Below are 57,671 nucleotides of genomic sequence, written 5' to 3'. Positions count from 1 at the left end.
CCACCGTATTGATCAGAAATAACATCTGATCCTGTAGAAGGAACAACTTTCTTACCAAAGTCAGTTAATACTGGTTTGCCATCCTTTAGGTCCCAAGTTAAGCCTTTAGGTCCATTAGTACTTGTCATAATACCTTCTGGTGAGTATAACCAATCTATAAACTTCATTATCTTTTCTGGATTTTTAGCTTTAGAGCCTATCGCTATTACTTGACTATTACCATAGTTAGCAAAACCATTTGAATAATCCTTTTCGTCTGTAAATGGTACAAGCTTAAAACCTTGCCCTTTATTTACTCTTTCTTGAGTATTATATCCAGTGCTGTAGAATGGGAACCATGAGAATAATACTTGACCATCCTTCATTTTGTTAGCAGCATCATCATACTTTTGGGAAATTGAATCTGGATCTACTAAGCCCATCTTATTAGCATTATAATAAAGCTTTAAAGATCTTAAATAGTAACCGTTTGGATCTAATATGTCTTGATACTTTTCTTCGTTACCATGAACTAGTAAAAATCCTAGTTCATCATAGCCTTGCATACAAGCGAACTGCTTTGCTATCATCATCATATTTCCATCCCAATCACTCCACATTGAGAATGCATAGGTTGGTTTTCCTGAATCACTCTTTGGAGTTGCTTCTTGCATCTTTTTAAGTACTGGTAGGTAATCTTCCATAGTGTTTATTGTTGGCTTACCTAATTTTTCATACAAGTCCCAACGTAGATGAGGTCCATAAGCCAATTCAGTTCCTTCTGAAGGAGTTGTAGCTGGCATTGTAGAAACTGAGCTTCCAAGGCCATACACAGCTTTTCCATCACCAAAATTTGTCTTATTTTTTTCAATAGCCTTTTGGAATTCCTTTATATGGGTTCCATACTTATCTATAAGACCATCCTTAGTCCAATCTAATAAAAGTCCTGCCTTTATAGCATCTCTATATTTTTGATCATCAGCACCGAATACTACTATGTCTCCTAAGTTACCTGAAGCCATCATTGTGGCAAATTTACTGTCTCCACCTTGAAGGTTTGAAGAAATAATATTCATATCTAAACCAAACTTATCTTTTACAACCTTGCCAAACCATCCACTTTGCTCACCAGCAAAGTTTGCACTCATAGAGAAAACATCAATTTTTTCTAGATCACTGTTACTTGCATCTTTTTTAGTATCACTTGAACATCCCACCATACCAATTGACATAGTAGTGATTGCGGTAGCTAATGCTACTGCTTTTCCGATAGTTTTGCTTAAACCTCTCTTCATTACTAATCCCCCTTAAATTTGTTTCTATTTATTTTAATATCCATATTGCTGCTCATATCAATGATATTTTTTAAGTTTCTATAATCATAAATGCTTAAAAGCAGCAATTAGAATAATAAAAACTTAATATTAACCCTTTACAGCTCCAATCATTACACCTTTTACAAAATGTCTTTGGAAATATGGATATACAAATAATATTGGAATAACAACAATCATTGAAACCGTCATTCTTACAGACGTGGCAGTTTGCATATTAGCTATATTTGCGGCTGCTATTCCACTTTGACTATTCTTTATAAGTGCTGCTAGTGAAGAAGCCTCATTTAAATACTTATAAAGAACGAATTGCAAAGTAAATAGTTTTGAATCAGTTACAAGAAAAAGTGTATCTGTAAAGGAATTCCATTGTGCTACTGCTGAAAATATTGTTATCGTAGCAAGTATTGGTTTTATTAGTGGCATTACTATCTTTAAAAAAATAGTATAAAGTCCTGCGCCATCTATTTCTGCTGCCTCCTGAAGAGATTCTGGTATTCCTTCAATAAAAGTCTTTACAAGTATAATATTGAATGGTGATATAATGCTTGGCAGAATGTACGCTAAAAAGTTATTTGTAAGCTTTAAATTCATCATTGTTATATACCAAGGCATAATTCCAGCATTAAAATACATTGTAATTATTACAAACCTATACCAAAACTTTCTTCCCCACATTTCCTTCTTAGTAAATAGGAATCCTAAAAATGCTGATGCAAATACGGTTAGTGCTGTTCCAATTACAGTTCTACTTAGAGTAACAAAAGCAGCTTGCCCAAGTCCTCTAATCTTTAAAACTTCTAAATAATTTGTAAAATGTATTCCTTTAGGGATAAAATTTATAAGCCCTTTACTGCTTAAATCGTTATTACTTATTGTATTTATAAATAAATAATAGAATGGAAATATACATATTAACGTAAATGCTATAAAAAATGTATAAATCAATATATTAACTATTGTATCAGATAGATTATTTGAATGCTTCTTCATTGTGTTAGCACGCTCCTTATCTTATATTGCTATTAAATTATTGTTTCTCCTCTAAATAATTTAGACATATTATTTGCTACGAATAATAAGAACACGCTTATTATAGACTTTAACATACTTATGGCAGTTGAGAATGAGAAGTTTGCGCCAACCATCCCAATATTGTAAACGTACAGATCTAACACTTCTATATGTTCTTTATTTATTGCATTTTGGAATACAAAGTATTGATCCATACCATTATTTATGAAATTTGCTATGGACAATAACAGTAGAACAAAATATGTTGGCATAATTCCAGGAACTGTTATATGCCATATCAGTTTAAATCTTCCGCAGCCATCAACCTTCGCAGCATCATATAATTCTTGATCTATACCAGTTATTGCTGCTAAGTACATGATAGCTCCCCATCCAAGTCCCTTCCAAATACTCCAAAGTGTCATATTTAGCCATGTATGATTATCAGAAGCTAAGAAATTTATAGGTGTTTTGATAATATGAAGATTCATAAGTAAATGGTTTATTAGCCCGTTATCCACTGAAAATAATGTGAATGCTACTGAATAAACTAAAACCCAACTTATAAAGTTTGGTATTGTAGTTAAAACTTGTACAGTTTTTTTGAATCTTTCCTTCCTTATCTCTGTAAGCAATATTGCAAAAATAACAGGAAATACCGAAGTTAAAATGTTAATACTGCTTATTGTAATTGTATTTTTCATAACTCTTAAAACTTCTTTAGTCTGTACTGGATTTGCAAAAATTGATTTAAACCATCTAAGCCCAACAAACTCTGACTTACTTAATGGTATTCCAGGCCTATAATCATAAAAAGAATACAACCAGCCATGAAGCGGTAAATATGAAAACAAAAATGTTAAGATTAAGAATGGCAATGCCATAAGAAACAGTTTATACTTATTTGGAATTGAAAATTTCTTTTGATTTGATGTTTTGCGAGCTTTTTTAACCGTTATCATCTTTTCTTATCCCCTTAAATTAGTAATATATGTTTGCTAATGTTTCTGCTTAAACTACTGTTACTTTAAAACGTTTACTAAAACTTTTTTTATATCTAGGGCTGATAATTATATTAAAAGCTGTTCTAGAAAAGGATTACATTTACATTAATTAGAATTTTATGTTTCAGTTATTTGCTATATTTATATCTTAAAACTTATGGCATATACTGTAAATATAAAAAAACAACACTCCTTTTGATAATCAACACTCTTTATAAAGTTATTTAATTATAGACAGTAATAACTACTAAAAGTATTGAAAGGTCTAAATTAACTAGCTTTAAAATTTTATACTTCAATAGACATTAAAAAGGTATCAGGATGTTTAAAATCCCTGATACCTTTTTTAAATCTTATATTATCCTCTTATGACCATTTCATGGAACTCGCCTGGAGCTATACCAAATGTATTTTTAAACACCATGCAAAAATATGATGTATTTGGAATTCCAACTTCTTGAGCAACAATAGATACCTTTTTATTAGCCTTACTTAAAAGTTCTTTAGCTTTTCCCATTCTATATTCGCATAGATAAACATTAAAGGTTTTTCCAGTAACCTTCTTAAATATATTTCCTAAATAGTTAGGAGATAGATAAACTTCTGACGCAATTGTTTTAAGACTAATACACTCCATGTATTTTTTATCAATCAGCTTTATAACCTTTTTCACAATACTTTCATCCTTGCTCCCTCTTTTTTCATTTAGGAATGCAAGTACGCTTCCAAAAAACGTGTAGAAATATTCTTTTATAGCATTTATATTACTTAAGGTCATAAAAGCTTTAATACTATCATTATAGTCTTGCATAAATTCTTCAGTTCTTTTATTTATATTATAAACAAAAAGAGAGACCTCATTTATTATATTATAAAGATAATTATTAAGTATATCTCTATCGGTACATTTAGTATTATTTATATAATCAAACATGTCAGTAATAAGCTGATAGACTTTATCTTCCTCAGAAGAACTTAGTGCACTGACCAAGTTTTTTGAAAAGTAATTTCCCTTAACAACAAATTCGCATAACCTGTCCTCAAACTTTTTTGAATTGGCTTCTACACCTTCATAGTAAGTCAAGCCTTGTATTAACCAAAATTCACCAAATTCAATTGCTTCTAAGGCCGAGTTATAGGATAAATGTATATCATCAATTGTCTCAACCTTCTTACCAATTCCAATCTGAAGCTCTACATTATTTTCTCTTTTTATTCTTGCAAGATACTTGTTTGATATATAATGTAGCAAAGTGTCAAAATCCTCTTCAGAGTTTAGTGAAATACATGCTACTAGTTGATTTCTAATACTGTCCTTATATAAAAAGGATTTTTCAACGTTAAAATAACTTTTATTCTTAAATTCATCAATATTATTATTGATTATATTAAATAAATCTTGTTCATATATAATTACTGAGTCATTCAACTTGGATTGCCTTATAATCATCACTAATATATTATCTTCTTTTATAAGGTTTATATGAAAATACTTTAAGTATTCATAGAGTTCATCTTTCTTTACTCTTCCCTCGAAAAGATCTGCTATAAATTGTGTCCTAGCTACACTATAACTTTCTTCTATCTGAAGCTTATTTTTACTTTCCTCTAATGCCATTTCGTAAGCCTTTATGCATTCATTTGTGGCACCTTTTATTACCTCAATCATCTCTTTTTCTTCTACAGGCTTTAATAAATATGCATAAGCTTGAAATCTTATAGCCTCCTTAGCGAATTTAAAATCATTATATCCTGATAAAATTATTATTTTTACTTCAGGAAGAAATTCTTTGATCTTTTTTGACATCTCTAAGCCTGCCATGCCTGACATCTTTATATCTGTGATAATTAAATCTGGACGCATCTTTCTAGCTAATTCTATACCCTCTATACCATCACATGCTGTCTCTACTACCTCTATTCCAAAACTACTCCAATCCAAAAATTCAAGAAGACCTTCCCTTTCTAGTCTTTCATCCTCAACGATTAACATTCTTAACATAAGATCCTCCTCCTTAAGTGATTTCTACTTATATTATGAATTAAAAAATATGCTAGAAAGCAAAATACCTAAATCAAAATCACCACTTCAGTTCCAATTCCTTCTCTACTATAAATAGAAAAAATATCTTTTCTACCTGAATAAGCTTCCAATCTTTGAATTATATTTTTCACTGCATATCCACTACCTTTAGCGCTTTCTACATCACCATTTAACACCTTTATCAATTTGTCTTGAGCCATTCCTACACCATCATCTATTATCTTTATGCTTAAAAAATTTTCAAAGGAACTAATTTTTATTACAATGGTTCCATGAGAACTTTTAGGTTCAATCCCATGGCTTAATGCATTTTCTACTATAGGCTGTAAGATGTTTTTTATGATTTTCTTAGAATACGAAGCTTCATCAATTTTATATACTACATCAAACTTATCTTCAAATCTTATTTTTTGTATATGAAGATAAGCCTTCACCATTTCTACTTCTTCCGCAACGGTAATTTCCCTATTACCCTTACTTAAAACCAATCTATAGAATTTAGCTAAAGAATTTGAAATAGTTTCTATTTGAGATGATTTTACCTTTCTGGCTGCCCACGTTATTGTAGCAAGTGTATTGTACAAAAAGTGAGGATTTATTTGAGCTTCTAACGCTTTAAGTTCAGCCTCTTTTTCCATAAGCTCTATCTTGTAAACAGTCTCCACTAATTCATGTATTCTTGAGGTCATATGATTAAACGTAGTTCCAAGTTCGCCAAATTCATCTGTAGAATCTACGTTCACAGAAACATTAAGATTTCCATCTCTTACTTGCTTCATTGCCTTAACCATGTCTTTAATCCTTGATAATAACGCTGTTGTAGTAAAAAATATAACTATACCCAAAAATATTGATGAAAGTAATAAAACAAGTTCAATATTTCTAAAGGAACTTTTAATTTCTTTATTGAAATTATCAGCTGGAAATATTCCAATTATGTTACAATTAATCTCAGTTATCGGGATTGAAATAAAAATATATTTCTTATTGAATACTTCACCAACCTTACTAATCTTTTCTTTAGGTGTAAAATCAACAAAATTACTCTTAATAACGTCTTGCTTGAACAAATTTTGAATATTGTTAGATACAATAACACTATCATCATCTGCAACAAATATCTTACCAAGCTTTGTTACAATAGGGTCCCTAAGCATATCAAAAAGAACAGTCTCTTTTACTTCAATTTCAAGAGTACCGGTTTCCCTAAAGGTATTACTTGAAATTATTTTTTTAGAGTAGGTTAATACTTGTTCACCAGTACCAGTACTATCCTTAAGAGCACGTGTCTTTGCTTCGTGGGTACTTGTCCAACCATTATCCAAAGGCTTTTTTTGATTCAGTGCCAAAAACTTGCTCGAATCGGTATCTTTATTTACACTATAATAACTGTCTGACATTTCAGTTACTATATTATCTGACATATATATTTTAATGGAATTGATATATCTGTTTTGCTTCAATATATTTTCAACTATAGGTGATATGTTAAACTGATAATCTTGTATCTGATATACAGAATTATCGTATTTGTAATCTAAAAAATCTTGTATTCTTTTATCTAAAACTAATATATCTGCAGCACTTTCTATGGAATTTCTTTTTTGTAAAATACTCTCTTTGGTTTGCAGAAGATTTTGCTCCATGACCAACTGTCCCTGCTTAACTGTTGAGTTTGATGTTTGCTCATACATATAGAGACCAAAAATTACTATCTGGATAAGCAATATAAAAAAATATACTAAAGCAAATTTGAATCTCACACTTAAATTATTAAAAAAATCTTTAATCTTTTTCACACTTATACACCTTCTATAAATCTAACCCATTTCCATCTTCTGGTTGTAACCTTGCCTCTATCTCAGTTAGGGTATTAGTATGAAATAGCATTACTATATAACATAAAATGCTAGCTGAGAAAAGTAAAATAATAGACCCTCCTTTAAGTGAGATTGTCCATAATAAATATAAAATTGCTAATGCAGCAGCTGCTATATGTATCCTTCTAAAAAAGTAAAGTATAGCCAACTTCACTATTTGCATCTTTTTCAAATAAAACCTAGAAACTATAGGTAAAATATAAAAATTTATAATTGCTAAGAAAATAATAGCCATCACTAATATAGCCATCTGAAGAATTGCAGTTGATGATGTAGCTGCAAAGTATACTCTATCAAAATATAACACTCCTAGAGTAACTACTTCAAAGAATGCAAAGAATACTGACTCAACAAAATTTGTTTTGTATGCTTTAAAAAATTCTTTAGTCATGTCTATGTCTTTTTCTCTAATAACCTTTCCCATTGAGCTTAAAAGTGCTGTTAATGCCGGAGCCATTGGTAAAAGTGTTATAATAAATAGTACTGTATTGTCACTGCCTACTGTAGATATTATTCCTAGAACAACTAACAACATTGGCACATTCAAAAGCCAAAAATAAAAATTCCCAACTAAAAACCACCATATATAATTTGTTGCTGTAAATATTGGTCCTTCTCCAAATTCCTTTTTTACTTTCATAATTGCCTCCGCTATAATATTCTTTCATTTATAAAAAATAGTTTTTCAATTGGTAAAATTGATGCTCCTATTATGGATGAGTTTTCCTTAAATTTTGAAGTAAGTAGCTTTAAATCCTCCTCACTAAAGAAATTGATATCTTTAAAAATTCTACTTTTTAATGGAGGTATAAGATACTTTTCATAATTACTTATGTCTCCTCCTATTACAATATAGTGTGGATCCATTATTAGAATTATATTTTGAATTCCAACAGATAAATAATCTAAATATTCTTCCCAAATAGCAAAAGCCTTTAAATCTTTTTCATCAATCAAATCAAAAAATTGATTAAAAGACTTGATAGGATTTTTTTCTTCTATGTTATATTTTTTCAAAATCACTTCTGATGAAGTATAAACTTCCCAGCATCCCTTTTTTCCACAAGTACAAGGGATACCATTTTTTTCTACAGTCATATGCCCAAATTCACCTGCTCTTTTGTTCTTTCCTTTATATAGATATCCACTTACAACAATTCCTGTGCCCACACCTTCTCTGACTGATATGTAGACTAAATTTCTCATATCTTTTGCTATTCCTAGTCTTAGCTCGGCCACTGCAGCAGAATTAGCTTCATTTTCTACATATACCTTCATATTAAGTTTTTCTTCTATGTAATGAAAATCCATATTCTTAACAAAAAGATTTGGAGCAAGCTCTAGCAAAAGCTTTTCTTCATTAACTGTACCTGGAAGTGAAAATCCTATTCCAAGCACATTTACTTCTTTTATATTTCTCTTTAAAATTATAACTTTAATTATCTTGCAAATTTCATCAAAAATATCTTTTATGTTATTTTCGTTCAATTTAAATGAATCATTAAACATTATACTTTCATCTTCCAAAATAACTGCATCTAGATTAATTAAAATTATTTTTATGTATTTAGAATTTATCTCTACTCCAAAAGAATATCTAGAATTTGGTATGAATCTTACTATTATTGGTTTTCTTCCTCCACTTGATTCAGCAACTCCACATTCCTCAACTAATCCATCTTCAATCAGTTCATTTGTAATGTTGATTACCGTTGGTATACTAAGTCCTGTTTCTTTAGATATTTCCTGCTTTGTAAGTTCTCTTTTATCAAATAATAAATTCAAAATAAGCTTTATATTTGAACTCCTTATTGTATCTTTATCTACATTTTTAAATTTCATCATTGTTCTATCATTCCTTTGTACACTTAATATAACATTTTTTCTATTACTTACACCTATAAGCTCAAATTTTACGTTATCTTAATAATTTTCTTAATTATACCAAATATAACGTTTTCACTTCAACTACCACGATAACTAATAATTCACTTATACTTACAAAGATAGGCCTTAATGTACAATATAATAACTATTACATGTTTCTGCATATCAACATATCCTACTTAGAGGAAAATATCATTAAAGATGTACCACTTCGATCTTCAATCTTTTTTTCAACTATCACCATAATAGTGATAAAATTTAAAAATATAAAATCGAATACGTATTGGTACATCTTTTTGATTAATTTGGTTTAATGCAATAGTTAACCTAAATATAATTCTTAATTATATTAAATAAAACCTATTTATCTTCAAATATATATTGATTAACAATAGCCTCTAGCATCTCTTGTCTTCCAGATTTATTAGAAATTCTATTATTTTCTAAAGCATATTTTTCTAGCTCCTTGAAACCAACATTACCTTCAACTATTTCTTTTCCTATTCCATCGTCAAAGCTTGAATATTTCTCTTTCATATTGTTTTCTAGAACTCCATCAGATAATAGTTTATGAGCAACTCTTAAACCTTTAGCAAAGGTATCCATTCCAGCTATATAAGCTAAAAATAAATCTTCTGGTTCGAACGATGCTCTTCTTACCTTGGCATCAAAATTCAAACCGCCAGGTGCAATACCATTATTCTTAAGTATTTCATACATTGCAAGAGTTGTGTCATAGACATTAGTTGGAAATTGATCTGTATCCCATCCTAAATTAGGATCTCCTTGATTTGCATCTACACTTCCAAGAACATCATTTATTCTTGCTACATGTAGTTCATGCTGGAAAGTATGACCTGCTAAAGTTGCATGGTTTGCTTCAATATTTATCTTGAAATGTTTGTCCAATTTATATTTTCTTAAGAAAGCTAGTACTGTAGCTGTATCAAAATCATATTGATGTTTTGTTGGCTCCATTGGTTTTGGTTCAATTAAAAATTGACCAGTAAATCCTATTTCTTTAGCATAATCTACAGCCATTTGAAGAAGTCTAGCAAAATTATCAAGTTCTAATTCCATATTAGTGTTTAAAAGAGTTTCATAACCTTCTCTTCCACCCCAAAAAACGTAATTTTCTCCACCTAATTCTTTTGTTACTTCAATAGCTTTTTTAATTTGAGCAGCTGTATATGCAAAAACATCAGCATTACATGAAGTACCTGCCCCATGTACATATCTTGGATTAGAGAAACAATTAGCAGTTCCCCACAATAATTTTTTATTATATTTTTTCATTAATTCTTTACAATAAGCCACTAGCTTATCTAAATTTTCATTAGTCTCAGCTAAACTATTTCCTTCTGGCGCGATATCCCTATCATGAAAACAAAAATATTCAATGTTTAGCTTATCCATTAATTCAAATGCAGCTTCCATTCTTGCTTTAGCAATTTCCATCGAATCGTTTACATCGTCCCAAGGACGAAGCATAGTTCCAACACCAAAAGGATCCGATCCATTTGCAGTTAATGTATGCCAATAGGATACTGCAAATCTTAGATGCTCCTTCATCTTTTTATTTCCTACTACTTCCTCAGGATTGTAGTATTTAAATGAATATGGGTTTGTTGACTTTGGACCTTCAAATGCTATCTTAGATATGTTTGTAAAATATTCTCTCATTCTTCTAACCTCTCATTCCATTTTATTAACTATAAATTTCCAACCTTTTACTAAAGTATATCATTGCAAAAAAACTTTTTCAAGTGATTTTATAAAGTAGATTTAATAAGTTTTTTCTGTTTTTCGCTATAAATTTTACTATTTTTTTTAACTGTTATATAATAAAATTATACTATTTTACAAACTAGCAACTTATTAATAAATACAGCACGTTAAGTTCTAAGATTGTAAACTTGAATTGTGTATTTAAAATCATCTGGAGGTAAACTTATGATAACTAATCCTTACCTGTCTACTGGGATGTGGCTTAAGGGAAACTTACATACTCATACTGAAAATAGTAAATGTGGGCACTACTCTTTAGAAACAGTTATAGATATGTACAAATCTTATAAAATGAAATATGATTTCTTAGCCATAACAGATCACTGTATGCTCACAGAACTTAATGAAAGTTACGAAGATATAGTTATTTTCCCTGGAGCTGAATATAAATATAGAGATTACCAAACTCTTGGCATAAATATTAAAAGCTATTGTGACGATGAGCGTAATTATGATAATCATCAACAACTTTTTAATAAAGTAAATGATGAAGGTGGATTAAATATAATATGCCATCCTCATGTTTATGAGGATAATTACTGGCCAATAGAAAAATTGCTACAGTTAAATGGATATACTGGGTTAGAAATTTATAATAATAATGTTAAATTCGACAACAAAGGCAGAGCTTTAGCTACTGATCTATGGGACAATCTTTTATCAAATGGAAAAAAAGTGTTTGGATTCGCTAACGATGATATGCACGTATTCCAACGTTGTGGTTGTGCTTTTAATATGGCATTGTGTGAAGAAAAAAATGCTACATCTATACTTGACTCCCTTAAAAAAGGCAGTTTCTATAGTTCTACTGGTATCCTATTAAATAAAATTGAAGTTATTGATAATAGAATATATTTGGAAATTAAACATCACAACATTCCTGTATCCTTCAAATTTATTGGTTATAAAGGCGAGGTTTTAAAAGAAAGTTTTGGTCATGAAGCTGAATATACAGTATTAGGAAACGAGAAGTACGTAAGAATTGAAATGAATAGAGAAGACGGTTGTATGGCATGGACTCAATCATTTTGGATTAAATAGCTAAATCATAAAAACTTAGAAATTATAAACTATCATTCTTTAATGAATATTATTAAAAGCCCCTTAAAGTACGCACTTTAAGGGGCTTTCCGCTGTCTATTTAGCTAGGGTAATGTTTTCTGCTTGTGGACCTTTTGGGCCTTGAGCAACATCAAAAGATACTTTTTGGCCTTCTTCAAGAGATTTATAGCCTTCAGCATTTATTTGTGAAAAGTGCGCAAATACATCTTTTCCATCATCTCCTGTGATGAATCCAAATCCTTTTTCTGGATTAAACCATTTAACTGTACCATTCATAATTTTGAACCTCCGAAATTTTATTTTTTAAACTCTCTGGAACATTTCACTAATAAAATTCCGATGTAACCAGTCACTCCTTATGGATGATAATTTGCATTTTAATCCATTATTTTCTTACTATGTACTAGGTTACCTTGATTTCTAATTAGCTTTCAGAAGAGTTCATTTGGGTTATTTGTGTATAAATCTTCTAAAGTTATAGTTTCGTAACTTAAATATTTTAAAACTACAAAGAATAAAACTTATAAGAAGACGCTACCTTACATTGATTATTATGCCTCAATATGTAGAAGATTTATACATTAATAATTAATTTAATTATTAATTATTGCACAATTTCTTCAATTCTTTTGCTTTCTTTATTAGAACCTTAAACCAGTAAGTAAACTCTTCAGGTTTTTCTTCAATCAATTTTAGTAGTTCTGATACCGGAATCCATCTAACTTCATGCACTTCATCTATGTTAAAAAATTCAACATCCTTATCATAAATACCAATAAAAACATGATCGATTTCATTTTCCCATAATTCATTTTCAAATTGGCATTTATAATGGAAAATAAATTCTTCTTCAAGTACAGCGTCATTAATTCGCAGCTCTTCATAAACCCTTCTAATCGCAGCTTCTTTAATTGTTTCATTCTCTCTTTGATGACTGCAACAAGCATTAGTCCATTCTCCAGGTGAGTGATATTTTGAGAAACTCCGCCTCTGTAGCAGCATTTCATTTTTTGAATTAAAAAGTAATACTGAAAAAGCTCTATGTAATATACCTTCCTTATGTACCATCATTTTTTCTTTATATCCTATAATCTCATCATAGCTATTTACAACCGCAATATTTTCTAATATGTTTCTCACCTCCATTTTGATTATAAATACATTATATTTTACAGACATTTATGGATGTACCACTTCGTAATAAAGTTTATATTTTTAAATTCTCTCACAAGAACCCGTGATAGTTTTAAAAATAGGTTTCTGTTCGAAGTGGTACATCTTTATTATCCACTAATTATAAATAATAATTATAGCTCTTTCAAGCTATTTAAATATGAATGAAAATAGGCAGCTGATACACTAAATATCAACCGCCTAAAAATTATTTTAACTTTCCACCTTCAATTACAAGGTTATCTGGACTTACTGAATCACCGTATACTGGCTTTAAAGTATCTTCATATGCTTTGTGTATAAAGTTTTCTTTTCCTATGTTTTCAAGTTCAGTGTTAATCCAATCTAAAAGCTCCTTGTTACCCTTCTTTACAGCTGGTGCTATTGTATCCTGGCTTCCTAGAGTTGGAACTCCAACAGTGAATCCTTTGTTGCTCTTAGCCCAAGCAAGAACTTCTGTATTATCATGAGCTAGTGCAGCACCACGACCGTCCTTTAGTGCTTCAAAAGTTTCTGTATTTTGATCATACTTTAATAATTCTATATCTGGATAGTTCTTCATGAAGTAAGCTTCTGCAGTTGTTCCCTTGTTAACTATAAGCTTCTTTCCTTTTAATTGATCAACTGAAGTTATTAGAGCCCCATCTGGAGAAACTATTCCAAGAGAAACCTTCATATATGGATTAGCAAAATCAACTTTTTGCTTTCTTTCATCTGTTACTGTGAAGTTAGCCATTGTTATATCAACCTTATTTGATTCCAAAACTGAAACTCTTGCCGCTGCTTCTACTAACACAAATTCTATTTTTGACTCATCCCCTAAAAGATCTTTTGCAAATCTCTTAGCTATCTCAACGTCAAAACCTTGGTTCTTACCGTTTGAATCTACATATCCGAAAGGTGGTTTATCACTGAAAACACCAATTCTGATCTTCCCACGTTTTTTGATATCTTCTAATGAACTTGTAGCTACTGATGATTTTGATTTATCATCTGTTGAAGTAGTCTTACTGCATCCAACAAAACTACCTACTAGTAAAGTACTAGCTATAACTGCTGCTAAAACCTTTTTTATATTTTTCATTATAAATCTTCCCCCCAATTTTAGTATTCAAATATATTTAGAAAGTGCTGTGCACGTTCTGTCTTAGGATTTTTAAAGAATTCTTCTGGCGAAGCAACTTCACATATGTTGCCTGAATCAAGAAAAACTATCTTATCTGCAACCGCATGAGCAAAATTCATCTCATGTGTTACTATTGCCATCGTCATACCTTGTTTTGCTAGTTCCAGCATAACATCTAGAACTTCTCTTACCATTTCTGGATCCAATGAAGCTGTCACTTCATCGAATAGCATTACTTCTGGATTCATACATAATGCTCTAACTATAGCTATTCTTTGCTTTTGACCACCTGAAAGCTGACGTGGATATGAATCCATTCTATCAAGGAGGCCAACTCTATCTAACAATTGTTTTGCTTGTTCTAAAACTTCATTTTTATCTCTTTTTTGTACCTTAGTTGGTCCTAATAAAATATTTTCTATAACTGTCATATGTGGAAACAACTCATAGTTTTGAAACACCATCCCTATCTTCTGACGAACTTCTTGCCAGTTAACATTTTTATCTGTTAATGATTTACCAGATAGCTTTATATCTCCACCTTGAATTGGTTCAAGACCATTTAGACATCTTAGAAGAGTGCTTTTTCCACATCCAGACGGACCTAAAATAACCAATACTTCACCTTTGTGGATTTCCAGATCAATATTATTTAAAACTTTTTTGTTTTCATATTCTTTGTGTAAGCCTTTTATCTCAAGCAACACTTCATTATTCATTTTACTAATGATAATCACCCCTAACTATTCCACTTTGCTTCAAGTCTTTTTGATAATAGCGAAAGAGGATAACAAATTATGAAGTATAGTACAAATACTATACTATAAACCCAAAAAGAAGCTGTTGGAACAGTAAATCTAGCCGTTTCTATTATCTGTTGTCCAACTTTTACTACTTCTACTACACCAATTAGTACAACTAAAGATGTAGTTTTAACCATTCTTGTTGACAAATTAATAGCTCCAGGAAGTAATCTTCTTACAGCCTGTGGTATAAGTACATATCTATACAACTGTATATAAGTTAATCCTAATGCTTTTCCTGACTCTATTTGATGTTTAGGCAAAGATTCCAAAGCTCCCCTAACTATATCACTCATCTCGGCAGCACCCCATAAACTAAAAACTATTATGGATACCACTTCTCCATCAATCTGTACATCTAGAGCTGCCGTTACTCCGAAGTGAAGTATAAACAACCACACTAAAGTTGGTATTATTCTAAAGATTTCTAAATAAAGCCTAAAAATAAATCTTATTACCTTATATTTGGTAGTTCTAAGTAGACCAAAGACTATACCCAAAACCGACCCAATGATTATTGAAATAAATGCTATTCTAGCTGTTACTAGCAGTCCGCCTAAAAGTCTTAGAAAATTGTTTCCTTCAAAAATAGCACTAATTACCGAATTCTGCATATCTTACCTTCCTTTCTAGCCACGTCAAAAGAAGGGACAGAGGCAATAATATTATTAAATAAGATACAACTAACATAAATAAAGATTCGAAGGTCTGATAATAAAGCCCTATCAAATCCTTTGTAACATTCATTAAATCCACAATTGCTATTGCACTAAAAATTGATGTTTCTTTTAAAAGAAAAATACAGTTAGCTCCAATAGCTGGTACACTTACCGAAAAGGCTTGAGGAAGTATTACATATCTAGCCAATTGAGATTTCGTAAGTCCTATACTAAGACCAGATTCGATTTGTGTTTTACTAACAGCTTCTATCCCACCTCTAAAGGCTTCAGCCATGTAACTTCCACCCAGGAAGGAAAGCCCGATAATTGCACATGCAGTTTCACTTAACGTTATTCCTAATTTAGTTAATCCGTAATACAAGAAAAATAACTGTATTAGCAAAGGAGTATTACGAGATAGTTCTACATAAGCTCGTACAATCACATCTAATACTTTAATCTTATAATAAAGTATTACAGAACAAATAAGTCCTATTATAATAGATGCCAATATACCCCAAAAAGCTAGCTTAAGTGTAAGCCATGCTGCTTTTTCGTATAGAGGCAAGTTACTTGTTATAAATTGCCAATTAATATTCATGGATATACCACCTTTAAAAATGCTGAAAATTTAAAATAATTACTATTCCTATCTGTTTAATATGTAATTTTACCCTATTATATGAACGAGGCTCCTATAATGTCAACAACATTTAACAATCACTTTATCACCAACAATAGACAATACATATAATATTGTTAAATTCTACCTATTATTTATGAATTATTAGTGATTTTATTGATATTTTATTAACAATTCATCATTTATGGTAATGATTTCATATTTTTAATTTCATTCATAATTCATCTAAAAAATGAAGCTTAATTGTCATTTATGATTATTTTTGAAATATTTAAATTCATTTTTTTACGTCTATCTGTAGATTCCACATTTTCACAATTTAAAAAGATATCAGTAATCATTTTAAATACTTTCACACTGAATTCAATGAATAATTAATTTATTTATGATAGAATATTGTCTATAATATGTAATGAAAGATAATATTCATACTAAACAAATAACTATCTTTAGTCTAAATATGTTGAACTTACGTCTTCCAACAACTGTAAGTACTAAATTTCTAAGCTTTATAAATATATAATAAATATAGATGGCGGTGTTTTTATGGGATTTTTAAGATCAAAGAAAGATGATGAAAAACAAGCAAAAGCTATGGATAACTCAGATTTAAACAATATGGGTTCTGCTGATTTACTTCAATTATTGCTAAAGCGCATGGTTTATGAAGGTGAATATAATAAAGCTGAGAATCTACTTTTTGAAGAGTTAGAGAAAAATAAGACTAAATCAATAAAAGATGCTGGTATTATGTTTTATAACATGCTTTTAGAGAAAAGTGATGAGGATTTAATAAAAAACAACTTTTCTAGAGAAGAAGTTTACCAGGGTCTTAATGACATTAATTCACTAAACTTTGATTAATTTTAATTAATAATATATTTATTTTAGGATATTATAACTCACTTAAAGCCTCTAAAAAAAACAGTAGTGTTTTTAATAGAGGCTTTAATAATTTTATATATTCATTTCATATTTTAGTAATTTTTATAGCTTATCAAACGATATTATATTTTTTTAATTAAATATTTAGCCTATGTTTAGAATAGATACTTTAATTTAGTCATATTTATGGAAGCTCATCTACAATCTGTTGTAAAAAATCATTTACAGCTAATTGATCATTCATATCTCCAAAAAGATTTACTGTTAAAGTGATTGTATTATCAAAACTGCTTAAGGCTAGTTGAAAATAAGGTGCATATTTTATTGATCCACACATAAAAGCTTGTTCAACTTCTGTGTGACTAAACTTAAGTTTACTCTTATCTATTACACCTATGTTAGTCATCCCTAACACCGGGTTATTAAAATGTTTTTTTAATATCTTTTTTATAGTCTTATAACTCAAAAACTTGAATGCTAACTCTATCTCCAAAAATCCTTTTATACCCAAATGACTATCTTTCTTTAAATCCACATCATTTTTCACCTTACTGGCTGTTTGAAATAAATCATCTTTTTCGCAATACTCAATTCCAGTAACAACCGATGAAGCAAGATTGCAAAGTGAATCAATATTTCTATTCTTTAGATGTCTTCTCATATCAATCATTATTGCTATATTTAGATTATCCTTCGGTTTTAGCTTAAGTCTATTAAACATAACCCTATAATATGCAGCTAAAAAAACATCATTTATGGTAAAATTATTTTTTTGACAGTATTCTTTAATTTTAATAAATCTATCCTTTGAAATTACATACTTTTTAATGAAAGGTTTTTTATCAGTACTATAGCTTAGAGGAAACTTTAGGTGACCGGTTTTATTGCTTACTATCTTTCTTGAGGTTAAAATTTTCATTTTTGTAAAATTAGAAATGTTATCAGTAATTCTATTAATGCTTCTTGTTCCATTTAATTTCTTGTCTAGCACATAATCAATATCCTTTGATAATTTTGAATATAAGTCACTTAATAGATATATATACTGTTTAAATCCGGCAGCATCACAAATCATATGATTCATTAATACTGCTAGCATACAATTATCCTCTGCGTATAAACAAAATTTCACTTGGGGACCCTTAAACTCATCAGTACGTAAAACAATAAAGTCATCAAAGCTACTTTTATCCTTGGTAACCATCAAATAATTGTTGGCGTTTTCGAAATGCCAACTTTCCCAATAAGACATTTTTGTACTCTCTGCATATTTGCTTGAGAGTATCGGTATTGCCTTAAAACTTAAATTTATTGCTCTTTCTAGAGTTCTTTCCTCAAGTTTACCTTTAAATTGTAATACGCAATGAAGTTGATGGTCATTATATTTATACTCTTCTGATAAAAATTGAAATACGTCAAAAGCTTCCGATTTAAACCTCATAATAAATTCGCCTTACTTTCTACATTTTATCATTACTATTATTGCTAGAATCATTCCTATTTAAAGTTTGCTTCACTAGTTGATTACTAAGAACTGCTAACCCTGCAGAAACTATCCCTTGAAAAAATGCTAGTGCAGTAAACCCTTGTTGCAACGCTATTGATCCAATTATCCCAATCACTATAAGTATCCAAGGAATCAACCAATCCTGCACTTTGGGTGTAGCTTTTAAACACATTCCAATGACATATAATGCCGCCACTAAAATCATCAACTGTTCAGGAACAAATTTTTCTATATCCACTTTATTCCCCCCCTTTTATTAAAATATATAGATGAACCACTTTTATGGTTTATTTTTTCATCAAATTAATCCTTAAAGAACTAGCTTTAATCAATGTCTTTTTCTCTTCAAGTTCATACTATCATATATTGCATAAATAAACAATATTACCAAAATTAGTTACACAATTTGTCTATGCATCTAAATTTCATAATAAATTGTAATATAATTACTTAGTATATATTTACTATAAATTTTCGTTTTATATCACCTACTCAGGTGGTACAATATTGTGGAAATTTCATATAATGAAGTGTGATATTATTACACTTCAAAGTTAGTATAAAAATTACAACTCTTGTAAAGTTGCTATTAAAACATCAACTATGCGAGGGTTTCTTTTTTACAATATACTCTATAGGAGGAAATATGTGCTATATTACTATGATTTTTGATTTAAAAGATTCTAAAAACATAGAAAATAGATATGAAATTCAGAGATTACTAATAGATGCTTTAAAAAAATGTAATGCAACTTTTAGCGATATAATCGCCTCTCCATTTCTAATAACTCTTGGCGATGAATGGGAAGGATTATTACAGAAAGATGCCCCTTATGATAAGATAATAAGTTTTTTTAGACAAAACTTACCCGAATCCGTAGCCTTTTATACTGGTATAGGCATCGGTGAAATTACAATTAATAATTTTGAACTTACAGTAAATCAATTAGATGGTCCTTCTTTTCACCTTGCTAGAAAAGCTATAAAATATGCGAAGAAAAACCACTGTTCTTTAGTTGTTTTAGTTAGTTAAATAGACTTCTTATAATGATTCCTCCTATTACAGCAGCTATGAAGCTAAAGAAAGTACCAATAATAAAGTATTCTGCAAAACTGTCATTAGATAGCTTTTTTAATCTTGCAACTGATTTAGCTGTAAGGACAAAGCCAATCATTACAGGATAATTCATAGCTATGCTTACCAATATCAGTATTCTTTCTAATATACCTATTAAATATCCCCCATTTTTAGCTTCAGAAGATGCAATTTTTATAATACTTCCATTGTTGCCAATAATGTTCTTTCCTATATTTTCAGTTATATTAATCTTATTCGCCTCAGAACTTATATAGTTAATAAATACCTTGATAAAAATACCAACTGCCCAAGTAGCCACAATAAATATTATGGAAGTAATTAAAACTTTCTCAGTTAAATTAAAACTATTTGGGTATGTCAAAAGCTTATTCTTTAACTGTCTTATAAGATATATGATATCAAAGTCATAAATTACAAGCGAGATTACTATTAGATGCAGGAACTGATCTATTAAGAATATCCATATATTATTCTGTGTGCTTGTCCGAAATAAATATATGAATGATTTCATCAAATCTATAATAAAATGAGCCAAGCAAATTAAGACTATTTTGCTTATAGGAAAAATTACTGGATCATTCTTAATTAAGTTTATAAAAAATATGATTAAGCAAAGCCCTAGAAAGTGACTACATGTATGCATTAAATTACCTTTTATAATCTTATATATGTTCTTTTTACGTTTAAAGTCTCTCCCATCACCCCTACAAATTGGAAATCGGTAACACCGAAAAAGCTCAATTTGTAATATGAAATCAAAAATATTATGACTCAGTATTGCAATTAATATGAGTTCTATATCCATTAGCTTTGCTCCTTCACCATCTTACAATATTCTGATAAAAGACCTTTTATAATATTTCTATTATGTGATACTAAGAAATAATTTGCAGCTGAAAGTTTACGTGAAATGCTTGATTTTGTATACTGTGGGTGTTTTTTCTCAATTTCTGCATATGATCCTAAAGATTCATATAAATTAATGATTTCCTTTTGCTTTTCTGTCATATTAATTTGCAAAATTTCGTTATTCTGAATTAAAGCATTTAAAGCATCAATTATGCCAAACTCTTCATCTATTGAAGTCACTGCTACTTCTAATTGCTGCTGTGAGGAAAGCTTTTGATCATTAATTGAGTCACTAACCTTAATGGAATCTCCCATAAAAATAATCTTACAATCTTTTGTATAAAGTATTTTATTATAAAAAATATTTGTCTCTTTGGCACACATAAGAGCTTTTCTAGCATATATAAAAGCTTTCCCATCCATTTCTCTAGTATCTTCAGATTCTTCAGTGCTTATTGAACCTATGCCCACTCCACAATAGCAATTAATATTACGGTTTAAAAGAAAATCTTTTATCTTTAAAAACATATTATAACTTTCTTTAGGATCCTTTAAAACAATCTGCCATTCATCTCCTAAAGTAAACGTAATGGGTGCTACTAGTAAATGTCTGTTTTCAATATATAACTGCCTAAAATATTGCTTAAGTTCTTCTTGTATTACAGCTCTACCTTCAATTTCTCTTGATCCCACAATATCCATGTTTATAACGCTATATATATTCATACAATAAGCTATCCTTTCTATCTTAAAATGTACTCCTTAGAATTTCAATTCTAAATCTAAACAAAGTAGGTTATTAAAACTTATTTACATTAAGATGTTACATCTTTCTATATCTTAAAGTTATATTTATAATTATACCTATTTATGAACACATTAGACAATACCTCCCAATTTCATTATTAATATTTATGAACCTACACAGTAAAAAAATAAGGTAATCAGTACATATTACTACTGATTACCTGATTCTAATTTTATTAATAAATTTTCCTCAAAAAATACTATTCAGCATATAGAAATACTGCTTCAACTGATGCAGTTACTGCGTTCTCACCAGCTTCAATAGGTGTAGTTACGGCAATACTAGTTTTAAAAGCCATTGGTCTTTGCCCTTGTTCCTCATTAGTTAATTCAACTACTCTTATAGGAATTTCGTATATCTTTACATTAAGCTTACTAGTTATAACAACTGCCTTTTTTTGAGCATCCTCAACTGCTAATCTTAATGCTTCAGAATAATACTTCGATGGGTTTTGTATAGTAAAGCTTATATTTCCAACATTATTTACTCCGCTTTCCACTGCCGAATCAATTATTATTCCAACCCTACCTACTTCTCTAATTATTACTCTTAAAAAGTTTCTCACTTCATAACCTTTAAAAACTTGTTTACCATCTACATAATCATATTTAGTGTTTATTGTGTAGCTTTCTGTTTGTATATCTTTTGTTGCTACTCCACTATTCTTTAAAGAATCTAAAACAGCTACTGTAATCTCGGCATTTTCTTTTTGTGCTGTCTTCAGACTTTCATTTTCAGTGATAACTCCGAGGGTTATTTCTGCAATATCAGGTCTAACCTTTATAGTTCCGTTCCCTATAACCTTAAGTACATTGTTAAAAACTTCATTACCATCAAATCCTTTTAGATAATTATATCTGCTTGAAAATGCATTTCCATATCCTTCTGGATACATTGTTTCACCTTCTAAAATTACTGAGTAAGTAAAGCTTCACAATACTTACCTTATCATTTTATATATTATGCATTTTCTTTGAAAGAGTTCAAATTTCAACAAAAAGTAGTTATTCATGCTTATTATAAAATAAAAAATCAATAATCGTGATTACATGCCATACTTATTGTTATCTTATTAATATAGTGATTTTATTTACTATATTTCTTTTTTGTTATTACGGCGAAAAATGAAAACACTAACTATAGACATAACTGTTGCTATAAACGCAATAACTTGAAAAGAAGTTTTAAGTGTATACATATCACCTATCTTTCCTATCAAAGGAAAAATTAAAATCATGTATGCGCTAAAAATCATACTTCCCATTGACAAGATAGTAGCTCTTTTTTCTGAAGGTATAAGTTTATTAATGTAATCTCCTACTACAACATAAATAAGTGATTCCATAGAACTAACTGCTATGAAAAATATATAATAATACTTACTTAACGCAGCGCCCCATATACATACAGATATAAGAATAGGTACAACAGCAATTATGCCTACTTGCCCAATTTTTCTCTCAATTCTATATCCATTTGCACCAACTAATGCTGATCCTAAAGATGCTAAAGCTAAAATAATTCCTATTTTATCCTGTGATATACCATTATCCAATAAGTAGTTTTGAAAATAAAAGAAAATACTTGTATTAAACATGAAAATAGCTTGTGAAAAAATTAAAAGAAACCCTAAGCCTTTGATTGAAACTATTATGTTATAACTTTCAACAACTTGTTCTTTTAAAATGGTTAAATTTTTATGTTCCGTTTTCATTTCAAGCTTAGGCTCAGTGAATGAAAAGCAGTGTATAAAATTAATTAGACCTATTATTATAGCGGCTATATACGCGTATTTATAATCGTATTTTGATAAATATCCTCCTATTATTAATCCACCGGTACTGGCCACTTGCATTATAAGCTCATTCAAACCAGAGATCTTCATATATTTCTTATCTTCATCAATCTCTTTTAGAGAATCATACACCAGTGCGTCACCTGCCCCTGACTCTAAATTATATGATATCGCAGAAATTATAAAGGCTATTGTAAACCCAAGGAAGTTATTTGAAAACAACATTATTACAGAAGACAATAAAGACACCATTCGTCCGCATATTCTACTTACTTTTCTGCCCCATATATCAGCAATTGCGCCAGTTGGTATCTCCATAAAAAACGAAGTAATGTGAAATATACCTTCTATCAAGCCAAGCTCTGTCAAAGTTAATCCTTTTGAAGCTAAATATATCATCCATATACCATTAGTAAAACTAAAGTTATTTAAAAGAATAAATAAATAATTCTTTCCAACATTTTTTCTTAATCTATTTTTATAATTCATATTAATTCCTCCTATAATCAGCTAGTTTATTGTAATTTGAAATTCACAGTTTCCATAAATATAGTCAATTTTTTACTGTAAAGAAAGGTGTAAAATTTTCAATCTAGCTAAGCCTAGTTATTTCTGTGCTTTGGCATAGCTTTTTAGGTGATACGTTAAAAAAGCAAAATATATTCGCCAGTAATACTTATCTAAACGTAAAAATCTCCCTTAACAATTTCTTGCCAGGGAGATTCCGTAATTAAAAGACCTCAAATACTAGAAATTCAAATAGTTTAAGATCCTTTAATTATCAAATGTAAGATTTGATAATTAAAATTAAACATGAAAAAACCCAGGCAACTAATCTCGCCTGGGTAAAACTAAAGTTTATTCTTATGGCAAAGATACAGCGCTGCTTTTAAGCACAATATTCAATTTTGGGCAGACTTGTCCCTTTAATCTAAAATCAGCATTTGTTATTCCAGATAATGACAAAGGCAATCTATCCAAAATACTATTGTCTAAAAAGAAATACACCATATCTTTCACCTCCAATTCATAAAAATATATACTAATTTTACCATATACATCACATTCAGTAAATAAAATTTTTATTTAAATTTAAAAGTAGCCTGTATGAATTCTTTAAACATACAAGCTACTTAATATCCTTAATAACTTAATCAATAAGTATATTTTACTTAACGTTATTTACTAGTTGATCAACCTTAGGAGTACCTATTCCTGTAACTAAGTCAAAACCATTCGCAGCATTATATCCTCCATTGCTTCCTGAATTAATATCATGGAAGTTTGTTGAATAACCAGTGCTTCCTGAAATACCCGCTACACTATAGAACTTGCTTAATGCTTCTAAACTTGAAAGTGATGCGCCTCTAGTTTGATTAATCAATGCTATTACACCTGCTAATGAAGGTGCACTTAAACTTGTTCCTCCAACTACAAACCATCCTGATTGTCCATTATATCTTGTTGTACTATAAACAGCTGCACCTGTATTAGGATCTGCAAGCCAAGAAATATCTGGGTCCCCCCTATGCGTTCCCACAACGCTAGTCCAATTACTTTGATAACTAGGGATACCTTCATAACTACTTGTTGCTCCACCAGAACCTGACCAAGCAGTTTCACTTGAATAGTTTCCTGCTGCATCTAATTTTAATGTTGTTCCTCCAACTGATACCACGTAAGGAGAAGTAGCTGGCCATGAAGCTCCTGCTCCGTTATCACCAGAAGATGCTAAATATGAGATTCCTGCATGATTGAAATGACTATCATAACTTGCCTCACTAGAAAATTCGCTTCCTCCCCAACTGTTAGATACTACTGTAGCTCCATTTGCTGTTGCATAATCTATTGCAGCTACTAAATCAGATGTGCTTGCAGATTTTGCAACGACTAAAAGTATCTTCGCTGATGGCGCAATAGCATGAGCCCATTCAACATCCATAGCAGTTTCAAGCGCCCAACCACCATCAGTCTTTGATGGTTTACCAGTTGGATACGCAATTGTTAAAGTTGTTTGAGGTAGTCCAAATTGGTTTGAAAAAGCAGTTAAGTCATTTTGCATAGTTGGACTTCCATATGCGTCTACAATAGCTATAGTTTGTCCCGCACCTGTAGCAGTTACTTTATCAACCCCATAAGCTTTTCTGATTTGTGAAGGTGTAAATCCAGATGGAGTTGCTAAAGCTGCAGAATTCTTTAACTTAATTAAAGATTGCGCTGTCCAAGTGTTTTGTAGATTTATACTTCCTTCTGCTGGAAGTTTTAACAAAGTGTTAGTTGGCAGTACTGCCGTTGCAAGGATAAGGCTTACTGTCATAAGCTTTTTTAATGATTTGTTCATAATAATGAACCCCCTTTATATTTTTTTACGTAAGGCTAACCTAATGTTTATTCCTTCTATAATCCATAAAATTTAAAAAATTAAGTAGTAAAAACATAAGCTAACATTACGGTTTAGATAGCAGATATATGTTGTCCACCAAATAAGCCCCAAGGCAAACATACAATATCCACAATAATTTTTTGCATTAGTTACTTTTTACTTATACATATAAATATAAGTAACAAACACTTCAATATGTATATATTATACATACAAAAAATTACAATGTATATATTCTTTACTATATCTCAATTTATTTCATAAAGTAATAATCTATACGTTTCCAAAACTATACCTATAGCTGATTCATTCAATAAATATATGATCTTATTAAACAAATTCACTGTTTTGGTAATTTTGCCACATATCAAGTCAGTTTGTTATGAATTACTTAGTTAAACATTTTTACGATTAAGAGAGAAATGTCCTTTAAAATGGACAAGACTTTACTTATAATAAGTAAAGTCTTGTCCAAATGGTAAGCACCTCCAAATTCATGAAGGTGCTGTAAAAAGGAGTTCTATGAAAAAAATTTTACAAGTTTATTATATATCTGCTTTGTGACAATTTAATGGCAAAACTTTGAATTGGTATTTTATTATTAATATACTCATTTACGAGTATTTTATTTAAGATATACTCTCTTGTCTTTTGCTATTACAACGTAGTACTAATTCTTATTAGAATATTTTTGCTATATTTTAATTATATGCTCTTCTAATATTCTTTAGCATACAATCTACTAAATTAAATATATACGACTAATTTTTTTAACTATATATTGATTAAAACCTTGCAAAACTGTTGAAATCCCTATGCCTAGTTAACATAAAGATTTTATACTTTTTTATACAAAAAAAAGCATTCTCACCGAAGTGAAAATGCTTTTATAAGGAGATCATGAAAAACTCTACAATTCTGATTATAAATACTCTTTGTGTCATTTATATGTCAGAACCTCTATCTTCCAAGCAAAACGTTTAACTTACTTAAGATTTCATTTGTTTGTTCACTATCTCCTTGATTTATTGCAACTTCCATTAGATTGCATAATGCAATATCTTTTCCTTGCTCAAGGTTATTTTTTTCTAGAATTTCAATCAGATTATTTGATGTTTCAATAATTCTATCAGCATCTTTGATTTCTCTATAAATCTTTATCAACTCATTATAGATAGATATAAGCATGTTAAAATCATTAAGTTCTTCTGATATATTCATAGCAAGCTCCAGTATCATAATGCTTTCATCAGATAATCCTTGTTTAAAAAATATTTTTGCTTTTGTTTTTAGGGTGTTTGGTAAAGATCCCTTATCCAATTTCCCCTTCAATCTTTGTGCATTATTAATGTATTTTAAACTTTCATGCAAATTAGAAATTTCAAAATAATACTCACCTAAAAGACTATACACATTTGATAATATAAAATCATTTTTATCCTGAAGTTCTTCAATTAGTGAAATATACTCTTCTACAGCTTTTTCCTTTCTTCCTGAATTATAAATTTCTTTTGCTTTTAAGAGTTTAAGATTCATTTTAAAATTAAAATGAATCTTTTCAAAAATACTGGAACTTAAAATAAATTTATCTAATATTTCTACACTTTTTGTATGATCGCCCATATACGAATAAGCTAAAGCTAGATTATATGCAGCTTCAGCAAAAGATAGCTCATCCTTTATCTCATTAGCATAATTAATTGCTTGATTAAAATAAAATACTGCTTCCTCATATTCCTTGATATTTATCTTGCAAAGTCCAATCTTATTATAAACATATGATTGTTCTTTATTTTCTTTAAGCTCCTTTAGCTTGCCTAAAGCATTCACATAATTTACAAAAGCTATCTTGTACTCCTGCTCAGAAAAATATCTATCTCCTTCTTTTATATATACCTTCGCAGAAGTATAATCTAACTTAAACTCCAACGCTATATTTAACAATTCTTCTAACTGCTCATGATTATTTTCTTTGAGTAATTCATTTTCACAGTAAATCTTTGCATCTTCATAAGGCTTTCTTGAAAAATACTCATCGTCTAAACCTAATTCCAGTCCCAGTTCTTTTGCCTTGCTATTAAATTTTTGTGATAGCAATTTGGAGCTGCCCCTACTCACCTTTCTTTTTCCACTTTCCATCATACTGATAAAAGCTCTAGTCATCTTTGTATCTTCTAGCTCCATTTGATTCATATGAAATCTTTTTCTCATAATTTTTATTTTTTGACTAGGACAATAGAAATTCAATTTGATCACCTCTTAAATGTTATGTTAATTTTTTTTAGTACTTCCACTAATAATTATACATATTTTTTCATAAAAAGGCATTAAAACGTAGAAATTTTTATTAATTTATTTGAATTTAACTGTTTTTATAAAAAAAAGTTCATTTTTAATATTTCATCAAAAAAAATATATCAATAAATAAGTTTTAGTGTATCAATGTCATATAATTTCACCCAATATATAGCAAAATTCATTATTCAAAAATCGGGATGAAGCAATTACCATCATCCCTATACATTCTTAATATTTTATTTTCTCTTTAAAATCCCATCTCTCAGGTATATATTTTTTTAATTCTATTCCTCTTCCTATGAGTATTTCTTTAATTTTTTGCGATCCATATCCTGTTCTCATTCTTACTGCATTTAACGAACCATACTTTTGATACAGAAATAAAATATTTTCTATATCATAAACTTTTTCCTTTCTCGCCATACCCATCACCTCTATTTTTGAAATGTTAGATCATTTATGTTACATCTTATATGTGCTGTGTTGTAAAACAGATTAAATCTTATTCAAAAAAATTTATCCATTTTAATAATTCAGTTTCAAAAACTTCTGCATAAATTCTTTACTACATCTCTAAAGAACTTTAGTTTAGTGGCAATTTCTTAAGTATATAACGGTACATCCTTCTAGTAATGTATTTTTATAAATTATTTGTATATTGAGCTTATATTTTCAAATAAACTTAGTTAATAACTTATTAAGCTTGATTTAACTTATAATACTTTAGTCTTCATTTTATTGTACATATATTTCTCTATATTATATTTATTGTAATTAATTATTATTAAGATATTTTAAAATAATTATTAGTTATCTATTTCATACAGAATGAACTATGTAATTATAAAATTTATATTTTCAAGTTCTCTTATCAGAAACAAGAATAATTTTAAAAATAGTTTTTTGATCTAAATTGTACAGATTTGTATACAGAATTTAAATAAAATTTAAAAAATGATATTGCCTTTCACTTTAAACTGTCAAATAATATCATTTTTTGCTATGATATATATGGTATTGCAACTTACGATAATTAGTATTAGGGGGATGTCATAAACATGAGGCTGTACTTACATAAAAAGGGGTTATCAATACGTCATAAAATTATAGGAGGTTTTATTATTCTCATCCTATTTTCTTCACTGTCAGTAGGTATATTTACTTACTATAAGACAAAAGAGAATATAGAAACTACAATAGGTAATACAGCATTAAATATAGTTAAATCTATTTTGAATACAGTTGATGTAAAAAAATTTAACAACCTTCGTAATAAAGAAGATATGAATTCGGACTATTATAAAAATCTTCAATTACATCTAAGCGATATAAGAAAATCCACTGGTTTGAAATATCTATATACAATGCGTAAGACCAATGATAATAAATGCATATATGTAGTTGATGGTACGCCTAAAGATGACGAAAACTTTTCTGCTCTAGGTGATGAAGAAGATTCAATTACAAACGTTTTAAATGAAAGTTTTAATGGTACATTAGGCTTTGAATTTCATTCAGATGAATGGGGAAATCTTATTTCTGCCTATATCCCAATTAAAGATACTTCTGGGAATATAGTTGGCGTACTTGCAGCTGACTTCGATGCTAATGTAATGGTTAATCAACTTAATAAATTTAAATTTAATCTCTGCATTCTAGTAGTCCTAATAATTGTACTTGGAATAATTATCGGTGAAATTTTTTCTATTTTCTTAGTACGCTCTTTAAATAAGCTTAAAAGGAAAGCTGAGTTAATAAAAAATGGTGATCTTACAGTAAAATTTGATAAAGCCGGTGATGATGAAATCGGCGATTTAACGCAGTCCTTCGGGGAAATGGTTAATAACATTTCTGTTATCACAAATGAGATAAAAAATAATACTAGAGAAGTAAATGCTGAAATAACTGATATGCATAAAAGTTATAGTGAAACAAGTAATACAGCAGAAGAAATTACTCAAGTTATAAATGAAATAGCTACTGGTTCCCTAGAGCAAACAGGCCGCATTAACCAGGTTGCAACAACAATGGATGAAGTTTTCAGGCAAGTTGAAAATTCAGTTCAAAAAGCTAACATCGTGTCTTCTTCATCTGACACATCGCTAAATAATACAAATGCCGCTCTAAATCTATTTAAAACTTCTATAGAAAAAGTAACCACAGTAACAGACACTATAGAAACCACAGCCATGATTATTAAAGAACTTGATAGCAAATCAAAAGAGATTAATGCATTTAGTGAAACTATTTCAGAAATAACTAGTCAAACTAACTTATTATCACTCAATGCTGCTATTGAAGCCGCTAGAGCTGGAGAGCAAGGCAAAGGGTTTGCCTTAGTTGCAAATGAGATTAAAGATTTAGCAGAACAATCCAGTAATGCAAGCAGTCAAATAAGTGAAATTGCAAATTCTATGCAAAATGAAATCCTAAGTGCTATGAAAGCTATTGAAAAAGGTGTGAATCATGCAAATGAAAGTGTAGCTTCTGTAAATAAAGTTGATAGTTATTTATCAGATCTTCAAGAATCAAGCATTGACACTAACATTAAAATAAAAGAAATTATTAGTTCTATATACATAATTGAGAAAACTTGCAAAGATTCTTTAAATAGGATTCATGATCTTGATGATATATCAAGAAGTTTTAGTGCTGGTGCTCAACAAGCAGTTGCTTCAACTGAAGAACAAGCTGCTATTATGTACCAAGTAAAAATAAATATGAATAATATTAAGGATATGACTGATAGACTTAACAATGTTGTGAATAAGTTTAAAGTTGAATAATTTAAATAAAGGCCGTGCGTAAACAATGGATTTGCTTATGCATGGCCTGTACTTAATTCGGATTAAAAAATATTAACTTTACAAATGCTTTTAACTGCATTTTTTAATTAAATTTATTTAAGATTGATTTCACCCAAAAAAAATATATTACCCTCTACCATTTTTCTTCACCGATGCCTTAGCTAAAGTAAAAACAAAAATACTTGATAATATTATCCCTATAATGTAACAATACATTAACATAATCTCTCTCTCCTAAAGATCTCTTCTGGTGTTTAAATTTTCATGACATGCTAATTTCCTTCGTCAATTGTGCTTAATAACTTTGAATATAGGATACTTCAATAAATTTCATAGTAAAATTCTTCATTGATATTTATTATATGCATGAAAGCCTTATTTCGTAATATTTAAATTCAGTAATAATTCATTTTATTCTAGTTTTTTTATTAAATATAGTTAACCAATATAATATGGTCTTACTTTTTAACAGAAACATCTTAAATTTTAATTATATTCATCTATAATTTAAAATTGTTTTTCATTTTTCTTATGTTTGTAGGACTATATAACTATGACACTGCATACCTATTATTATTAAAGATACTCTGCTTCAAGTTCATGTCAATTTCCAAAATTTCTCTTAACGCAATAAGCAGATTTTAAAATTCAAGATTTGAATGAAGGCAATACGGTCTTTAATGTATACATTTTCACAAAATAAATTTATTTTTAGTTAGAATGAATAATCATATGGGTATATGTACAATAATATTTATTGCTAACTAAATCATCAAATTATTACCAAGAAAGGATGATATTAATGGATGAGAATGAATTAATAGAAAGCTTAAGCGGCTTTTTAGAAACAAATGGTGAAGTAAAGATTATCGGTGAGGATAAAAACATCACAATACAATCAGCTGATGATAATCCTGCGTATGCCTATGTAAGTAACACTCATAAAAGATTTGAAAATAGTACTGAGGCTATAGAATGGGCAGTTGAACAATTTGATGGTGCAGAAAACATAGAAGAATGGGAATAATATTTTAACTTCTACATTTCTTGCTTAACAGGAAAAAATACTGCTATTAAAAATAGCAGTATTTTCCGGATATACAAACATTCAATTCTTAATTATTATTATAAACACTTTATGAATTTGAAAATGAAAAAACAATCAAAAATATATATCTGAAAATTCAACACTAATAGCAGTTATTAATCTAGTATCAGCATCTATGCAGTTATATATTTTTTCATCCTCAACATACTCTTTCATTGGAAATTCAACTGTAAATGAACTTCCTTCCCCTATCTCACTATCAACTTCTATTGATCCGTCCAAGTTTTCCACCAGAAGTTTTACAAGTGATAAGCCAATTCCTGTGCCTTCGGCTTGTCTTGATAGATTACTGTCTACTTGACCAAATCTTTCAAAAATTATATTTTTCTTTGCCTTTGGTATACCTATACCAGTATCCTTTACAATAATAAATATACGTTTTTTATCATTATCTGCATTAATATTTACATTAATTGTTCCATTTTCTGGCGTAAACTTTATAGCATTTGATAGTAAATTTAATATTATTCTTTCGTACTTCTCATCATCCATTGCTATCAACTTACTTTTTACATTAGTATTGAAAAACAAATTGATTTTCTTTTGATTTGCATATAATTTTACTGACTTTGTAATCATTCCAGTCAAATAAACTATATCTATATTTTTTAAATTTATCTTGAAATGACCTGAATTCAACCTTGTTATATCTAAGAGATTATTTACTAACCTAAGCTGCCTAAATGTATTCTGCTTTATATTCCCTATCAAATCGCTTACACGTTCTGGTACTTGTTTAATATATACGTGTTCTATTAACTGTATAGCGGAATAAATAACATTTAAAGGTGTTTTAAACTCATGAGTAATCAGGGATATAAACTCATCCTTCATTATAAGTGCCTTTTCTAAAGCTTCTCTTCTACTTTTTTCTGATGTGTATAGAAGCTCCTGCTGCTCTCTAATTTTTTTTTCTTTTTCCATCATTTCAGTAATATGATGAGCTATTATAATACCGTACTGCAACTGATCATTTTTGTCATAAACTGGTGTTCCATAGAAATCAACATAAAAGTTCTTCGTTCCATTCTTAACCATAACCCTCTGTTGTTCAACTCTCTCACCATTCAAAACTCTGATTGAAGGTAGGTCCTCTTTTGATAAAACCTCTCCTTTTTCATTATAATATACTTGTCCAAATTTCATAGTTTCAGTAACATAGCTAAAAGTAGGCTTTACTATCATTCCTTTCTTCATAATTTCTTTGAAGGCCTTATTTATCTTTATAACATTTCCGTTTTTATCAAGTACAGTTAATCCATCTCTCATATTTTCAATAATAACTTCAAGTTCTTTTTTTTGTTTTTCTATTTTCACATAAGACTGCATTAATTCCGTAATGTCATGGGTTACCATAACTCCCATTTCAAAATGCCCTGATTCATCAAATATTGGCATTGCGCTGACACTTATATATATTTCTTTATCATCTATAGTTGTCATACTTTTATAGTTTTTAATCTTTTCGCCTCGTAGTAGCCTTGATGTACATAATTGTTCAACAGGAATTAAATTTCCATCAAAATCATAAAACTTGGTGTTTGAAGAAATGTGCGAAAAGACTTGATTATCATTAGCAAATTTACTTCCTTCTTTGGTACTCCTTCTAATATATCGTCCATCTTTATCTACCACTGTTACAACATCATCTACGCATTCTATAATCGCTTCTAGTTCTCGATTCTGCTTTTCAATTACTTTTGTTCTCATTACTTCTTTAGTAATGTCATGAAGAATAAAAACACCATAGTTAACATTCCTACTTTCATCAAAAATAGGATTACCACTTAATTCATAATATTTAATATTATCTTCAAGTTCCACTATTATTTTTGTCTTCTTTATAGCTTTGCCTTCCCGTACTAAATTCAAATCTAGCTGTTCTAAACTCACTTCTTCTCTATCATAATTGTATACCTTAAAGCACGCATCCTCTAGCCTTCTATTTCTTTTATATAAATCATAAAGAGTTTTAGAAGATTTATTTCCACCTAAATAATTTTCATCTCTATCAACCATAATAATTATATCTTCAACACTATCAAAAACTGCTTCTAGCTGCTCATTTTTAACTCTTATATGTTCCCTGCTCAAAACTCTTTCAGTAACGTCCTCAATCATGGCAACAACATATTTTACCTCTCCATCTTCTGAAATAGGTATTATATTGTAATCCCAGTATCTATCATTGTCTGGCAATAAGCCTTTCCTTTCTGATATATAATAGGATTGATTGGAACTTACTATTTCTTTCCATATAATTTCTTCCTTTGATCCGCTCAAGCCAGGAATCAACTCACTTAGTTTTTTTCCATAACACATCTGTTTAGTTTTAAATGGTTCTCTGAAAAACTTTAAATATGTTTCATTTGACTTTATTAAAGTAAACTCGTTTGCTAAATGAATCCCAATACCAAATTTCTCGTCGCCTATTAACTTTTCTAAAAATCCATGTCTTCGTTCAAAATTCAATTCTTTTTTTTGTATAAACTTGTATATATTTTTTTCATTAAGTTTTTCTTCAATCTTTATAATCTTTATAAACTTCACTTCTAAATCTCTAGTAAAAATAATTATTTCTTCGTTCGGTCTGAAAAAATCTATATCTGATCTGGTTAGCAATTTCCATATTTCATTTATACTCTTATTAAGAAAATCACCTTCATTGTAACCAGTTAACTCCAAAAGGCTATAATCAACTTTTATTACTACTCCTTTTTCTTCAACTATGAACGGCTCTATCTTGTTGACAATCAAATCTGCGTCCAATGCAACCCCTCCATACCCTAGCAATTTGAAACATATTTGTAATATATATTAAATATACTATAATAGTGAGTTTTTTTCTACATTTTGTCATATTTCACATTATTTTTTCAATATTATATTAAACATAATCATAATTGTGGTTAAATTTCCTGAGCTTTATAATAACTTTACATCTAATATATGTGACATAAAAATAATCCATCTAGAAATCGATTCCAGATGGATTATTTTTACAAGCTTTATTTTCTATATTCACTAACTTCTATTTAGTTTTCTTTTTGGAACCTTTCCCTTGAAGCTGATTTCTGTCTGTTCTTTGTTCCATATTATTTCCTTGTTCATTTTGTTTGTTACTCTTGTTTTTTGCCATAATGAATCACTCCTTTTAAGTATTATTTTTTCCTTATAAAGAAGTAATATTCATTAATTTATTCCATATAAATTACATTTCTCTTTTGTATCATTTCTAATTTAACTATTAATTTTACATTATTACAAAGTATAAGCTGATTTTAAATATAAAAAATTTAGCTTACTCTAAGGTTATAGCACTAACTGGACATGAACAAGTTGCCTCTTCTGTATCACCACGCTCTGAGTCTAATATATCCTCCTCAATTGCAACTGCCTTCCCATCATCCTCCATACAAAACACTCTTGAGCTAATCGCTGCACAAAGTCCACATCCGATACATGCTTCTTTATCTACACAAGCTTTCATATATAATACCTCCAATTCTTTATAATTAGGTTTAATTTCTTAAGCTTTGTTTAATTAAATTATAGTAAAATTCTCAATATCATACATTGATTTAAATCACAATTTTACCTATTTTTTCTTAAATATTTCATTCACATCTATATGCATTTTCTAATTTATTTTTTTAATATCCTCTAAAAATTTGTAAAAAGATAACTATCATCACATTAACATCACACAATCATTTTATAATTACACAGTAATCCATATATATTTATGTTTATTTTTTCACTTCACACAGCATAACAAATTTAACAAAGAAATTTTTTTCCTATTCTTACTCATATTCATCGGAAAGTGAAATAATTTGCTACATAATGGAATATAAATATGCTGTATTAATTAATATAGCTTGAAGTAATTCATCTATATAGGATTCAATAATAAAGAGGTGTTATATATGAAAATTAGTAAAAAGACTGAAATTATTAAACTTTACGAAGAAGGCCTTAGCATAGAAGATATCGCAAGTAAAGGTTTTACTAAAAAATATGTGAAGCAAGTTTTAAAGACTGCTAAATTACTTAGTGAAGCTATTTCATCTGCCTTGCCAACAGAATTTTTGGAGACTAGTACTAAAGAAGAGCCGAAAATTGAAATTGCTGAATCACCTGTTGTAGAAGAAGTTCCTACTGAAGTTGAGGTTTCCCCAGAAGAAAGTGATAAATCAAATAGTCTTAGAGAAGTGATTACATTGCTTGAATCCTTAGAAAAATCATCTGCTAAAGTTGATATCAGCCTAAATATCTCTGTGAGAATAAATATTGATAATACTATTAAAACTGAATAAAATAACTCCTTTTTAACAAATTCACATCTAAATCCAAATAAAATGACCATCTATAATATTATAGATGGTCATTTTATTTGGATTTATTCCTTAGATTTTCTGTATTCAGTGATTTAAAATTCTCTCTCAGTATTAGATCATTGTTGTATATTTTTTTGTCTAGAAAATATATGGTTAACCTTTAGTTTTTCTATAAGCTACATGTCTAGTAACCCTTAAGGTATTCTCCTCTCCAGGAAAATACACTGGATTTATTCTATTATTTTTGTATAACTCAATAGCATCAACAGCATCTAATGATAACTCATTAAAACTCATCATTCCATACATCCTTGGTGGAAGAACATAAATAGGTATATCAGGATTTGAATTTTTTATGATTTTTTTTACATCTGTAATTAGATGAGGACAACATACTATAATGTCAAACTCTGAAACTTTCTTCAAAGCTAATTGAAATGGTGAAAACTCGATATAAAAATCATTTTGCATATTATTGTCCAATATTTCCTTTTCAACTTTTTGAGCTAAAGCACTTGAAGAGAATCCTCCAAGACAACATAAAAGAATTTTTATCATTTTAATCCCCCCATATAAACAATTGCAGTATAACGTTTTCACACTTATATGTCTTACTATTATAGCATAAACTCATATCCCTAAACAGGTACAATTAATTCATTTAAATATCAATTTACTTAATAGCTTTTTATCTTCTAAATGAAAAAACAGGATATTAGTTTTTATATTAAACTAATTATCCTGTATATTGTATAATCTAAAAATAACTTTGTATTATAATAGCTTTAACTTAATTTCGTTGTTGATATTATATATAAATTCTTCTATACTTACGGAACCTTCTTCACCATTTTTTCTACTTCTAAGTGAAATTGTTTTTGTACTTTTTTCTTTTTCTCCCACAATTATGATATAAGGAACTCTTTCATTTCTAGCTTCTCTAATCTTATAACCTATCTTCTCAACTCTGTCATCTATCTTTACTCTAATATGATTTTCTTCTAGTTTTTTTGCTATTTCATCTGCATACTCATTAAACTGATCTGAAATAGGAAGCACTTTAACTTGAACCGGTGATATCCAAGTTGGAAATTTACCTTCAAAATGTTCTATTAGTATTCCTATGAATCTTTCAATGCTTCCGAATATTACTCTGTGTATAACAATAGGTTTATGCTTTTCACCATCACTCCCAACATACTCTAAATCAAATCTTTGAGGAAGTTGAAAATCAAGCTGTATTGTGCCACATTGCCATGTCCTGCCAATACTATCTTCAAGATGAAAATCTATTTTAGGACCATAAAAAGCTCCATCTCCTGGATTTATCTTAAAAGACATATTTATTTCCTCTAAGGCATTTTTAAGTGATTCTTCAGCCATTTCCCACTCACTATCACTTCCCATAGAATTATCTGGTCTTGTTGAAAGTTCAACCTTATATTTAAAACCAAATCGAGCATATACTTCATCTATAAGTTTAATTACGCTCTTTATCTCGTCCTTGATCTGTTCAGGTAACATGAATATATGTGCATCATCTTGAGTAAAGGCTCTTACCCTCATAAGTCCATGTAAAGCACCAGAAAGCTCATGTCTATGCACTCTTCCCAGTTCTGCAGCTCTAATTGGAAGCTCTCTGTAAGAATGTGACTCAGATTTGTATACTAACATTCCACCAGGACAATTCATTGGTTTTATAGCATATTCCTCTTCATCAATATTTACTGTGTACATGTTTTCCTTATAATGATACCAATGTCCTGAAGTCTGCCATAACTCTCTGTTTAATATAAGTGGTGTTTCAATTTCCTCATATCCATACTTTCTATGGAGCTCTCTCCAGTACTCAATTAACTTATTTTTCAACACTACTCCATTTGGAAGAAAGAATGGAAATCCTGGACCTTCATTCATTAAAGAAAATAATTTAAGGTCTTTTCCAAGCTTTCTATGGTCTCTTTTTTTAGCTTCTTCCAACATGTTCAAATATTCATCTAATTCACTCTTTTTTACAAAGGCAGTACCATAAACTCTTTGGAGCATCTTATTTTTCTCATTGCCTCTCCAATAAGCTCCTGCAACTGATAACAGTTTAACCGCCTTTACCTTTGAAGTAGAAAGTACATGTGGACCTGCACATAAATCAATGAAGTCTCCTTGTTTAAAGAAAGTTAACTCTTCATCTTCTGGTAAATCATTTATAAGTTCAACCTTATAACTTTCATCTTTTTCCTCCATAAGCTTTAAAGCTAACTCTCTAGATAATACACTTCTCTCAAGTTTTAAGTCTTCCTTAATTATTATCTTCATTTCTTCTTCAATTGCTTTAAGCGAATCTATAGTAAGTGTTTCTTCCATATCAAAATCATAATAGAATCCACTATCAATTGCTGGACCTATCGTAAGTTTAGCACCTGGATATAGACGTTTTACCGCTTGAGCTAATATATGTGCTGCGGTGTGTCTTAAGGCCCTTCTTCCATCTTCTTCATTTGAATCAATAACACTTCCATCTTTTAAAATAACTTTTAACATGATAATCCTCCTTTTATAAAATTTTATTTTAATATATATAAAGTCGTTGAAGCGACTTTCTTCAGTGAGTTTTTTGAGCATCTTCCTTTCCGAATGTATATACGGAAAATTTGACAGGCGCCATTTCATTCTTTTTTTAATCTTTAAATTTTTCATGTTTTAAACTTGTTACACATATTTACCCGTATATCTAATTAAATTCTTGATTTTTAAAGAATAAAAAAATAAAACCCGCCCCTAAGATAAGGGACGAGTTTAATCGCGATTCCACCCAAATTACAGTAGCTATACTACACTACCGTCACTCAAAATCCATAACGCAGATTTGCGTAAATTGCTTACTAAAATTTCAGCAATCAACTCAGAGGTGGTTTTCACTAATACTTGCTTAAGAAACCTTTCAGCCGATGAGTTTCTCTCTCTTTTAACAGTAAATTACCTACTCTTCCTCTTCATAGCTTTTAAATATTCAATTTTAAAACTAGTTTAAAAATTTTATGATTTTCTATACAATAAAAAAACTCATCCCCTATAAGGGACGAGTATAATCGCGATTCCACCCAAATTACAGAAGTATTTAATTAGCTACTTCTATCACTCAACACTTTTAACGCAAGTTTACGGAACTACCTACTATATATTTCAGCAGTCAACTCAGAGGTGGTTTTCAATAATACTTATTTAAGAAACCTTTCAGCCAGTGAGTTTCTCTCTCTTTCAACAGTAAATTATTTACTCTTCCTCTTCATAGTTTTTATTAATATATATACTATTCTTTAAAAATTATTTTGTCAACACTTTATTTAATTACTACGGAAAAATATATAAATTTCAATTAGAGATAATAAGAAGACAGCTCTATGCATCTCAATCATAAAGTTGCCTTCTAATCCTTGTAAAGAACATTGATTTCTAGTTTCAGTTATCTATTATGAGAGACATTACCGAAAGTTCTTCATCTTCCATAATATATTCAGCTCATTTTCCTTGGAAATATGGTTTAAAATTTAATTAAAGAGTTCCTGTATCGAAACTTAATTTATATTTGTTTGAAAATTACGGACCTATAACCTTTTGCATGTATAAATTAATAGTTGAGTTAGGAACTCTATATAACTAAAAAAGTAGAAACTTACACTTCACTTTTATTCACTTATACATTTTTGACTATCTGAAACAGTGAGATACATTAATATAATGAGTTTTTCTGTTATTTGCTTTTTCTTATTTTCAATGGAATCGTTGCTTTCACATATACCTTCCAGTTCTGTTAAATACTTGTCCAATCTAGGCCTATGATAAATCATGAATTTTTCCATATAAGTCTTTGATACACCTTCGTCTATCCAAATCTCTCTAGTAATCTTTTTCGTAGCTTCTAACAAAGATAAAACCTTACATAATATCAAATCATTGCTGTACCCTTCAGCCTCATCTAATTCTTTGTCCAGTATATTTATAAATTTTGTCCACTCATTTATCATCATTAGCATAACTGTTTTAATTTTTTCATCATTTATATTAGGTATGCAATACTGTTTTATATCTAATATTTCATCATTGTAATCCTTTTTATTTTCATCATCAATTACAATTTGTCTTAAGGCATCATTTTTGATATTGGCTAAGATTATTTTTTTAATTCTTAATGGTAAGGGAGCACCTAAGGAATTAAGATTTTCTAAAGCACTAAAGCTTTCGGTTAAAATAAGATATCCAGTAATAAATTCTGTAAGAATAGTTGTTGTAAAAAGTGGTTGAATACCTATTTCTAAAAGTCTTACTATAATAATACAGACTGAATACATCAATATTTTATCTAAACCTCTTCTTAACCCTCTACTGTTTAGTCTTTTAATTTTAGCAGCATAAATACATCCAGTTATAGTATCAATTATTATCATCGCGCATAGCACAAGTATGGTTATTTTAAACGGTGCAAATAAAGTAGTTATTGCAGCAAATATTATTTTTACATACCAAGCATTTTCTAACTTATATAGTTCCTGCATTTAATCACGTGATTTCTCCTTTGCTTAATATTTTTTCTTTTTTAATAAAGCTCAGGTTACGTTGCGCATTATAAAAATGAAAATTCATTTATATTAAATTTTATTCAGAACATTGTTAATTGTGATAGAATAACAATTGTCAAAAAAGAAATTTCGTAATTATTTATTAAATAAAAAGAAGTACTTTAATTAAAATAATTAAGGCACCTCTAAAATACTATTATAAGTTAACTCTTATCAATGTCTAGAACGGTTTGTAGTAACACATTTGTTCCTTTTACGCAGCTTTCTAATGGGGTAAATTCTTTTTCACAGTGACTATGACCTTTTTCACTTGGAACAAAAATCATAGTAGTAGGAATTATATCAGTGATAAACTGAGCATCGTGCCCTGGACCACTGTATATTTTCATTGAAGAATATCCATATTCCTTAGCATTCTTTTCTACGTAATGAACAAATTCAGGATAAAACTTCACCGTGTTACGGGCCCATAACTTTTTGCAACTTACTTCACATTTTTCTACAACACCTGGAACTTTCTTTATTATTTCTACAACTTGCTTTACCACCTCTGGATCTTGGTGTCTTGCATCCAATGTGAATTTAACATTGTCTGGTATTATAGTATGGATATTTGGAGAAACATTCATTCGCCCTGTAGTATACACAAGCTTACTATCCAATTTATCTAGCTCATCATGCAAGTATTGAATAACCTTTGATGCAGCGAATAAAGCATCTTTTCTATATTTCATAGGAGTAGTTCCTGCATGATCTGCTTGACCTACAAATGTGAATTCATAATTTACCATTCCGCATACTCCTTCAACGATTCCTATATCTTTTTTCTCTGCTTCAAGTACTGGACCTTGTTCAATATGAAGTTCAACTAATGCTTTATACTTTTCAGCAGTTGCTCTATTTTCAATATTCCCCATATACCCACTTGCTTCCAGTGCTTCTTTGAAGGTTATTCCATCAATATCTCTAGAGGCTAACATAATATCCTTATCAAATTTTCCAGTTATAACTCCAGAAGACATCATAGCTGGATCAAAGCGTGCTCCTTCTTCATTTGTCCAAACTACCACTGTAATGGGGTGCTTATGTTCTATTTTTTCAGTAACAATAGTTTCTGCAACTTCTAATCCAGTAAGAACTCCAAGGATTCCATCATAATTTCCACCTTGCTTTACTGAATCCATATGTGATCCCATCATAATTGCTGGCAGACCTTCTTCTCCTGGTATCGTTGCGTAGATATTTGCCATATCATCTGTCTTTATTTCCATTCCAAGAGCTTTACATCTCTTACAAAATTCTTCTCTTGCTTCCAAGGCTGCTGGTGAAAGGGATAATCTTGTAATGCCACCCTTACCAGTATCTCCAAATTTGCTAAAAGTTTTTATTTTATCATCTAACCTTTCTTTATTGCATGTTAACATAAAAATACCCTCCTTAAACTTTCAAAGTACATTTTCGCTATAACTTTTCAAATATCTATATATTTACCTGCATCTCTAATAAATATAAAGCAATTCAATCCTAAGTCTATTTTCAAAACTCCTCTGAGTTCTGATCGGAGTTTTTGAAAATAGACCTTTGGTTATGAAGTTGTTCATCTATATCTTTGGTAATTTCTTTTTGACTCTCTTACCTGAAGCTATAGCTTCTGCAGGACATACTGTTACACATAACTGACAGCCTACGCATTTATCAACAATTAATATAGGAGTTCTATTGCTATCACTAACTTTTATAGCTTGATGCCCACCATCATAGCAAGATAAATAGCATCTACCACAACCTACACATTTTTCTCTATCAAACCTAGGATAGCAAATAGAATCTCTTTCAAGCTTGTCTGCTGCTACAATATTAGGTAAAGCTTTGCCAATAAATTCTGTGACGGTTTTATAACCTTGATAACTCAAATATAATTTCATTCCTTCAATAAGATCTTCTATAACTCTATAGCCATATTGCATAACTGATGTAGTTATTTGAAGATTTTCACAACCTAAAGATAAAAATTCTGCTGCGTCTTTCCAAGTTTCAATTCCACCCATACCGCTAATTGGCACATTTTTCAAAGCTTCGCAGGCTTTCATATTATGAATAAATCGTAGTGCTATGGGTTTTACTGCCTTTCCAGAATAGCCTCCAACACTAGTTTTCCCTTCTACATTGGGTTCAGATGTAAAAGAAGATAGATTTACATTCATAATACTTTTTATGGTATTTATTGCTGCAATTCCAGTGGCTCCAGCCTCCATTGCAGCTATTGCAGGTATCTCCATATTTCCCACATTTGGAGTCATTTTTGCAAGGATTGGAAGATGAGTTCCTTTTCTTGTAGCCTTAGTATACAAAGCTACTAAATCAGGGTTTTGACCAACATCAGAACCTACGCCACTATTGGTCATATGAGGACATGAAAAATTACATTCTATGATATCTGCCCCCGCATCCGTCATAAGTTCAGCAAGTTTAGTCCATTCCTCTTCATTTTGTCCCATAATAGATGCTACAATAACTTTAGAAGGATATTGTAATTTTAATCGCTTCAAGAAAGATATATTTTCTTCTAAGGTATGGTCTGAAATTTGCTCAATATTCTTAAATCCTACAAAAGGTACACTTTCTTTATTTAGCGCAGCAAATCTTGGTGAAACCTCTTCAGGTACAAACATACCAATTGTTTTAAAAGCAACCCCAGCCCAGCCCATTTCAAAAGCTTTTGCTACCATATCATAGTTACTACCTACTACTGAGGATGAGAGAAAAAATGGATTCTCGCATGTAACCCCACAAAATTCTATAGATAAATCAACCTCAGACTCTTTTACCCTTGGTTCATTTGAAATTGCTTTAATTATTCTATCAATTTGAACTGGTTCATTTATTTTACCTTTTATACAGGCTTCCATACATTCCTTTGTATCGCAGTCATCACAGGGAAGTTTGTCTGGCAGTCTATTTACTGCACCAAATCTATTTTCAAATCTTAAGGAACGAATAATACCATCTGTTTTAAGAAGCTTTGGGCAAGCTTTACTGCAAGGTGCATCATGACATAACAGGCATCCAGCTACATCTTCTCTAATTGAAATATCTTTATATAATAAACTATACATGTCCACGCCTCCCGAGTTTATTTTGTTCATAGTTGATATTACAAATCTGCCATTTCATTTAACTTATGTTTTTCTATTTATGTGCTACTCTCTTTACAAATTGCCCTATTCCTGGCTTTCCAACAAATTCTCCATCATTGTATACCAAATTTCCTCGTACAAAGGTTTTAACAGGATAACCATGAAGCTTTTTACCTTCCCAAATTGTATGATCATAATCTGAATGCATGTTTTCAACTGAAATCGTAAACTCCTTATTCGGATCATAAATTACTATATCTGCATCCTTCCCAACTGTTAGAGATCCTTTACTGTTACATCCAAATATCTTTGCTGGATTAGTAGAACAGAGCTCAACTGCACGATTAAAAGTAATCTTCCCTTCATTTGCTGCTGAAAGCATATATGGATATAAATTTTCAACTCCTGCACATCCATTAGGTATTTTAGTAAAATCATCTTTTCCCCAGTCTTTTTCATAACTTTGGAATGGACAGTGATCTGTTGCTACAGTATCTATCAAACCAACTTTTATTGCATGCCATAATGCATCTTGACTTTCTTGTGCTTTCATTGGAGGTGAACATACAAAGTTTCTTCCATCTTCTCTTTTATAAACCTCACAGGTAAACTCTAAATATTGAGGGCAAGTTTCAATATATATTTCATGTCCCTCCACCTTTGCAGCAACTGCAGCTTCTAAGCCTTCTTTATCTGCCATATGAACTATATATAGTGGCGCTTCTATGGATTTTGCTAAATGTACAGCTCTTTTATCTGCTTCAGCTTCAACAAATTCTGGTCTGCTTAGATAATGATACCAAGCTGAAGTCTTGCCTTCTCTTAAAAATTGTTCTATATTTAAGTCAATTAAATCTGGGTTTTCTGCATGGATATTTGTTATTGCTCCAGTTTCTTTTGCTTTTAATAGTATCTTCACAAGAGTAGCATCGTCTACCATCATACCTTCTTTCTTGTATACTAAAAAGCATTTAAAGCTTGTAATACCATAATCAACAGCAGCTTCAAATTCATCTAGGATCTTATCATCATTTAAATCTGTTATAATGCAATGAAATGCATAGTCAACACAAGCCTCAGGATCACACATAGCTTTTCTTGACTCAACAGTATCGAGTATTCCATTTCCTTTTCTTTGCATAGGATAATCAAAAACTGTAGTAACACCTCCACATGCTGCCGCCCTTGTACCAGATAGGTATCCATCTGCAGAAACAGTTCCACCAAAGGGCATTGCAAGATGAGTATGAGCATCTATTGCACCAGGTAATACCAACTTCCCATATGCATCTACTACCTCTACTCCCACTTCTGAAAATTCTTTTCCAATTGCCGCTATTTTGCCAGCTTTAATAGCTATATCAGCCACATAAGATTCTGTGGAAGTTACTATTGTTCCATTCTTTATTATTAAATCCATAAATAATCTCCTCTCATTTTTATTACATTATATTAATTGATCACTGCTTAGTATAAAGCTCTATAGGTAACTAATTATTATTGAATTAGCTATCTATAAGGCTTCATTGTTTTCAATAAAAGTATCCTATTAATTTTAAATTTTTACTAAAGTGAAAATTAATATTAAAGCTCACAATTATTATAATTTTTAAAAAGCATACTTTGCTAATAAGATTCAGATATCACCAAAGTCAATCTGAATCTTATTAATATTTTATTTTGTAGCTTCCTTCCAATATGAAGAGTTAAAGGTTGTATCATCAACAACTGGAGCTTTTGCTAAGTCTTTGTTATATAACTTTAAGAAATCAGCTGTTTGTCTTACTGCAGCTGTGTCAATCTCACCTATTTTCTTAGTATCGAAACCTTGTGGAGATACAAGCTTTGCAACTTCTTTTGCCATATAAACTTGATGATCTAAAGATACTGATTTATTCACTTCATACACGGTTTTTCCTGCAGCTTCCGGATCTTTAACTGCATCTGCCCATCCTTTAAACGAAGCTTTTAAGAAACGTACCACTAAGTCCTTATTTTCAGATGCCCATTTTGAATTTACAAACAGACAGTCTTCAAGCATAGCAACTCCTTCTTTATTCATATCAATTACATTTAAATCCTCATTCTTTATCCCACTTTCAAGCAGTAGTCCAAATTCGTTGTAAGTCATTGCTGAAGCTGCATCAACCGAACCTTCTTTTAACTGGTCCATGGTGTAATCCTGTTGTACTAGTTTTAAATCTTTTTCTTTGTCTAAGTTATATTTCTTAAGTAATGCAAGGACTTCATATTCATTACCACCGAACCAGTTAGCAACTTTTTTGCCTTTTAAATCTGCTGCTGAGTTTATACCAGCTGATTTCTTTGAAGCTAATAGTAGTCCTGACTTTTGGAATACTTGAGCTATCTCTTGAAGCTCATACCCTTGGGCTTGATAAGTCATTAAGCTTGAAACCCAAGTAACTCCTATATTGGCTACTCCATTATAAACATTTTGTTCTGGAATAATATCACTTCCTCCTGGAAGAATTTCGATATCAATGCCTTCATCTTTGTAATAACCTTTTTCTTTTGCCACATAATACCCCATAAATTGAGATTGCGGCAGCCACTTTAATTGAAGCTTTACCTTCTGAAGCTCACCTGTACTTTTTGTTGCTGATTCCGTTGTCTTTGTTGAACCACATCCTGTAAGTAAAGCCCCAATCATTACTACACTCAAAACTAATGCTCCTAATTTTTTTTTCATTAAATATTCCCCCTTTTTATTTGTTACAATTTATCTTTGTGAAGCATGCCATCTTATAGCTCTGCGTTCTACCAATAAAACAATTAAGTAAAGAATTATTCCAACTAATGCAGCCATAACTATATAAGACCATCCCATAGCCGTCATTCCCTTTCTTAAATTGTCTTTCACGCCAAATCCAATTCCTGACGTTGATGCAGCAAAATACTCACTTATCATAGCTGCCATTATTGCAGCAGCCACATTAATCTTTAAAGCAGTCAATATACTTGGTAAACAGTTTGGCAAACGGAGTTTAAAAAATATCACTCTTTCTGGTGCAGCGTAGGATTCCAACAGATCTTTTGCAAAAGGTTTTAAGTCATTTAAGCCTCTATATGCATTGATTGCCATAGCAGCCATACATATAACCGTTACAACTCCAACCTTTTGAGCAAAACCACTGGTAAACCATCTGTTCATTATAGGGGACAAAGCAACTATTGGAACAGCATTAAAAGCAGCTATTACACTTAAGCCTGTATATCCCCATTTAGGAAACTGTGTAGCTATTACTGCCACTAAAAATCCTATGGTACAACCAATAATCAATCCTACTAAAGCACCTGAAACTGTAATCAAGGTATCCCCTAAAGTCTTACTTAGATTTGTATTCAAAGTTCTAATAATTTGAGAAGGTATAGGTAATTGAAAAGGCTTAAACCCTAGCGCATCATGTATAATTCCTTTTTCCCATAAAAATATTACTAATATTCCAAAAACCAAAGGCCACAACACATTTTTGATTTTTTCTCCCATTTAGTATTCTCCTTTCTAGGATGACACTTGTTTTTTCCAAGGCATACAAATCTTTTCTATAAGAATAACTATAAAGTAGCTTATAATTCCCATAAGTGCACTAGTAACAACCGATGCCCAAAATACATCCTTTATTCCCGAATATAAAGAATAAAGAAGCTTTACGCCTATTCCTCCACTGGAACCGAGCATATCTACTAAAATTGAAGCAGTGATTGACATTGGTGCAGCTATTTTTAGTCCTGCAAAAAGGTATTGCATACTAAAAGGAATCATAAGTTTATAGTAAATACTTTTTTTCTTTGCAGCGTAGGAATATAGAAGTTCCTTTTTCTCACTGTCCACACTATTTAGCCCGCTAAGCATATTAACTGAAACAGGAAAAAAGGTTATATATGCAGCAATAACTATTCTAGAAGTATTCATATCTCTAACAAGAGTAAAGATAATAGGTGCTAGCCCTAGTACAGGTATCATTTGAGAAATAATCAAGTAAGGCAATGCTATTTTTTCAGCTATTTTTGATAAACTCATGATAATTGCTAAAATAAAGCCTATAGCTGCCCCAATTACAAACCCTAATACAGCTCTAGAAAACGTAAGTCCAGCTGCACTTATTAGCTCTGAAAAATTATGCACTATAGAAATGATGATATTATGTGGATATGGAAGCTTTACATCTGCCATTGGATCATGGGCCACCTTATCTAATAAAAACGCTACTATTTCCCAAAAAAGAAATAAGCCTGCTGTCCAAACCAAATTCACCTTATATCTTTCTTTTTTACTTATCATTCTCACACCCCCTCAAAGGTATTTCGAATTTTTGTTATATAATCGTAGAATTTTTGTGACTGCTTTGATTCCATATTTCTAGGTCTAGGAAGCTCTATATCAATTACGCCTGATACGCGCCCTGGATGAGGTGATAAAACTACTACTCTATCCGATAAAAATACAGCTTCGGAAATATTATGAGTTACAAATACTACTGTCTTTTTTGTTTTTTTCCAAATATCAAGAAGATCCACATGAAGTTTTTCACGAGTAAATTCATCTAAAGCTGAGAAGGGTTCATCCATTAAAAGTATCTCAGGATTGATAGCCAACGCTCTTGCAATACCAACCCTTTGCTGCATTCCCCCACTTAATTCATAAGGATATTTCTTACCAAAGCTAGTAAGTCCAACTAAATCTAGCATCTTAGTTACTTGTGCGGTTCTATCTGATTTTTTCATTCCCATTAGCTCCATCGGCATACAAACATTTCTTCTTACCGTTCTCCAATCATATAAGACAGGATTTTGAAATACTATTCCGTATTTTCTTTGAAGTCTTACTTCTCTTGGACTTTGACCTCTTACAGTTATACTTCCATCTGTTGGCTGCAAAAGATCCGCTATTATTCTAAGAAGAGTTGTTTTTCCGCATCCAGAAGGTCCTAACAAAGAAATAAATTCGCCTTCTTTAATATCCAAATTAACATTTTTAAGAGCAGTTACCGGTGTACCACCTTTTTTATCATGGTAAACCATACTTAAATTTTCAATCTTTATTTCTACTTTTTCTTTTCCTTTAATAGGAAAATCGCTTACTTCAAACTCTGAATCTATTTCACTGAACATACTCATCTGTTTTTACCTCCTCCTAATATAGATGCATACTTCGTATTAAACTTATATTTTTAAAACCTCTCACTAAAAACCATAAAAATTTTTAAAATAGATAGCACACCCAAATACTCCATATTTAACACAAAACGGCGCAAAACCATTATAGTTTTGCGCCGTTGCAAATAACTTTATCATATAATACTTAATATACTTTGTTGAATCTAAAGTATTTTTAATATTTTAAAAACTCTTTAAACTATGTGACTATAGCATAATTTGAGTACTACCATAACTTATAATATATATTTACCAAGTCATCTTTCTTAACTTCTTTTATAGTATTTGATGGACTTCCACTATTTATTGCATCTTGTGCCATCTTGTCTACTAATTCATTAAACTTTTCTTTATCAACACCATATTGCTGCAATGTAGGAATCTCACATGCTTTGCAAAGCTCCGTAAGTTTATCTAAAAAAGCTTCCGCAGCTTCCTTATCTGTTGCTTTATCATCTGCAGCATTTATTGCTTTACCTATAGCTCCAAATCTTTCATAGCTTCCATCTAATACATAAGCTAGGCACTCTCTTATAAGCATGGCGTTTGAAATTCCGTGAGGCACATGAAAGAGTGCTCCAATTGGCCTGCTCATTCCATGAACTAAGGTAACAGAGGAATTGTTTATACATATTCCGGCTTCATAAGCAGCTAAGACCATCTGCTCTCTCGCTCTTTCATCCTCTCCGTTTTTATACGCCATAGGAAGAAAAGTAAATATTTTCTTAATAGCTGATAAAGCAAAGGTATCAGTTAAAGGATTTGCTTTTCTTGAGGTATAAGCTTCCACTGCATGAGTTAGTGCATCCATCCCTGTAGCAGCTGTAATACTTTTGGGTGCAGTTAAGGTAAACTTATAATCTAAAATTGCAAGATCTGGTAGTAGTGACTCTCCCCTTAAAAGCATTTTAATATTCTTCTTTGTATCAGTTATAACTGTAAGCTTAGTTGCTTCGGAACCTGTTCCAGCTGTGGTAGGTATTAAAACTAGCGGAGGAAAATCACCTTCAATTGAAATCCCCATATAATCTGATATTTCACCATCCAGTTTTGTCATTGCTACAATGGCTTTTCCACTATCTAAAGGACTTCCACCTCCTATAGCTATGCAAAAATCACACTTCTCTTCTTTATAAGCTTTGACTCCACATTCAATCATATCTGTAGTAGGCTCTTCTGTAATGTCGTTAAATACTACAAAATCAATCTTCCATTTAGTCAAATAATCTGTAAGTTTTTTTACTAGTCCTGTTTTTGTAACTATCTTACCAGAAACTATAAAGGCCTTTTTGCCAAAGGATTTAATATAGCTTTCGCTAGCTTCTAATGCATTTTCACCTATGATAGTACGCCCTGGTAAACTGAATTCATATGCCATTTAATCCACCTCTTCTAGATAAATTCTTTATCTACAGTATCAAGTACTTCATCTAATTTTGCAAGTTCTTCCTCTAGCTGTTCCTTGGTTATAATAAGTGGTGGCGCTACTAAAATCATGTTTTCATGGGTATAAGTCATAAATTTTCTCTCTCTTAATTTACCTAGAATCTTTCCCATTATTCCCTCTGGATCTCTTCCATAAGGTACTATAGGTTCTTTGGTTTTCTTATCTTTAACTAGTTCAACTGCTGAGAATAAACCAATATATCTTACATCACCAACTGATGCATGCTTTACTTTTATTTCCTCTAACCTTTCTCCAAGAACCTTTCCTACTTCTTTTACATTTGATAATATATGTGCCTCCTCATAATAATTGACACATGCAAGTCCAGCTGCACAGGCTAAAGGATGTCCACTATAAGTTAGCCCACAAGACAACATATTATCATCAAAATATTCTGCAATTTTCTTGCTCACAACTACACCACCAAGTTGTACATACCCGCAGGTTACACCTTTTGCAAAGGTTACTATATCAGGTTTTATTCCGAAGTTCTCAAAACCAAACATCGTACCAGTTCTTCCCCATCCTGTCATAACTTCATCGCAGATCATAAGAATTTTAAATTCGTCACATAAAGCTCTCACTCCAGGAAGATAGCCTTTTGGAGGAATTATTACACCATTTGAACCAGTTATGGTTTCTAGGACTATTGCAGCTATGCTGTCTGGTCCTTCATAAATTATTTGTTCTCTAAGCTTTTGAAGATAATATTTTGTAGCCTCTTCTTCTGATTTAAACTCTATTGGTTCTCTGTATATATATGGATCAAAGAATTTTATAAACCCTGGTATCCCAGGTTCTAATGCATATCTTCTTGGCTCTCCAGTAAGGTTACCTGAACCAAAGGATGATCCATGATAGCTTCTATATCGACTAAACACTTTTGATTTCCCAGTGAACATTCTCGCTATCTTGATGGCATTTTCATTTGATTCTGCACCTGCATTTGTAAAAAAAACTTTTCCCATATTATCCGGCATTACCTCAATTATCTTTTTAGCAAGCTTTGCGCGAGATTCTGCTCCAAAGGAAGGTCCTACAAAACAAAACTTATCAACCTGTTCTTTTATCGCATCTCCAATTGCTTTGTTTCCAAATCCAAGATTCATATTTACAAGTTGTGAAGACATATCAGAGTAACGATTACCATCATAATCCCAAAAATATATTCCATCAGCTTTTTCAACTGGAATAGGATTCAAATTTCTTTGTTTACTCCAAGATTGTAAATTATATTTTTTTAATGTGCTCTTAATTTCTTCCGCATTCATACTATCCATCCCCCTAAAAACAAACGGAGCTTGTTCCTTTGAACAAGCTCCATTGCTTTATCTTTAATAATATATCGACATTTAATTATGTACTTATTATATACTGGTGATTTAGCCTATTTCAATGAGTAAATGACTAAAGTTATTTGTGCATTTGCACATATTAGAGATGTAAAGCTTTAAATAATCGTATCTAAATTTCAATATTTTTAAGTGCTATTTTATAATGTTGTATTAATATAACAAATTTATTCATCATTAGTTGTTGTCCACTTTTATTTTCTGCTAAAACCATAGTTATCTTCTCCTTAGAAAATTATTTATAAAAATGTCCCCTATATTAATCTACAAGACCATAACCAATAAATTTGTAATTATCCATACTTATAAACACAATAATATTATTGTGAAGCATTGTTTTATCTTTACCAGGAAAGTCTACTAAATACACTTCTTTCCCAATATATGATTCATCCGAAAACATTACCATATTTAGAGATAATTTCACTTCAGTTAGCTTACTATCTCTCCATGTCCCAAGTACTTTATCCTTCTGGTATTGACTCAGATTATCAAATGCAATTTCTCTAATATCCTTTGCTACATTAGAAATATTTTTTTGATTTTCCGTATGCATATTAACAATATTACTTTCACTATAATAAAAAATAACCATTATAATTATGACTAGTGCTCCTAAAAATACTATTATTTTCTTCATATTAACACCTCTAGTAGTTTAGTATTAATACGTTAAATTACTATGAAAAGTTCATAGACAACTAATATTTTTAATCTTAAAGTACTGTTTTCTATTTATATATTTATGTCGCATCCCATCCTATTTAAAAAATTCCTAAATGTACAAAAGGAAACTTCAAATGAAGTTCCCCTATCACCACACTTAAGCACAAATCGATTTTTAATCTATTACTTTCGAATAAAAATAATAAATTTTACTGGAGATGTTTGATTCCTTATTTTATATAATATCCTTAATAAAAAATGCTAAGTAAAATCTAAGTTTTTCGTCCAAATCTAATATATTACAGCCTGTTATTTTCTCAATCTTTTTAAGCTGATTATTAACTGTATTTCTATGAATATATTGCTTCTCAGCAACAAGGCTTTGACTGCCATTGTTCTTCAAATACATATATAAAAAATCCATAAGGTCTGTGTTATTTTCCAAATCATACTTTTCAAGTTTACCTAAGGTATCCTTGTAAAACCTCTTCAAAACCTCCTTATCATTTGAATTTAAAAACAGCTTATAAATATCAAGTTTATCATAATATATTGCGTCCTTATGCTGCTTTCTTGCCATGGTCATAGCTGTAAAAGCATTGTTAAAGTTTTCCGCCTGTCTTTCAATTCCTATATTATTTTCGCTCACTCCCATATGAACCTTAAAGGAAGGTTCAGGAAAACTTTTAAAGAAGGTATTTACAAAATTCTCAAGATCATAATTACCGTAATTAACAAGAAGTAAAACTAAACAATCATTATAAGAAAAAGATATATAAAGTTCATGGATACTTCTAGCAATTCTTTCAGAATACATCTTTACCTTATTCATATTAATGACTTCATCATTATTTTTCTCATTTTTAAAAGACATCACAATAAAACAAAAATGGCTATCTCTCAAATAACCATAACGTTCAAGTTGTAAAATATGTGTTTCCAAATCTCCAATTTTAAATATTATATTTTTTATAGTAGCTGAAATACTCATTTCAACCTGTTCTCTCTGCATAATACGATAGCAAATATCTCTTGTAATATCCACCATTCTCGTCTCCCAAGGAATAGTATAAAGTGGCATATTTACTTCGTTACAATATTCTATTACTTCTTTAGGAATAAACTTTGTATACGGTCCTATATTAACAACAAAAGCACTTGTCCCAGCGATATACAACTTTTTAGTATACTCTAATAACCAAGTCTCTGAGTTATTCAGTATTCCTGAAGTAAGCACTACTTCGTTTCCATGAAGAAAATTACTGACCTCATCATTTTCGATAATATGCACCCACTCTACAAGATTATTAAGACCCTTCTGTCCTGCTAACAATTTCATTTGATATAAAACAGCCCCATTTCCAAACAATTTCCCTACAGTAATTGACATAATTGATCGCCCCTTATCATTTATATCTATTTAGATTTATTATATTTTAAACTTTATCGCATAAGAATGCAAATACTAATGAATACTATGCATAAATATAAAAAATGGTTTTACACTTAAGCGTAAAACCATTTTTAAAGATAAATATTAATTTTTTAAATTCCTATGTGAGTAATTAAGTTCTTCATACCCTTAAAGCTATATCTTAAATCTATTAATTGCCTCTACTATTTTACTAGACATTTGTGAAAGTACTTGTGCTGAATTGGCTACTTCTTCTGATGAACTGCTCATTTGTTCAGATGAAGCTGTTATTTCTTCAGCTGATGCTGAATTCTCTTCCGCTACTGCAGATGCATTACCAACTCTACTTATTATTTCACTTTTTTCATCATTTATTTTATTCATAGAGCCATTTACATTATTTAGCATAGGCAATAACTTTTCTACGGATTTCATAATATTATTAAATGAATTTATTGAGTTGTCTATTATACTTATTTGACCAGTAAACTCATCACTAACTACATTGGTAGTACTTACGACTTCGGTAGTCTCCTTTGAAATCTCTCCAAGTAAAGTATTTATTTCGGTTGAAGATGTTTTGCTTTGTTCTGCTAATTTTCTTATTTCATCTGCAACCACAGCGAAGCCTTTTCCTGCTTCTCCTGCTCTTGCAGCTTCTATTGCTGCATTTAAAGCTAAAAGATTTGTTTGCTCTGAAATACTGTTTATCAATTCGGTAATACTATTTATTTCTTTAATATTATCTCCTAGATGATCAATCTTCGATGCGACCTTTGAAAAAGACTCATTAATAGTTGATATGGATTTTACAAGGCTTTGTAGCTGCTGATTACTTATATTAGCCATTGAATTTATATTTCCAGCTGTTTCATTAACATCGTTCACTACTGTTGAAACTTCCTCTATTTCTTCTCCAAACTCATTTACAACTCCAGATATAACCATCAATTCTTCTGCTTGCGACGAAGATCCCACCGCTACTTCCTGTATTGCATTACTTACCTCTTGAGATGATGAAGTCATCTCTTCAGAAATAGCTGACAAAGATAAGGCTTGCTCATTCATATTACTTACGTCTTCTTTAACTTCACCTAACACACTTGAAATAGTGCTTACAGTTGTAGCTAATTCTTTCTTCATTATTCCGAATTCATTGTTTTGAGTAGTATCTATTTCTAAAGTGAAATCTCCAGCTGCAACTGATTTCAATTGAGTTGTAAATTCTTTTATAGACATTCTTATGTATAAAAGTATTACTAAAGAAATAACTGATACCAAAATAACTATTCCTATAGAAAGAGCCATAAATGTATTTTTTGTAGAATTATATTGTTCTCTACTATTCTGACTAATAAGATCAGCAGATTTTTTTTCACTATCAACAAGATTTGAAATAGCTTTACTTACTTGATTACCATATTTAATATATTCATCCATATATTCCTTTGTCATTGTTTGTCCACTTTTTCTTGCTTCTTTCAATTCAGGGAACTTGCCCATGTACTGTGAAAAAGATTCCTTAAGTTCTTTCAATATCTGTTTCTGTTCATCTGTATAATTAGAAGTTGTTAACTGATCCATAAGTTTATTAATATTTTCACTTGTAGTGTTTACTTCGTTGATTTGAACCTCATCATAAGCTCTGTCGATTATTCTTGTAACCACATTTCTCATCCCATTATAAGATCCATTTATATCCCCTAAGATTTTTATATTATTTAATTCGTAATTATTGATATACTCAATATTTGTATCTATTTTTTTCATACCAGATAAAGATACTAAACCAACTATTAGTAATGAGACTACAGCAATTGCCCAAAGTGCCGATATTCCATGAACTATCTTAACATTTTTCATACCTTTTCTCTTCCCCATTATATCTTTTCCTCCACACTCTATTATTTTTATAGTTCATATATACTTTTAATTATAATTTTAATATATTTAAAAAAAATAATTAAAAGTATTTTTTAAATAATACTTACTATTAGTTAATTATCGTCCAATTGAATATTTTATTTATAACTTAAATTATTTTATATAAACAAATTTTTATTTCCTAGTACATAAGAGTTATTAGTGCTAAAAAATAAAGAAGTCAAAAATGACTTCTTTTAATAAACTACTAAAATTATCTATTTAATTTACATTAAACTTTATAATTTAAACTTTTACTATTTTATTTTCTGTGCAGTAATACCAGCTTTAAATCCAGCTCTAAATAAATCAAAAGCTTTTTTTATCAAAATAGTATTTTCTAAATCATTATTTTGTTTTAATACTTCAATCGCTGCTTCAATAGTGCATAAGTTTCCTTCAATGATCCCTTTTCTTAAATCATATTCTGATTTGAAGCTAGGATTCAATGAAATTCTCGGAATTCCTTTTAGATAATCGCTTTTCCTTAGTATCTTCTTTGCTTCCTTCCAAGTTCCATCTAAAAGAATAAAAGCTGGAATTCTATCTGTATTACTATGCTCAACTTTAGTTTTTACTATATAGCTATTTTCTTCAGGAAAAATAAGATATACATCATAAATATCTTGCTGTATATTTTTAATTAATTCCTCAGGCTTTTTAGTTCTCTCCCATAAATATATTTCTGTTGATTCTGGGTTAACTAACTTTAAAATTCTTGCAGTATTTGAAGGTCTATATAATTCTCTTTCAGTTGATAGTATCCATATTTTTGCTTTAGTCTTAATTTTTGAAATTGTATTACAAATACAATTTATATCAGGAAGACCACATTTATCGCAACTTTGATATAGTTTTGTGATTTGTTTAACTTTATAAATCGAACCCATTTTATCTCCTTAGATCTATTTTCTCTATTAATATTACATTAATTTAAAATAAACTACACTATTTAACTTAACCTCAAACATGACTTATAATTAGTAAAATTAATCTTCCTTCCAATTGCGTGCTTCATTAATCTACTGAAAAACCTACCATCATTTTTACTGTATATCTTAAAATCTTCAAAATCAATTAAAATTTCTAAGTTTAGCTAAATAAAATTACATACTTTTCTTATGCATAAAAAAAGACTTCACATTCGTGAAGTCTTCTGCGTACCATTAAGATACTAATTACCTAGCAACCACCTACTCTCCCACACAGTCGCCCATGCAGTACCATCAGCCGTCTAAGTCTTAACCTTCGTGTTCGGTATGGGTACGGGTGTAACCCTTAGACGCATCATTACTAGATTTTTGAAAGATATTCTTTCAAAATTGCACTTAAGTTAACTTTGTAATAACATTTATTGGTCAAGCCCTCGACCTATTAGTATCGGTCAGCTGAACATGTTACCATGCTTACACCTCCGACCTATCAACCTCGTGTTCTTCGAGGGGTCTTACTAGCTTACGCTATGGGAAATCTAATCTTGAGGTGGGCTTCACGCTTAGATGCTTTCAGCGTTTATCCCTTCCCGACGTAGCTACCCAGCTATGCTCCTGGCGGAACAACTGGTGCACCAGAGGTCAGTCCATCCCGGTCCTCTCGTACTAAGGACAGCTCCTCTCAAATTTCCTACGCCCGCGACGGATAGGGACCGAACTGTCTCACGACGTTCTGAACCCAGCTCGCGTGCCGCTTTAATGGGCGAACAGCC

48 protein-coding genes, 2 rRNA genes and 2 other annotated features (1 of these 52 running past the window's edge) are annotated in these 57,671 nt (G+C 30.3%); of the genes, 6 read left to right on the top strand and 44 right to left on the bottom strand.

All coding sequences use genetic code 11. From position 1 onward, the window contains the following. From J3477_RS21490 to xylA, 8 genes are all read right to left on the bottom strand, one after another. A protein-coding gene (locus tag J3477_RS21490) for an extracellular solute-binding protein (RefSeq protein WP_206872267.1) crosses the window boundary here: on the bottom strand, positions 1-1,274 show its 5' portion. It extends 451 nt beyond the left edge of the window; only the first 1,274 of its 1,725 coding nucleotides appear in the window; it begins with the start codon at positions 1,272-1,274; its stop codon lies beyond the left edge, outside the window. Positions 1,275-1,403: 129 nt separating this feature from the next. Beyond that, positions 1,404-2,306, bottom strand: a complete 903-nt coding sequence (locus J3477_RS21485) for a carbohydrate ABC transporter permease (protein WP_206872266.1) — start codon at positions 2,304-2,306, stop codon at positions 1,404-1,406. 32 nt (positions 2,307-2,338) lie between these two features. Further along, entirely contained in the window at positions 2,339-3,289 is a 951-nt protein-coding gene (locus J3477_RS21480; protein WP_206872265.1) for an ABC transporter permease, read from the bottom strand. A 400-nt stretch (positions 3,290-3,689) separates the two neighbouring features. Then, the gene (locus J3477_RS21475) at positions 3,690-5,333 is read right to left on the bottom strand and encodes a response regulator (RefSeq protein ID WP_206872264.1); all 1,644 of its coding nucleotides are present in this window, start codon (positions 5,331-5,333) and stop codon (positions 3,690-3,692) included. A 68-nt stretch (positions 5,334-5,401) separates the two neighbouring features. Further along, on the bottom strand, positions 5,402-7,174 hold the full coding sequence (locus tag J3477_RS21470) for a sensor histidine kinase (RefSeq protein WP_206872263.1): 1,773 nt from the start codon (positions 7,172-7,174) through the stop codon (positions 5,402-5,404). Positions 7,175-7,187: 13 nt separating this feature from the next. Beyond that, positions 7,188-7,895: a DUF624 domain-containing protein gene (locus J3477_RS21465; RefSeq protein WP_206872262.1), complete on the bottom strand. Its 708-nt coding sequence runs from the start codon at positions 7,893-7,895 to the stop codon at positions 7,188-7,190. 11 nt (positions 7,896-7,906) lie between these two features. Further along, the gene (locus tag J3477_RS21460) at positions 7,907-9,100 is read right to left on the bottom strand and encodes an ROK family transcriptional regulator (RefSeq protein WP_228731337.1); all 1,194 of its coding nucleotides are present in this window, start codon (positions 9,098-9,100) and stop codon (positions 7,907-7,909) included. A gap of 402 nt (positions 9,101-9,502) precedes the next feature. After that, positions 9,503-10,825 (bottom strand): xylose isomerase, encoded by a 1,323-nt coding sequence (gene xylA / locus J3477_RS21455; protein ID WP_206872261.1) that lies wholly within the window; start codon positions 10,823-10,825, stop codon positions 9,503-9,505. Positions 10,826-11,095: 270 nt separating this feature from the next. Between xylA and J3477_RS21450 the strand changes: the two genes are divergently transcribed. Beyond that, on the top strand, positions 11,096-11,971 hold the full coding sequence (locus tag J3477_RS21450; protein ID WP_206872260.1) for a PHP domain-containing protein: 876 nt from the start codon (positions 11,096-11,098) through the stop codon (positions 11,969-11,971). Positions 11,972-12,067: 96 nt separating this feature from the next. Here the strand turns inward: J3477_RS21450 and J3477_RS21445 are convergent, their stop codons facing one another. The 6 genes from J3477_RS21445 to J3477_RS21420 all read right to left on the bottom strand — a co-directional run bounded on the left by J3477_RS21445 (position 12,068) and on the right by J3477_RS21420 (position 16,354). Then, entirely contained in the window at positions 12,068-12,268 is a 201-nt protein-coding gene (locus J3477_RS21445; RefSeq protein WP_183277166.1) for a cold-shock protein, read from the bottom strand. 324 nt (positions 12,269-12,592) lie between these two features. After that, entirely contained in the window at positions 12,593-13,171 is a 579-nt protein-coding gene (idi, locus tag J3477_RS21440; protein WP_228731336.1) for an isopentenyl-diphosphate Delta-isomerase, read from the bottom strand. 202 nt (positions 13,172-13,373) lie between these two features. Then, complete coding sequence (locus J3477_RS21435; protein WP_206872259.1) at positions 13,374-14,249, bottom strand: cysteine ABC transporter substrate-binding protein; 876 nt, start codon at positions 14,247-14,249, stop codon at positions 13,374-13,376. Between the two features lie 20 nt (positions 14,250-14,269). After that, entirely contained in the window at positions 14,270-15,010 is a 741-nt protein-coding gene (locus J3477_RS21430) for an amino acid ABC transporter ATP-binding protein (RefSeq protein ID WP_284692021.1), read from the bottom strand. A 20-nt stretch (positions 15,011-15,030) separates the two neighbouring features. Further along, positions 15,031-15,708: an amino acid ABC transporter permease gene (locus tag J3477_RS21425; protein WP_206872258.1), complete on the bottom strand. Its 678-nt coding sequence runs from the start codon at positions 15,706-15,708 to the stop codon at positions 15,031-15,033. Further along, positions 15,689-16,354: an amino acid ABC transporter permease gene (locus tag J3477_RS21420; protein ID WP_206872257.1), complete on the bottom strand. Its 666-nt coding sequence runs from the start codon at positions 16,352-16,354 to the stop codon at positions 15,689-15,691. The genes J3477_RS21425 and J3477_RS21420 overlap by 20 nt, the downstream gene beginning before the upstream one ends. Positions 16,355-16,942: 588 nt before the next feature. Between J3477_RS21420 and J3477_RS21415 the strand changes: the two genes are divergently transcribed. Then, complete coding sequence (locus tag J3477_RS21415; protein WP_206872256.1) at positions 16,943-17,260, top strand: DUF6483 family protein; 318 nt, start codon at positions 16,943-16,945, stop codon at positions 17,258-17,260. A 205-nt stretch (positions 17,261-17,465) separates the two neighbouring features. Here J3477_RS21415 and J3477_RS21410 read toward each other — a convergent pair whose 3' ends face one another. Continuing rightward, complete coding sequence (locus J3477_RS21410; RefSeq protein WP_206872255.1) at positions 17,466-18,722, bottom strand: siderophore synthetase; 1,257 nt, start codon at positions 18,720-18,722, stop codon at positions 17,466-17,468. A 19-nt stretch (positions 18,723-18,741) separates the two neighbouring features. Continuing rightward, positions 18,742-19,026 carry a phage holin family protein gene (locus J3477_RS21405; protein WP_228731335.1) on the bottom strand — a complete coding sequence of 95 codons (285 nt, stop codon included), beginning with the start codon at positions 19,024-19,026 and terminating at the stop codon, positions 18,742-18,744. Positions 19,027-19,434: 408 nt separating this feature from the next. On the opposite strand from J3477_RS21405, the gene J3477_RS21400 reads away from it, so the two are divergent. After that, entirely contained in the window at positions 19,435-19,821 is a 387-nt protein-coding gene (locus J3477_RS21400) for a SatD family protein (protein ID WP_206872254.1), read from the top strand. Here the strand turns inward: J3477_RS21400 and J3477_RS26455 are convergent. The 8 genes from J3477_RS26455 to J3477_RS21360 form a co-directional block, all read right to left on the bottom strand. Beyond that, entirely contained in the window at positions 19,814-20,692 is an 879-nt protein-coding gene (locus tag J3477_RS26455) for a DUF3307 domain-containing protein (protein WP_206872253.1), read from the bottom strand. The genes J3477_RS21400 and J3477_RS26455 overlap by 8 nt on opposite strands. After that, positions 20,692-21,462, bottom strand: coding sequence for a SatD family protein (locus J3477_RS21390; protein WP_206872251.1), 771 nt, complete (start codon positions 21,460-21,462; stop codon positions 20,692-20,694). Before J3477_RS21390 ends, J3477_RS26455 begins: the two co-directional genes overlap by 1 nt. 281 nt (positions 21,463-21,743) lie before the next feature. Continuing rightward, positions 21,744-22,439 carry an SIMPL domain-containing protein gene (locus J3477_RS21385; protein ID WP_206872250.1) on the bottom strand — a complete coding sequence of 232 codons (696 nt, stop codon included), beginning with the start codon at positions 22,437-22,439 and terminating at the stop codon, positions 21,744-21,746. 198 nt (positions 22,440-22,637) lie between these two features. Continuing rightward, positions 22,638-23,828, bottom strand: a complete 1,191-nt coding sequence (locus tag J3477_RS21380) for an MFS transporter (RefSeq protein ID WP_228731333.1) — start codon at positions 23,826-23,828, stop codon at positions 22,638-22,640. Positions 23,829-24,203: 375 nt separating this feature from the next. Next, entirely contained in the window at positions 24,204-24,350 is a 147-nt protein-coding gene (locus J3477_RS21375; RefSeq protein WP_206872248.1) for a hypothetical protein, read from the bottom strand. Between the two features lie 157 nt (positions 24,351-24,507). After that, positions 24,508-25,680, bottom strand: coding sequence for a S53 family peptidase (locus tag J3477_RS21370; protein WP_206872246.1), 1,173 nt, complete (start codon positions 25,678-25,680; stop codon positions 24,508-24,510). A gap of 1,002 nt (positions 25,681-26,682) precedes the next feature. Further along, on the bottom strand, positions 26,683-27,969 hold the full coding sequence (locus J3477_RS21365; RefSeq protein WP_206872244.1) for a helix-turn-helix transcriptional regulator: 1,287 nt from the start codon (positions 27,967-27,969) through the stop codon (positions 26,683-26,685). 279 nt (positions 27,970-28,248) lie between these two features. Then, positions 28,249-28,443 (bottom strand): hypothetical protein, encoded by a 195-nt coding sequence (locus J3477_RS21360; RefSeq protein ID WP_206872242.1) that lies wholly within the window; start codon positions 28,441-28,443, stop codon positions 28,249-28,251. Positions 28,444-29,078: 635 nt separating this feature from the next. Between J3477_RS21360 and J3477_RS21355 the strand changes: the two genes are divergently transcribed. After that, positions 29,079-30,806: a methyl-accepting chemotaxis protein gene (locus J3477_RS21355; RefSeq protein ID WP_206872240.1), complete on the top strand. Its 1,728-nt coding sequence runs from the start codon at positions 29,079-29,081 to the stop codon at positions 30,804-30,806. 823 nt (positions 30,807-31,629) lie between these two features. After that, positions 31,630-31,854, top strand: coding sequence for a hypothetical protein (locus J3477_RS21350; protein WP_206872238.1), 225 nt, complete (start codon positions 31,630-31,632; stop codon positions 31,852-31,854). 135 nt (positions 31,855-31,989) lie between these two features. Here J3477_RS21350 and J3477_RS21345 read toward each other — a convergent pair whose 3' ends face one another. Both J3477_RS21345 and J3477_RS21340 read right to left on the bottom strand, forming a co-directional pair. Next, a complete protein-coding gene (locus J3477_RS21345; RefSeq protein ID WP_206872236.1) occupies positions 31,990-34,704 on the bottom strand; it encodes a PAS domain-containing sensor histidine kinase in 2,715 nt (904 codons plus the stop codon). Between the two features lie 532 nt (positions 34,705-35,236). After that, the gene (locus J3477_RS21340) at positions 35,237-35,425 is read right to left on the bottom strand and encodes a ferredoxin (RefSeq protein ID WP_206872234.1); all 189 of its coding nucleotides are present in this window, start codon (positions 35,423-35,425) and stop codon (positions 35,237-35,239) included. Positions 35,426-35,864: 439 nt separating this feature from the next. Here J3477_RS21340 and J3477_RS21335 point away from each other — a divergent pair, with 439 nt between their 5' ends. After that, positions 35,865-36,254: a hypothetical protein gene (locus J3477_RS21335; RefSeq protein WP_206872232.1), complete on the top strand. Its 390-nt coding sequence runs from the start codon at positions 35,865-35,867 to the stop codon at positions 36,252-36,254. A 174-nt stretch (positions 36,255-36,428) separates the two neighbouring features. Here the strand turns inward: J3477_RS21335 and J3477_RS21330 are convergent, their stop codons facing one another. The 18 genes from J3477_RS21330 to J3477_RS21245 form a co-directional block, all read right to left on the bottom strand. Next, entirely contained in the window at positions 36,429-36,833 is a 405-nt protein-coding gene (locus J3477_RS21330) for a PTS sugar transporter subunit IIB (RefSeq protein WP_206872230.1), read from the bottom strand. Positions 36,834-37,049: 216 nt separating this feature from the next. After that, positions 37,050-38,813 (bottom strand): threonine--tRNA ligase, encoded by a 1,764-nt coding sequence (gene thrS / locus J3477_RS21325; protein ID WP_228731332.1) that lies wholly within the window; start codon positions 38,811-38,813, stop codon positions 37,050-37,052. Between the two features lie 242 nt (positions 38,814-39,055). Then, positions 39,056-39,278, bottom strand: a binding site (T-box leader). Between the two features lie 66 nt (positions 39,279-39,344). Further along, positions 39,345-39,571, bottom strand: a binding site (T-box leader). A gap of 387 nt (positions 39,572-39,958) precedes the next feature. Then, a complete protein-coding gene (locus tag J3477_RS21320; RefSeq protein ID WP_206872228.1) occupies positions 39,959-40,825 on the bottom strand; it encodes a phage holin family protein in 867 nt (288 codons plus the stop codon). A 227-nt stretch (positions 40,826-41,052) separates the two neighbouring features. Beyond that, positions 41,053-42,273: a Zn-dependent hydrolase gene (locus J3477_RS21315; RefSeq protein ID WP_206872226.1), complete on the bottom strand. Its 1,221-nt coding sequence runs from the start codon at positions 42,271-42,273 to the stop codon at positions 41,053-41,055. 177 nt (positions 42,274-42,450) lie between these two features. Then, entirely contained in the window at positions 42,451-43,965 is a 1,515-nt protein-coding gene (gene preA / locus J3477_RS21310; protein ID WP_206872225.1) for an NAD-dependent dihydropyrimidine dehydrogenase subunit PreA, read from the bottom strand. A gap of 73 nt (positions 43,966-44,038) precedes the next feature. Then, entirely contained in the window at positions 44,039-45,406 is a 1,368-nt protein-coding gene (gene hydA, locus J3477_RS21305; protein ID WP_206872223.1) for a dihydropyrimidinase, read from the bottom strand. A 255-nt stretch (positions 45,407-45,661) separates the two neighbouring features. Beyond that, positions 45,662-46,696, bottom strand: coding sequence for an ABC transporter substrate-binding protein (locus J3477_RS21300; RefSeq protein ID WP_206872221.1), 1,035 nt, complete (start codon positions 46,694-46,696; stop codon positions 45,662-45,664). Positions 46,697-46,726: 30 nt separating this feature from the next. Continuing rightward, positions 46,727-47,494, bottom strand: coding sequence for an ABC transporter permease (locus J3477_RS21295; protein ID WP_206872220.1), 768 nt, complete (start codon positions 47,492-47,494; stop codon positions 46,727-46,729). Positions 47,495-47,509: 15 nt separating this feature from the next. Beyond that, complete coding sequence (locus J3477_RS21290) at positions 47,510-48,289, bottom strand: ABC transporter permease (RefSeq protein ID WP_206872217.1); 780 nt, start codon at positions 48,287-48,289, stop codon at positions 47,510-47,512. A 2-nt stretch (positions 48,290-48,291) separates the two neighbouring features. Beyond that, positions 48,292-49,125 carry an ABC transporter ATP-binding protein gene (locus J3477_RS21285; RefSeq protein WP_206872215.1) on the bottom strand — a complete coding sequence of 278 codons (834 nt, stop codon included), beginning with the start codon at positions 49,123-49,125 and terminating at the stop codon, positions 48,292-48,294. Positions 49,126-49,390: 265 nt separating this feature from the next. Further along, positions 49,391-50,542: an iron-containing alcohol dehydrogenase gene (locus tag J3477_RS21280; protein ID WP_206872213.1), complete on the bottom strand. Its 1,152-nt coding sequence runs from the start codon at positions 50,540-50,542 to the stop codon at positions 49,391-49,393. 14 nt (positions 50,543-50,556) lie between these two features. Then, positions 50,557-51,882: an aminotransferase class III-fold pyridoxal phosphate-dependent enzyme gene (locus tag J3477_RS21275; RefSeq protein ID WP_206872211.1), complete on the bottom strand. Its 1,326-nt coding sequence runs from the start codon at positions 51,880-51,882 to the stop codon at positions 50,557-50,559. Between the two features lie 340 nt (positions 51,883-52,222). Further along, positions 52,223-52,603: a hypothetical protein gene (locus tag J3477_RS21270; RefSeq protein WP_206872209.1), complete on the bottom strand. Its 381-nt coding sequence runs from the start codon at positions 52,601-52,603 to the stop codon at positions 52,223-52,225. A 261-nt stretch (positions 52,604-52,864) separates the two neighbouring features. Next, positions 52,865-54,019, bottom strand: a complete 1,155-nt coding sequence (locus tag J3477_RS21265) for a PucR family transcriptional regulator (RefSeq protein WP_206872206.1) — start codon at positions 54,017-54,019, stop codon at positions 52,865-52,867. A 198-nt stretch (positions 54,020-54,217) separates the two neighbouring features. After that, a complete protein-coding gene (locus tag J3477_RS21260; RefSeq protein WP_206872204.1) occupies positions 54,218-55,924 on the bottom strand; it encodes a methyl-accepting chemotaxis protein in 1,707 nt (568 codons plus the stop codon). Positions 55,925-56,223: 299 nt separating this feature from the next. Next, positions 56,224-56,856, bottom strand: coding sequence for a tRNA-uridine aminocarboxypropyltransferase (locus J3477_RS21255; protein WP_206872202.1), 633 nt, complete (start codon positions 56,854-56,856; stop codon positions 56,224-56,226). A gap of 290 nt (positions 56,857-57,146) precedes the next feature. Continuing rightward, positions 57,147-57,264: ribosomal RNA gene (gene rrf / locus J3477_RS21250) — 5S ribosomal RNA — on the bottom strand. 56 nt (positions 57,265-57,320) lie between these two features. Continuing rightward, positions 57,321-57,671: ribosomal RNA gene (locus J3477_RS21245) — 23S ribosomal RNA — on the bottom strand; the annotation flags it as partial.

Source organism: Clostridium zeae (assembly GCF_017312485.1).
Taxonomy (GTDB): domain Bacteria; phylum Bacillota; class Clostridia; order Clostridiales; family Clostridiaceae; genus Clostridium_AR; species Clostridium_AR zeae.
The sequence above is the reverse complement of the archived record's forward strand: the minus strand, read 5'-3'. Positions and strand labels throughout refer to the sequence as shown.

Bases quoted from the DNA above. Each gene is read 5' to 3' on its own strand.
- J3477_RS21485 (WP_206872266.1), bottom strand. From the start codon at position 2,306: ATGAAGAAGCATTCAAATAATCTATCTGATACAATAGTTAATATATTG.
- J3477_RS21480 (WP_206872265.1), bottom strand. From the start codon at position 3,289: ATGATAACGGTTAAAAAAGCTCGCAAAACATCAAATCAAAAGAAATTT.
- J3477_RS21475 (WP_206872264.1), bottom strand. From the start codon at position 5,333: ATGTTAAGAATGTTAATCGTTGAGGATGAAAGACTAGAAAGGGAAGGT.
- J3477_RS21465 (WP_206872262.1), bottom strand. From the start codon at position 7,895: ATGAAAGTAAAAAAGGAATTTGGAGAAGGACCAATATTTACAGCAACA.
- J3477_RS21460 (WP_228731337.1), bottom strand. From the start codon at position 9,100: ATGATGAAATTTAAAAATGTAGATAAAGATACAATAAGGAGTTCAAAT.
- xylA (WP_206872261.1), bottom strand. From the start codon at position 10,825: ATGAGAGAATATTTTACAAACATATCTAAGATAGCATTTGAAGGTCCA.
- J3477_RS21450 (WP_206872260.1), top strand. From the start codon at position 11,096: ATGATAACTAATCCTTACCTGTCTACTGGGATGTGGCTTAAGGGAAAC.
- J3477_RS21445 (WP_183277166.1), bottom strand. From the start codon at position 12,268: ATGAATGGTACAGTTAAATGGTTTAATCCAGAAAAAGGATTTGGATTC.
- idi (WP_228731336.1), bottom strand. From the start codon at position 13,171: ATGTCTGTAAAATATAATGTATTTATAATCAAAATGGAGGTGAGAAAC.
- J3477_RS21435 (WP_206872259.1), bottom strand. From the start codon at position 14,249: ATGAAAAATATAAAAAAGGTTTTAGCAGCAGTTATAGCTAGTACTTTA.
- J3477_RS21430 (WP_284692021.1), bottom strand. From the start codon at position 15,010: ATGAATAATGAAGTGTTGCTTGAGATAAAAGGCTTACACAAAGAATAT.
- J3477_RS21425 (WP_206872258.1), bottom strand. From the start codon at position 15,708: ATGCAGAATTCGGTAATTAGTGCTATTTTTGAAGGAAACAATTTTCTA.
- J3477_RS21420 (WP_206872257.1), bottom strand. From the start codon at position 16,354: ATGAATATTAATTGGCAATTTATAACAAGTAACTTGCCTCTATACGAA.
- J3477_RS21415 (WP_206872256.1), top strand. From the start codon at position 16,943: ATGGGATTTTTAAGATCAAAGAAAGATGATGAAAAACAAGCAAAAGCT.
- J3477_RS21410 (WP_206872255.1), bottom strand. From the start codon at position 18,722: ATGAGGTTTAAATCGGAAGCTTTTGACGTATTTCAATTTTTATCAGAA.
- J3477_RS21400 (WP_206872254.1), top strand. From the start codon at position 19,435: ATGTGCTATATTACTATGATTTTTGATTTAAAAGATTCTAAAAACATA.
- J3477_RS26455 (WP_206872253.1), bottom strand. From the start codon at position 20,692: ATGGATATAGAACTCATATTAATTGCAATACTGAGTCATAATATTTTT.
- J3477_RS21390 (WP_206872251.1), bottom strand. From the start codon at position 21,462: ATGAATATATATAGCGTTATAAACATGGATATTGTGGGATCAAGAGAA.
- J3477_RS21385 (WP_206872250.1), bottom strand. From the start codon at position 22,439: ATGTATCCAGAAGGATATGGAAATGCATTTTCAAGCAGATATAATTAT.
- J3477_RS21380 (WP_228731333.1), bottom strand. From the start codon at position 23,828: ATGAATTATAAAAATAGATTAAGAAAAAATGTTGGAAAGAATTATTTA.
- J3477_RS21375 (WP_206872248.1), bottom strand. From the start codon at position 24,350: ATGGTGTATTTCTTTTTAGACAATAGTATTTTGGATAGATTGCCTTTG.
- J3477_RS21370 (WP_206872246.1), bottom strand. From the start codon at position 25,680: ATGAACAAATCATTAAAAAAGCTTATGACAGTAAGCCTTATCCTTGCA.
- J3477_RS21360 (WP_206872242.1), bottom strand. From the start codon at position 28,443: ATGGCGAGAAAGGAAAAAGTTTATGATATAGAAAATATTTTATTTCTG.
- J3477_RS21355 (WP_206872240.1), top strand. From the start codon at position 29,079: ATGAGGCTGTACTTACATAAAAAGGGGTTATCAATACGTCATAAAATT.
- J3477_RS21350 (WP_206872238.1), top strand. From the start codon at position 31,630: ATGGATGAGAATGAATTAATAGAAAGCTTAAGCGGCTTTTTAGAAACA.
- J3477_RS21340 (WP_206872234.1), bottom strand. From the start codon at position 35,425: ATGAAAGCTTGTGTAGATAAAGAAGCATGTATCGGATGTGGACTTTGT.
- J3477_RS21335 (WP_206872232.1), top strand. From the start codon at position 35,865: ATGAAAATTAGTAAAAAGACTGAAATTATTAAACTTTACGAAGAAGGC.
- J3477_RS21330 (WP_206872230.1), bottom strand. From the start codon at position 36,833: ATGATAAAAATTCTTTTATGTTGTCTTGGAGGATTCTCTTCAAGTGCT.
- thrS (WP_228731332.1), bottom strand. From the start codon at position 38,813: ATGTTAAAAGTTATTTTAAAAGATGGAAGTGTTATTGATTCAAATGAA.
- J3477_RS21320 (WP_206872228.1), bottom strand. From the start codon at position 40,825: ATGCAGGAACTATATAAGTTAGAAAATGCTTGGTATGTAAAAATAATA.
- J3477_RS21315 (WP_206872226.1), bottom strand. From the start codon at position 42,273: ATGTTAACATGCAATAAAGAAAGGTTAGATGATAAAATAAAAACTTTT.
- preA (WP_206872225.1), bottom strand. From the start codon at position 43,965: ATGTATAGTTTATTATATAAAGATATTTCAATTAGAGAAGATGTAGCT.
- hydA (WP_206872223.1), bottom strand. From the start codon at position 45,406: ATGGATTTAATAATAAAGAATGGAACAATAGTAACTTCCACAGAATCT.
- J3477_RS21300 (WP_206872221.1), bottom strand. From the start codon at position 46,696: ATGAAAAAAAAATTAGGAGCATTAGTTTTGAGTGTAGTAATGATTGGG.
- J3477_RS21295 (WP_206872220.1), bottom strand. From the start codon at position 47,494: ATGGGAGAAAAAATCAAAAATGTGTTGTGGCCTTTGGTTTTTGGAATA.
- J3477_RS21290 (WP_206872217.1), bottom strand. From the start codon at position 48,289: ATGATAAGTAAAAAAGAAAGATATAAGGTGAATTTGGTTTGGACAGCA.
- J3477_RS21285 (WP_206872215.1), bottom strand. From the start codon at position 49,125: ATGAGTATGTTCAGTGAAATAGATTCAGAGTTTGAAGTAAGCGATTTT.
- J3477_RS21280 (WP_206872213.1), bottom strand. From the start codon at position 50,542: ATGGCATATGAATTCAGTTTACCAGGGCGTACTATCATAGGTGAAAAT.
- J3477_RS21275 (WP_206872211.1), bottom strand. From the start codon at position 51,882: ATGAATGCGGAAGAAATTAAGAGCACATTAAAAAAATATAATTTACAA.
- J3477_RS21270 (WP_206872209.1), bottom strand. From the start codon at position 52,603: ATGAAGAAAATAATAGTATTTTTAGGAGCACTAGTCATAATTATAATG.
- J3477_RS21265 (WP_206872206.1), bottom strand. From the start codon at position 54,019: ATGTCAATTACTGTAGGGAAATTGTTTGGAAATGGGGCTGTTTTATAT.
- J3477_RS21260 (WP_206872204.1), bottom strand. From the start codon at position 55,924: ATGGGGAAGAGAAAAGGTATGAAAAATGTTAAGATAGTTCATGGAATA.
- J3477_RS21255 (WP_206872202.1), bottom strand. From the start codon at position 56,856: ATGGGTTCGATTTATAAAGTTAAACAAATCACAAAACTATATCAAAGT.